The 57,671-nt window shown below is 73.0% G+C and carries 46 protein-coding genes, 1 tRNA gene and 1 pseudogene (1 of these 48 running past the window's edge); 17 read left to right on the plus strand and 31 right to left on the minus strand.

Annotated elements, in window-relative coordinates:
- The 7 genes from ACFYVJ_RS18640 to ACFYVJ_RS18670 form a co-directional block, all read left to right on the plus strand.
- On the plus strand, window positions 1-273 hold a 273-nt coding region (locus ACFYVJ_RS18640), incomplete at its 5' end, for a hypothetical protein (protein ID WP_388892666.1).
- 20 nt (window positions 274-293) lie between these two features.
- The gene (locus ACFYVJ_RS18645; protein WP_388892668.1) at window positions 294-590 is read left to right on the plus strand and encodes a hypothetical protein; all 297 of its coding nucleotides are present in this window, start codon (window positions 294-296) and stop codon (window positions 588-590) included.
- 88 nt (window positions 591-678) lie between these two features.
- The gene (locus tag ACFYVJ_RS18650; RefSeq protein ID WP_388892670.1) at window positions 679-1,419 is read left to right on the plus strand and encodes a DNA methylase; all 741 of its coding nucleotides are present in this window, start codon (window positions 679-681) and stop codon (window positions 1,417-1,419) included.
- Entirely contained in the window at window positions 1,416-2,252 is an 837-nt protein-coding gene (locus tag ACFYVJ_RS18655; protein WP_388892672.1) for a bifunctional DNA primase/polymerase, read from the plus strand. Before ACFYVJ_RS18650 ends, ACFYVJ_RS18655 begins: the two co-directional genes overlap by 4 nt.
- 2 nt (window positions 2,253-2,254) lie before the next feature.
- Window positions 2,255-3,730, plus strand: a complete 1,476-nt coding sequence (locus ACFYVJ_RS18660; RefSeq protein ID WP_388892673.1) for an ATP-binding protein — start codon at window positions 2,255-2,257, stop codon at window positions 3,728-3,730.
- Window positions 3,731-4,173: 443 nt separating this feature from the next.
- On the plus strand, window positions 4,174-4,368 hold the full coding sequence (locus ACFYVJ_RS18665; protein ID WP_388892675.1) for a helix-turn-helix domain-containing protein: 195 nt from the start codon (window positions 4,174-4,176) through the stop codon (window positions 4,366-4,368).
- Between the two features lie 68 nt (window positions 4,369-4,436).
- Window positions 4,437-5,822 carry a tyrosine-type recombinase/integrase gene (locus ACFYVJ_RS18670; RefSeq protein ID WP_388892677.1) on the plus strand — a complete coding sequence of 462 codons (1,386 nt, stop codon included), beginning with the start codon at window positions 4,437-4,439 and terminating at the stop codon, window positions 5,820-5,822.
- 42 nt (window positions 5,823-5,864) lie between these two features.
- On the opposite strand, the gene ACFYVJ_RS18675 is transcribed toward ACFYVJ_RS18670, so the two are convergent.
- The 5 genes from ACFYVJ_RS18675 to ACFYVJ_RS18695 all read right to left on the minus strand — a co-directional run bounded on the left by ACFYVJ_RS18675 (window position 5,865) and on the right by ACFYVJ_RS18695 (window position 12,181).
- A tRNA-Thr gene (locus ACFYVJ_RS18675) sits at window positions 5,865-5,941 on the minus strand.
- A gap of 80 nt (window positions 5,942-6,021) precedes the next feature.
- Complete coding sequence (locus ACFYVJ_RS18680; RefSeq protein WP_388892679.1) at window positions 6,022-7,620, minus strand: alpha/beta hydrolase; 1,599 nt, start codon at window positions 7,618-7,620, stop codon at window positions 6,022-6,024.
- A 93-nt stretch (window positions 7,621-7,713) separates the two neighbouring features.
- Window positions 7,714-8,955 (minus strand): DNA polymerase III subunit delta', encoded by a 1,242-nt coding sequence (locus ACFYVJ_RS18685; protein ID WP_388892681.1) that lies wholly within the window; start codon window positions 8,953-8,955, stop codon window positions 7,714-7,716.
- A gap of 77 nt (window positions 8,956-9,032) precedes the next feature.
- Window positions 9,033-10,910, minus strand: coding sequence for a chaperonin GroEL (groEL, locus tag ACFYVJ_RS18690; RefSeq protein WP_388892683.1), 1,878 nt, complete (start codon window positions 10,908-10,910; stop codon window positions 9,033-9,035).
- The gene (locus ACFYVJ_RS18695) at window positions 10,907-12,181 is read right to left on the minus strand and encodes a mannonate dehydratase (protein ID WP_388892685.1); all 1,275 of its coding nucleotides are present in this window, start codon (window positions 12,179-12,181) and stop codon (window positions 10,907-10,909) included. The genes groEL and ACFYVJ_RS18695 overlap by 4 nt, the downstream gene beginning before the upstream one ends.
- A gap of 333 nt (window positions 12,182-12,514) precedes the next feature.
- Between ACFYVJ_RS18695 and ACFYVJ_RS18700 the strand changes: the two genes are divergently transcribed.
- A complete protein-coding gene (locus ACFYVJ_RS18700; protein WP_388892687.1) occupies window positions 12,515-13,927 on the plus strand; it encodes a mandelate racemase/muconate lactonizing enzyme family protein in 1,413 nt (470 codons plus the stop codon).
- Between the two features lie 102 nt (window positions 13,928-14,029).
- Here the strand turns inward: ACFYVJ_RS18700 and ACFYVJ_RS18705 are convergent, their stop codons facing one another.
- The 9 genes from ACFYVJ_RS18705 to ACFYVJ_RS18745 form a co-directional block, all read right to left on the minus strand.
- Window positions 14,030-14,398 (minus strand): hypothetical protein, encoded by a 369-nt coding sequence (locus ACFYVJ_RS18705; RefSeq protein WP_388892689.1) that lies wholly within the window; start codon window positions 14,396-14,398, stop codon window positions 14,030-14,032.
- Complete coding sequence (locus ACFYVJ_RS18710) at window positions 14,388-15,218, minus strand: ABC transporter ATP-binding protein (protein ID WP_388892691.1); 831 nt, start codon at window positions 15,216-15,218, stop codon at window positions 14,388-14,390. The genes ACFYVJ_RS18705 and ACFYVJ_RS18710 overlap by 11 nt, the downstream gene beginning before the upstream one ends.
- The gene (locus ACFYVJ_RS18715) at window positions 15,215-16,135 is read right to left on the minus strand and encodes an ABC transporter permease (RefSeq protein WP_388892693.1); all 921 of its coding nucleotides are present in this window, start codon (window positions 16,133-16,135) and stop codon (window positions 15,215-15,217) included. The genes ACFYVJ_RS18710 and ACFYVJ_RS18715 overlap by 4 nt, the downstream gene beginning before the upstream one ends.
- The gene (locus ACFYVJ_RS18720) at window positions 16,135-17,034 is read right to left on the minus strand and encodes an ABC transporter permease (RefSeq protein ID WP_388892695.1); all 900 of its coding nucleotides are present in this window, start codon (window positions 17,032-17,034) and stop codon (window positions 16,135-16,137) included. Before ACFYVJ_RS18720 ends, ACFYVJ_RS18715 begins: the two co-directional genes overlap by 1 nt.
- Window positions 17,031-18,143, minus strand: a complete 1,113-nt coding sequence (locus ACFYVJ_RS18725; RefSeq protein ID WP_125939050.1) for an ABC transporter substrate-binding protein — start codon at window positions 18,141-18,143, stop codon at window positions 17,031-17,033. The genes ACFYVJ_RS18720 and ACFYVJ_RS18725 overlap by 4 nt, the downstream gene beginning before the upstream one ends.
- 49 nt (window positions 18,144-18,192) lie before the next feature.
- Window positions 18,193-19,146, minus strand: coding sequence for a sugar kinase (locus ACFYVJ_RS18730; protein ID WP_388892698.1), 954 nt, complete (start codon window positions 19,144-19,146; stop codon window positions 18,193-18,195).
- A gap of 11 nt (window positions 19,147-19,157) precedes the next feature.
- Entirely contained in the window at window positions 19,158-19,811 is a 654-nt protein-coding gene (locus ACFYVJ_RS18735) for an RraA family protein (RefSeq protein WP_018841348.1), read from the minus strand.
- A 53-nt stretch (window positions 19,812-19,864) separates the two neighbouring features.
- A complete protein-coding gene (locus ACFYVJ_RS18740; RefSeq protein WP_388892701.1) occupies window positions 19,865-20,635 on the minus strand; it encodes an SDR family oxidoreductase in 771 nt (256 codons plus the stop codon).
- Between the two features lie 155 nt (window positions 20,636-20,790).
- Window positions 20,791-21,735 (minus strand): LysR family transcriptional regulator, encoded by a 945-nt coding sequence (locus ACFYVJ_RS18745; RefSeq protein ID WP_101426487.1) that lies wholly within the window; start codon window positions 21,733-21,735, stop codon window positions 20,791-20,793.
- Window positions 21,736-21,969: 234 nt separating this feature from the next.
- Between ACFYVJ_RS18745 and ACFYVJ_RS18750 the strand changes: the two genes are divergently transcribed.
- Complete coding sequence (locus ACFYVJ_RS18750; RefSeq protein ID WP_388892703.1) at window positions 21,970-22,476, plus strand: 2,4'-dihydroxyacetophenone dioxygenase family protein; 507 nt, start codon at window positions 21,970-21,972, stop codon at window positions 22,474-22,476.
- A gap of 687 nt (window positions 22,477-23,163) precedes the next feature.
- Here the strand turns inward: ACFYVJ_RS18750 and tmk are convergent.
- Together tmk and topA are read right to left on the minus strand one after the other, a co-directional pair.
- On the minus strand, window positions 23,164-26,073 hold the full coding sequence (tmk, locus tag ACFYVJ_RS18755) for a dTMP kinase (RefSeq protein ID WP_388892705.1): 2,910 nt from the start codon (window positions 26,071-26,073) through the stop codon (window positions 23,164-23,166).
- A gap of 114 nt (window positions 26,074-26,187) precedes the next feature.
- On the minus strand, window positions 26,188-29,049 hold the full coding sequence (gene topA, locus ACFYVJ_RS18760; RefSeq protein WP_388892707.1) for a type I DNA topoisomerase: 2,862 nt from the start codon (window positions 29,047-29,049) through the stop codon (window positions 26,188-26,190).
- A 386-nt stretch (window positions 29,050-29,435) separates the two neighbouring features.
- Between topA and ACFYVJ_RS18765 the strand changes: the two genes are divergently transcribed.
- Complete coding sequence (locus ACFYVJ_RS18765; protein WP_234380350.1) at window positions 29,436-29,912, plus strand: TM2 domain-containing protein; 477 nt, start codon at window positions 29,436-29,438, stop codon at window positions 29,910-29,912.
- Window positions 29,884-30,429 carry a DUF2752 domain-containing protein gene (locus ACFYVJ_RS18770; RefSeq protein WP_388892709.1) on the plus strand — a complete coding sequence of 182 codons (546 nt, stop codon included), beginning with the start codon at window positions 29,884-29,886 and terminating at the stop codon, window positions 30,427-30,429. The genes ACFYVJ_RS18765 and ACFYVJ_RS18770 overlap by 29 nt, the downstream gene beginning before the upstream one ends.
- Window positions 30,430-30,461: 32 nt before the next feature.
- Here ACFYVJ_RS18770 and ACFYVJ_RS18775 read toward each other — a convergent pair whose 3' ends face one another.
- The 5 genes from ACFYVJ_RS18775 to bldG form a co-directional block, all read right to left on the minus strand.
- Window positions 30,462-32,030 carry a methyltransferase gene (locus ACFYVJ_RS18775; RefSeq protein WP_388892711.1) on the minus strand — a complete coding sequence of 523 codons (1,569 nt, stop codon included), beginning with the start codon at window positions 32,028-32,030 and terminating at the stop codon, window positions 30,462-30,464.
- A gap of 46 nt (window positions 32,031-32,076) precedes the next feature.
- Window positions 32,077-32,640 carry a small secreted protein gene (locus ACFYVJ_RS18780; RefSeq protein ID WP_388892713.1) on the minus strand — a complete coding sequence of 188 codons (564 nt, stop codon included), beginning with the start codon at window positions 32,638-32,640 and terminating at the stop codon, window positions 32,077-32,079.
- A gap of 225 nt (window positions 32,641-32,865) precedes the next feature.
- The gene (locus ACFYVJ_RS18785; RefSeq protein ID WP_388892715.1) at window positions 32,866-35,268 is read right to left on the minus strand and encodes a sodium-translocating pyrophosphatase; all 2,403 of its coding nucleotides are present in this window, start codon (window positions 35,266-35,268) and stop codon (window positions 32,866-32,868) included.
- Between the two features lie 680 nt (window positions 35,269-35,948).
- A complete protein-coding gene (locus ACFYVJ_RS18790; RefSeq protein ID WP_388892717.1) occupies window positions 35,949-36,425 on the minus strand; it encodes an ATP-binding protein in 477 nt (158 codons plus the stop codon).
- Window positions 36,426-36,544: 119 nt separating this feature from the next.
- Entirely contained in the window at window positions 36,545-36,886 is a 342-nt protein-coding gene (bldG, locus tag ACFYVJ_RS18795; RefSeq protein ID WP_018835875.1) for an anti-sigma factor antagonist BldG, read from the minus strand.
- A 158-nt stretch (window positions 36,887-37,044) separates the two neighbouring features.
- On the opposite strand from bldG, the gene ACFYVJ_RS18800 reads away from it, so the two are divergent.
- Complete coding sequence (locus tag ACFYVJ_RS18800; protein WP_388892719.1) at window positions 37,045-39,657, plus strand: DEAD/DEAH box helicase; 2,613 nt, start codon at window positions 37,045-37,047, stop codon at window positions 39,655-39,657.
- Between the two features lie 100 nt (window positions 39,658-39,757).
- Here the strand turns inward: ACFYVJ_RS18800 and ACFYVJ_RS18805 are convergent, their stop codons facing one another.
- The 8 genes and pseudogenes from ACFYVJ_RS18805 to ssd form a co-directional block, all read right to left on the minus strand.
- Window positions 39,758-40,744 carry an aldo/keto reductase gene (locus ACFYVJ_RS18805; RefSeq protein ID WP_388892721.1) on the minus strand — a complete coding sequence of 329 codons (987 nt, stop codon included), beginning with the start codon at window positions 40,742-40,744 and terminating at the stop codon, window positions 39,758-39,760.
- 121 nt (window positions 40,745-40,865) lie between these two features.
- Window positions 40,866-41,288, minus strand: a pseudogene (locus ACFYVJ_RS18810) (Rv3654c family TadE-like protein); the annotation flags it as partial.
- The gene (locus tag ACFYVJ_RS18815) at window positions 41,182-41,598 is read right to left on the minus strand and encodes a TadE family type IV pilus minor pilin (protein WP_388892723.1); all 417 of its coding nucleotides are present in this window, start codon (window positions 41,596-41,598) and stop codon (window positions 41,182-41,184) included. The gene ACFYVJ_RS18815 and the pseudogene ACFYVJ_RS18810, both read right to left, overlap by 107 nt.
- Entirely contained in the window at window positions 41,540-41,677 is a 138-nt protein-coding gene (locus tag ACFYVJ_RS18820) for a DUF4244 domain-containing protein (RefSeq protein WP_234380345.1), read from the minus strand. Before ACFYVJ_RS18820 ends, ACFYVJ_RS18815 begins: the two co-directional genes overlap by 59 nt.
- A 100-nt stretch (window positions 41,678-41,777) precedes the next feature.
- A complete protein-coding gene (locus ACFYVJ_RS18825; protein ID WP_388892726.1) occupies window positions 41,778-42,599 on the minus strand; it encodes a type II secretion system F family protein in 822 nt (273 codons plus the stop codon).
- Complete coding sequence (locus tag ACFYVJ_RS18830; protein WP_388892728.1) at window positions 42,583-43,440, minus strand: type II secretion system F family protein; 858 nt, start codon at window positions 43,438-43,440, stop codon at window positions 42,583-42,585. Before ACFYVJ_RS18830 ends, ACFYVJ_RS18825 begins: the two co-directional genes overlap by 17 nt.
- Entirely contained in the window at window positions 43,437-44,582 is a 1,146-nt protein-coding gene (locus tag ACFYVJ_RS18835; protein ID WP_388892965.1) for a TadA family conjugal transfer-associated ATPase, read from the minus strand. The genes ACFYVJ_RS18830 and ACFYVJ_RS18835 overlap by 4 nt, the downstream gene beginning before the upstream one ends.
- 494 nt (window positions 44,583-45,076) lie before the next feature.
- Window positions 45,077-46,456: a septum site-determining protein Ssd gene (gene ssd, locus ACFYVJ_RS18840; protein ID WP_388892967.1), complete on the minus strand. Its 1,380-nt coding sequence runs from the start codon at window positions 46,454-46,456 to the stop codon at window positions 45,077-45,079.
- 539 nt (window positions 46,457-46,995) lie between these two features.
- On the opposite strand from ssd, the gene ACFYVJ_RS18845 reads away from it, so the two are divergent.
- Window positions 46,996-47,826 (plus strand): HAD family hydrolase, encoded by an 831-nt coding sequence (locus ACFYVJ_RS18845; protein WP_388892730.1) that lies wholly within the window; start codon window positions 46,996-46,998, stop codon window positions 47,824-47,826.
- A 393-nt stretch (window positions 47,827-48,219) separates the two neighbouring features.
- On the opposite strand, the gene ACFYVJ_RS18850 is transcribed toward ACFYVJ_RS18845, so the two are convergent.
- The gene (locus ACFYVJ_RS18850) at window positions 48,220-49,065 is read right to left on the minus strand and encodes a Fic family protein (RefSeq protein ID WP_388892732.1); all 846 of its coding nucleotides are present in this window, start codon (window positions 49,063-49,065) and stop codon (window positions 48,220-48,222) included.
- A gap of 86 nt (window positions 49,066-49,151) precedes the next feature.
- Between ACFYVJ_RS18850 and ACFYVJ_RS18855 the strand changes: the two genes are divergently transcribed.
- Window positions 49,152-50,174, plus strand: coding sequence for an ATP-binding protein (locus ACFYVJ_RS18855; protein ID WP_388892734.1), 1,023 nt, complete (start codon window positions 49,152-49,154; stop codon window positions 50,172-50,174).
- On the opposite strand, the gene ACFYVJ_RS18860 is transcribed toward ACFYVJ_RS18855, so the two are convergent.
- Window positions 50,162-51,349, minus strand: coding sequence for a hypothetical protein (locus ACFYVJ_RS18860; RefSeq protein ID WP_388892969.1), 1,188 nt, complete (start codon window positions 51,347-51,349; stop codon window positions 50,162-50,164). The genes ACFYVJ_RS18855 and ACFYVJ_RS18860 overlap by 13 nt on opposite strands.
- A gap of 441 nt (window positions 51,350-51,790) precedes the next feature.
- Here ACFYVJ_RS18860 and ACFYVJ_RS18865 point away from each other — a divergent pair, with 441 nt between their 5' ends.
- The 3 genes from ACFYVJ_RS18865 to nhaA all read left to right on the plus strand — a co-directional run.
- A complete protein-coding gene (locus ACFYVJ_RS18865) occupies window positions 51,791-54,343 on the plus strand; it encodes a bifunctional SulP family inorganic anion transporter/carbonic anhydrase (protein ID WP_388892736.1) in 2,553 nt (850 codons plus the stop codon).
- Window positions 54,344-54,465: 122 nt separating this feature from the next.
- Window positions 54,466-56,421, plus strand: coding sequence for an acetate--CoA ligase (gene acs, locus ACFYVJ_RS18870; RefSeq protein WP_388892738.1), 1,956 nt, complete (start codon window positions 54,466-54,468; stop codon window positions 56,419-56,421).
- 233 nt (window positions 56,422-56,654) lie between these two features.
- A protein-coding gene (gene nhaA / locus ACFYVJ_RS18875) for a Na+/H+ antiporter NhaA (protein WP_388892740.1) crosses the window boundary here: on the plus strand, window positions 56,655-57,671 show its 5' portion. Its footprint extends 381 nt past the window's final position; 1,017 of the gene's 1,398 nt are visible here — the first part of the coding sequence; the start codon lies at window positions 56,655-56,657; its stop codon lies off the right edge, out of view.

Below are 57,671 nucleotides of genomic sequence, written 5' to 3' on the forward strand. Positions count from 1 at the left end.
CACATCCCCGCCGACGCCTACGACCGAGCACAGGCAACCGGCCAGCCCATCATCATCACCGTCCCGACCACGACCCGCCACGGCGTGCCGTGGCGAAGGTTACTCATTCCCGTCGCCATCGCCGCCGCCGCGGCAGCCGGCTGCTGGGGACTGGTCGTCGCAGTGTGCGCGCTGCTCGACGCGGCCACCCACGCCGCCACCGTCATCGCCGGCGCCGCCGGACCCCTCGGAGTCGGCGGCATCACCCTGCGACTCACCCGCGACCGACACTGAAGGGGAATCTCATCGCTTTCATGACCGTGAGCCTCATCGTCGCCGTCTGCGATCTGTGCGGGCGTCGCAACGTCGATTCCGAGTGCAGCACGTACTACACCACCCCGGAAGCCGCGGTGGCTGACCCCACCACCGTCTACACCGACTACGACGGCGCCACTGCATGGGCCCTGACCGCGGACGGACGGCTCATCTGCGACCGCGCCGATCAGGCACACCACGAACTGCGGATCGCTGTCCACGGTTGGCACCCCACCGGCGGCGCCATGTCGCTGACCTTCACCCCCGCGATGCAGCCTCACACCGCCCACCCCTAGCGACGCCCGGGGCGACCGCTCTTCTCGCCAAAGAACACGCGGTCGCCCCGGCCAACGGCCCACAACAGACCTGTTGGAGGACTCCAGCATGACCCAACCCACCGACATCCGGCGAGTGCCGGCCACGTTCCGGCCGTTACTGCTGGACCTGTTCTCCTGCGCCGGCGGCGCCGCCGCTGGCTACGCCCGTGCCGGATTCGAGGTGCGCGGCTGCGACATCGCCGACCGACCCAACTACCCCTTCCCCTACCACCGCGGCGACGCGCTGAGCTACCTCGCCCATCTGATCGCCACGGGCGAGATCCGCCGGTACGGGTTCGTGCACGCCTCCCCGCCCTGTCAGCACGGATGCGCGCTCACGGTGGGCACGAACCAGTCCCAGGGATGGGGCGGCACGCACGAAGACCTCGTGGCACCCACCCGCGAACTGCTCGACAAGACTGGCCTGCCGCACGTGATTGAGCAGCCCAACGGTCGCGCGGAGATCCGCAAGGACCTGACGCTGTGTGGGGAGATGTTCGGTCTCGGGGTGATCCGGCACCGCAACTTCGAGTTGGGCGGCTGGCGCATCGAGCGGCCGGCGCATGTGCCGCATCGGGGCCGGGTGCGCGGCTACCGGCACGGCCGCTTCTACGACGGCCCGTACGTCGCCGCCTACGGCAACGGCGGCGGCAAACCGACCGTCCCGGAGCTGCAAGCGGCCCTCGGCATCGACTGGACCGACGTGCGAGAGGAACTGACCGAGGCCATCCCCCCGGCCTACAGCGAGCACATCGGCCGCGCCGCGTACGCGCTGCTGTACGCCGGGCGTGTGGGGGAGGCGGCGTGAACGACTACCTGCCTGCCGCCCTTGGCCTTGCCGCATCGGGCATTCCTGTCCTGCCCCTGCGGGTGGGGAAGGTGCCGTTCGGCAACTGCCGCCGCTGCGCGGGCAACGCCTGCGGCGGTCGGCCGAACATGAGGACCCCCGGCCCCTGCACCTGCCCCGCACCGTGCCACGCGTGGGCCGCCGCCACGACCGACCCGGACGTGATCAGCTCCGGCATCTGGCGGCGCGCGTGGGTGCAGGCGGCTGCGGTCGCCTACCACCCGGGCGGGGCCGGGCTCACCGTCGTCGACCTCGACGACGCCGACGCCGTGGCCTGGGCCCGCGAGACCCTACCGCCTACTCAGACCGTGCCCACCACACGGGGCGAGCACTGGCTCTACCTCGGGCGAATGCAGTCCGCCAACGCGGTACGGCCCGGCGTCGACATCAAGTCCACGATGGCCTACGCACGCTGGCTCGGCTTCGGCACCGACACCATGACGACGCTGCCTGACACGGTGCGGGAACTGGCCGCCAAGCAGCCGCCGCAGGCCCGCCCGGCGGGGGCCGTCGCCGTGGCTGTGCCGGGCGGGCAGGGCCCGTGCCGGCACCGCACACCCGCATTCCTCGAACGCGGTATCGCGATGGCCGTGCAGCGCATCACCGAGGCCCGCAGCGCGGTGCACAACACCGTTTACGGCACGTTCCTGGCCGTGCTGTCCACGCATGGCCGGTGCGGCTGCCTGACTGAAGACCACGTGACGCGGCTGTTCGCCGCGGCGCAGGCCAAGGGCGAGACGGCCTGGCACTGCACCGACGCATGGACCAACGCCCGCAACCGGTTGGGACTGTAGCCATGTCCGACGACGACAAGACACCGGCCCGTGAGGTCATCGCCGACTATGCGCAGGCGAACTTCAGCTACTTCCGCACCGCGGACGGCACCGTGTACGCGCAGCGCAACGGCCACCCCGTGGCCCGCCCGATCCGCTCCCAGGGCACCACCGGCAGCCACCGCCAGGAACTCATGGTCGGCCTGTTCCGCGACGGATGCGGCGTCTTCAACGGCACCGCACTCAAGGAGGCGCTTGACCTGATCGAGGCACTCGCGCTCACCGAGGAAGTCCAGCCCGTGCACATCCGGGTGGCGCCCGGCTTCGACGGCGCGACCTGGCTCGACCTCGGCCGCAACGACGGCAAGTCCGTCCGTATCCACCCCACCGGGTGGGATATCACCACCCCCGACCCCCGCGAGGTGTGCTGGCGCCGTACGCAGCTCACCGGCGAACTGCCCCTGCCGACCAAGGGCACCAACGGCAAGGGCATCGACCTGTTGCTGCGGCTGTGCAACTTCGCCGGCGCAGAAACCGAGTGCCTGGCCCTGGCCTGGCTCATCGGGTGCCTGGGTCCGTCCGTGCCGGTGCCCGCGCCGTTCCTCACCGGCCCGCAGGGCGCCGGCAAGTCCACCGGCGGGCGGATGCTCGTGCGGGTCATCGAGGGCATGAGCAGCGACCTGCGCCGCGCCCCCAAGGACGAGGAGAACCTGACGGCGGCGGTGGCGGCCGGGTGGGTCACCGCGCTGGACAACCTCTCCCACCTCACCCCGGACCTGTCCGACGCGATGTGCTGCATCGTCACAGGCGCCGAGAACGTCAAACGCGCCCTCTACACCGATGGCGATGTGGTTCGCGCACGCTACCGCCGGCCGCTGCTCATGACCGGCATCGACGTCGGCGTCATCCGCCCCGACCTCGCCGAACGCCTCCTGCCGCTGCGCCTGGAACGGCCCAAAGTCCGGCGGACCGAGGCAGAGCTGTGGGCGGAGTACGAGGAGATCCTGCCCGTCGTCCTCGGCTCTCTGCTCGACCTCACGGTCCAGGTCCGCGCCGCCGAAGCGGAGACGCCCACGGACCTGCGGATGGCGGACTTCGCGCACCTGTGCGCGCAGCTCGACGTGGCCACCGGCCTGGGGGCGCTGAGCGCGTACCGGCGGAGCCTGGACGACCTCAACGACGACGTGATCGAAGGGGACCTGCTGGCGCAGACTGTGCTTCAGCACGCCGCCGGAATGGAGGCCGGTGCAGAGGAGCGGATGACTTCGGCTGAGTGGCTGCACTGCCTGACCCGCTTGTACGTCGGGGAGGACTGCCGTCCCCTGCCGAAGGGGTGGCCGACCACGGGCAAGGTACTCTCCGACCGGCTCAAACGGCTTCAGCCAACCCTGGCCGCCCGCGGCGTCCTCATCGACTGGGGACGCACCATGGCCGCCCGCTACATCGAGATGAGCCGCCCACCGGCCCCCGCCCCGCCGGAGCAAGAGCAGGTGTTCTGACCGCCGGCGTCAGGGGCCGTCCCGGACAAGCAAGAAGAGCACGCCGCGCCTGTTGTGCTCCTCTTGCTGTTCGGCGGCTTGCCGGCGCCCAATGGTCGCGCCGCGAAGCGGCTCCTTCTTCGCTCTTCACGCTTGAGAGCCGCGCACTACCAACAGACACCCCCCTCTCTTGTCCGAAGTAGAGGAACGCTGCGTCATCTGCGTCATGAGAGCCGAAAACCGGCCGCTGACCTGCGGCTACACCCATGACGCAGACGGCGGATCCTGCGTCATCCTGCGTCATCTGCGTCATGAGTGACACAGCCCTGCGTCATGGATGACGCAGCCACGAGCCCCTGCGTCATCCAAAACCGCAGGTCAGCGGCTCGGATGACGCAGATGACGCAATGACGCAGAAATCCGAACCTCGGACAGGAGCGACCCCGCCAAGGAGGTTGCACCGCATGAGCACCCCCGCCCCTGCCGACCGGCTCCTCTACACCCCTAAGGAAGCCGCCGGCGTGCTCGCCATCGGCCGCTCCACCCTCTACGAGCTGATGGCGGCCGGCGCCGTGAAGTACATCAAGGTGGGCCGCTGCCGTCGCATCAGGCGAAGCGACCTGGAGAGCTACGTGGCGGGACTCTCTCCCGCCGCCTGAACACCGCACCGCACATGAGGCGGTCCCGGACTTCGGTCCGGGACCGACTTTCTGCATGGAGGAAGTGCATGAGCCCACGTAAGCCCAACATGGCGTCATCCATCTATCTCGGCAGCGACGGATGGTGGCACGGTCGCGTCACCATGGGCGTCAAGGCTGACGGCAGCCCCGACCGCCGGCACCGCCGCGCCCGTACCGAGACGGAGGTCCGCCGCAAGGTCAGGGCCCTGGAAAAACTCCGCGACGGCGGCCGGGCGCCCAAGGCCGGGCGGGTGCCCACCGTGGAGCAGTGGATGGAGACGTATCTGACCACCATCGCGAGCCTGAAACTCCGGCCGCGCTCCCTTGATGACTACTGGTCCAAGACTCGCAACGACATCGTTCCGGGGGTCGGCAAGCACCGGCTCGACAAGCTGGGCCCAGAGCATCTGGAGAGGATGTACGCCGCCATGCTCGCCGAGGGGCACGCCCCCTCGCACGTGCTCAAGGTGCACCGCATCCTGTCCCGCGCACTGAAGATCGCCCATCGCCGCCGCATCATCGGTGAGAACGTCGCCACGCTCGTAGAGCCGCCCTCCCTGGAGGAGACCGAGGCGAACCCCTTCACCAGGGAGGAGGCAAAGGCGTTCCTCGAAGCTGCGGCGAAGCGGGCCACGTTCATGCGGTGGGTCGTCGGGGTCGGGATGGGCTTCCGGCAGGGCGAGACGCTTGGACTCCGCTGGCCGTACGTCGACCTCGACAATGAGCTGATCCATCCGCAGTGGCAGCTACAGCGGCTGACGTGGCGGCACGGCTGCAAGGACCCGCACGCCTGCGGCGCCCGGCTCCACCGCTTCGAGCCCTGCGCAGAGGGGTGCACCCGGCACAAGTCGTACACGCGTGGCTGTCCTAGGCCCTGCCCGAAGGGCTGCACTCGGCACGCCAGCACGTGCCCGGAGCGCAAGGGCGGCGGACTCGCCTTCACCCGGCCCAAGACGAAGAAGAGCACGGACCCCGTACCGATCCCGCCGCCGTTCATCCCTCACCTACGCGAGCACAAGGCACACCAGGAGGAGGCACGGGCCGCCGCGGGCGAGCTGTGGCAGGAGCACAAGGCGGTCTTCGCACGGCCGGACGGGCGTCCGCTGGACCCGCGGGCGGACTGGGAGGAGTTCAAGGAGCTGCTTGCCGAAGCGGGCATCGATGACCGGCGACTGTACGACGGCAGCCGTCACACCGCCGGCACGATCCTGAACGAGTTGGGGGTGGACATGCCCACCATCATGGAGATCCTTCGGCACACCCAGATCAGCCAGACGCGGCGGTACGTCAAGGGCCGATCGCACCTCTCGAAGGACGCCATGCGCCGCGTGGGAGACGCCTTCATGCCTCGCCCGGGGGCCACGTCTGAGACCAGAACTGAGACCGGGAGCACCCGAGCCGAACGCGCGCGGCGCCGCCGTCGCATCCGCTGAACCAAAAACCCCAGCTCAGAAAGATTCTGAGCTGGGGTCCAGTGGAGCCGCCTAAGGGAATCGAACCCTTGACCTACGCATTACGAGTGCGTCGCTCTGGCCGACTGAGCTAAGGCGGCAGGTTGCGGGCCGGGGCCCTGGCAACGGCGACAAGTTTACACAGTTCCTCGGGGTCCTCCGCACGCGGTTTGGGAGTGGGCTACCGGCAGCGCTTGCCGTCCTCGGGCGGGGTGCCGTCCAGGAGGAAGGTGCCGACCGCGTCGTCGATGCAGCCGTTGCCGCGGGCGTACGCCGTGTGGCCGTCGCCCTCGTACGTCAGCAGCACGCCCTCCTTGAGCTGGGCCGCCAGGCTCTCCGCCCAGACGTACGGGGTCGCCGGGTCGCGGGTGGTGCCGACGACCAGGATCGGGTCGGTGCCCGCGGCCTCGATGCGGTTGGCCTCGCCGGTGGCCTCGACGGGCCAGTCGGCGCAGTTCAGGGCGGCCCAGGCGAAGTCGCGGCCGAAGACCGGGGAGTCCGCCTCGAAGTCCGGGACCAGCTTCTCGACGTCCGCCGGGGTCTCGAAGGGCGGCGGCTGGTCGATGCAGTTCACGGCGGCGAAGCCGTACATCATGCTGCCGTACGAGCCGTCCGCCTCGCGCTCGAAGTACATGTCCGCCAGCGCCAGCAGCCCGCTGCCGTCCCTGCGCTCCATCGCGTCCGTCAGGGAGTCGCGGAGCTGCGGCCAGAAGTCCTCCTGGTACATGGCCATCAGCACGCCCATCGTCGCCAGCGGCTCGCCCAGCTTCCGCTTCTCGCCGGTCGGCACCGGCTTCGAGTCGAGGCGGTCCAGGAAGTCGCGGAGCTGCGTGCCCGCGTCCTCGGCGCTGCCGGTGCCCAGCGGGCAGTCGGAGCGCTCGACGCAGTCCGCGGCGAAGGAGTCGAAGGCGGTGGTGAAGCCGGCGTTCTGGTCGAGGTTCAGTTGCCGGGAGGTGAGGGACGGGTCCATCGCGCCGTCGAGGACCAGGCGGCCCGCGCGCTGCGGGAAGAGGCCCGCGTAGGTGGCGCCGAGCATCGTGCCGTACGAGGCGCCGACGTAGGTCAGCTTCCCGTCGCCGAGGACGCCGCGGAAGACGTCCATGTCCCGGGCCGCCTCCTCCGTCGAGACATGGCCCAGCAGGTCGCCCGCGCGCTTCTCGCAGCCCTGGGCGAAGCGGTCGAACGACGCGGTCAGCGCCTCGACCTCGCGCTCGTCGTCGGGCGTCTGGTCGACCTGGGTGTGCGCCTCGAACTCCGCGTTCGTCAGGCACTTCACCGGCTGACTGCTGCCCACGCCGCGCGGGTCCATCGCCACGATGTCGTACCGGGCCCTGACGTCCGCCGGGTACCCGATGCCCGCGAAGTTCTGCATGAACTCGATCGCGGACGCGCCCGGGCCGCCCGGGTTCACGTGCAGCGAGCCCAGGCGCTCGCCCGGGTCCTCGGCCTGCTTGCGGGTCACCGCCAGCTTCAGGTCGCCGCCGGCCGGCTCGGCGTAGTCCATCGGTACGCGCAGCGTCGTGCAGTCGAAGCCGGGGGCGTCGTCGCACTCGGTCCAGCGCAGCTTCTGCTCGTAGTACGGCCTCAGGTCCGCCGGGGTCTTCGCCGGGAGCGGCTGGAGCACCTTGCTGACGCTGCCGGCGCGGGCGGCGCCGGCGGCGCTGCCGCCGGTGTCCGTACCGCCGTCGTCGGATCCGGCGGAGTCACACCCGGCGGCGGCGATCAGCACCAGCAGGGCGGTGACGGGTGCGGCCGTACGGAACAGGCTGCGGAATTCCATGCGCCTGAGCGTAACCGCTGCGGGTGGGGCCCCCACCCGGTCACCCTCTCCCCGTACGGGTGACAGGAGCGGGCGGGTGCGGCCTTCGGTCTCCTACGGTTTGCGCAGCGTCACCGTCATCGCCTCCAGCGCCAGCAGCGGGGCCACGTTCCGCTCCAGCGCGTCCCGGCACTCCATGATCGCGTCGATCCGCCGCAGCGTCGTCTCCGCGCTGCTGTCCGCCGCGATCCGCCGCAGCCCGTCCCCCACGTCCGCGCACGGCAGCAGCGAGGCGTCGGCCACCGCGCCGAGCTGGAGCGCGAGCACGTCCCGGTAGAAGCCCGCGAGGTCGGTGAGGGCCAGGTCCAGGCTGTCGCGCTGGCTGCGCGTCGACCGGCGCTTCTGGCGCTCCTGGAGGTCCTTCATCACGCCCGCCGTACCGCGCGGCATCCGGCCGCCGGGCTGGGCGCCGAGCGCCGTGCGCATCTCCTCCGTCTCCTGCTCGTCCAGTTCCTGGGCCCGCTCCTTCGCCGCGTCCGCCGCGACCTCGACCAGTTCCTGCGCCGCGCGCAGGCAGCCGCCGATGTCGTCGACGCGCAGCGGTATCCGCAGCACCGCGGCCCGGCGCTCGCGGGCGCGGTCGTCGGTGGCCAGCCGGCGGGCCCGGTCGAGGTGGCCGCCGGCGGCGCGGGCGGCGGACTCGGCGACCGCGGGGGTGATCCCGTCGCGCTGGACGAGGACGGCGGCGACCGCCGCGACCGCGGGGGTGCTGAGGGAGAGGTGGCGGCAGCGGGAGCGGATCGTGGGCAGCACGTCCTCGAGCGACGGGGCGCACAGCAGCCACACCGTGCGCGGCGCGGGCTCCTCGATGGCCTTCAGCAGGACGTTGCCCGCGCCTTCCGTGAGGCGGTCGGCGTCCTCGACGACGATGACCTGCCAGCGGCCGCCGGAAGGGGCGAGCTGGGCGCGGCGGACCAGCTCGCGGGTCTCCTTGACGCCGATGGTGAGGAGGTCGGTGGCGACGACGGTGACGTCCGCGTGGGTGCCGACGAGGGCGGTGTGGCAGCCGTCGCAGAAGCCGCACCCGGGGCCGGCGGAGGCGCGGTCCGGGCTGACGCACTGGAGGGCGGCGGCGAACGCGCGGGCCGCCGTCGCCCGGCCGGCGCCCGGCGGTCCGGTGAACAGCCAGGCGTGCGTCATCGCGGAGTTGGAGGGCGGCGCGGCGGCCTCCGCGGGGTGGCCGCCGGGGGCGGAGGTGCCGGCTTCCGCCGTGACGCGGGCGTCGGCGGCGCGGGCCGCGGCGGCCAACTGCTCGCCGACCCGCTGCTGCCCGACCAGCTCGTCCCACACCGCCATGGCACCGTCCTTCCCTCGTCCGCCGACCATTGTGCTGCACGCCACTGACAGCCGGCCGCCGGTCGCTCCCCCGTCCCTCAGTGGTGGTGCCCGTGCCCGTTGCCGCCGTGCCCCTTGCCGTGGTGGTGGCCGTGGCCCCGGCGGCGCCAACTGACCGCGTCCGGATCCCGCGGCGCCCGGTCGACCACCAGGGCCCCCGCGGTCAGCATCAGCCCCGCCACGGAGGCGGCGTTCTCCAGCGCGGTACGGGGCACGCGGACCGGGTCGAGGACGCCGGCCGCGGGCAGATCGCCGTACGTACCGGTGTCCGCGTTCCAGCCGTGGCCCGGCGGGAGGGCGGCCGTCTCGGCGACGACGCGGGCGCCGTCCGCGCCCGCGTTGTCGGCGAGCTGCCGCAGCGGGGCGGTGAGGGCGGCCCGTACGGCCAGGGCCCCCGCCCGCTCGTCGGCGGACAGGGCGCGGGCGGTGTCCCCGCCGGGCGCGGCTCCCGCGGTGCCGGTCCCGTTCGTCGCCGTCCCGGCGGACACCGTACGGGCCACGCCCCCCGGCTCCGTACCGCCCAGCAGCGCGTCCACCGCCGACCGCGCCCCCGCGAGCCCCGTGCCGCCGCCCGGCGTGACGCCCTCCGCGAGCGCCGCCCGTACCGCAGCCACCGCCCCCGCGACGCGCTCCCGGCGCTCCGCCCGCTCCGGGTCCGTGGCGCCGCCGACCCGCAGCACCGCCACCCCGCCCGTCAGCCGGGCCAGCCGCAGCTCCAGCACCTCCCGGTCGAAGTCGGACACCGCCTCGGCCAGCGCGTACTCCAGGTGCGACACCCGCCGCGCCACGGCCTCCGCGGCACCGGCGCCCCGCGACACCGTCGTCGTCCGCCTCGTCACCACGATCCGCTCCGCCCGCCCCAGCGACGACAGTTCCGTGTCGCGAAGCAGCATCCCCTTCTCGGGCAGCACCACGTCCGCCCCCGTCAGCGCCGCCAGGTCCTCCAGGTGCGCCAGCCGCCGCGCGCCCAGCGCCGGTGCGGGGACAGCCGCGGAGAGAAGCGTGCCGCGCAGTCTGTTGGCGACCAGCGCCGCGAGCGCGTCCTGCTGCACGGAGTCCGCGACGACCAGCAGCGGGCGGCCGGTGGCCGCGACCCGCTCCATGACCGGCAGCAGGTCCTCGGGCCCGGCGACGCGCCCGTGGTGGAGCAGGATGTACGGGTCCTCCAGCACCGCCGTGCCCTGCTCGGGGTGGGTCATCATGAACGGGCTGAGGAAGCCGCGGTCCAGCCGCAGCCCCTCCGTGAACTCCAGCTCCACGTCCGCCACATGCGCCTCCTCCACGGAGATCGCCGCGTTCCGCCCGGCCTTGGCGAAGGCGCGGGCGACCAGCTCGCCCAGCTCGGGGTCGCGGGCCGCCGCGGCGGCGACCCGGGCGGTGTCCCGCTCGCCGTCGACGGTGCGGGCGGTGGCGGTCAGGTGCGCGGCGGCCGCCGCCGCGGCGGCGTCGAGGCCGCGGCGTACGGCGACGGGATCGGCCCCCGCGGTCACCGCGCGCAGCCCGGCCTCGAAGAGCGCCCGGGTGAGCACGATGGTCGTCGTCGTGCCGTCGCCCGCGGCGCGGCGGGTACGGGTGGCGGCCTGGCGGACGAGGGAGGCGCCGAGGTTCGCGTACGGGTCGGAGAGCAGGACGGCGTCGGCGACGGTGGCACCGTCGCGGGTGGCCACGGGGCCGGCGGCGGCGCGGGCCCCGGAGCCGGCATCCCCGGCACCCGCCCGGGAACCGGGTCCGGGTCCGGAACCGGACCCGCCGGCCCCGGACCCGCCGCTACGGGAGCCGGCCGACCCCGGCCCCGTACCGCCCAGCACCACCAGCCGCCCGCGCGGCCCCAGCGTGACCCGGGCCGCGTCCGCGACCGCGGCGACGCCGCGGCGCAGCGCGGCCCGCGCCGCGTCCTCGAAGAGCAGTCCGCTCACTGCTCGTCGTCGTCCCCGCGCCCGAACCGGCCCCGCTCCATGATCAGCGCGGCCTGCATCATCGCCCGCGCGTAGCCGGTGTCGTACAGCTCCATGCCGTGGCCGCCGCCGCCCACGTCCTTGTACTGGTTGCTCTGGTCGGAACCGTTCTCCCGGTCGAAGTCGTTCGCGCGCGGGTGCTCGGCGAGGATGCCGCGCGGGTAGCCGGCGCGCACGAGCTGGCGCATGAAGCCGAACATGTCGGTCTCGCCGTTGTCCGGGAACACCTCGGCGTACTTCACCTGCGGCTCGTCCACGCGCACGTTGCGGTAGTGGATGTGGTTGACCCGGTCCTTGCGGCTCATCCAGCGCAGGAAGTCGACGGAGTCGAAGCCGACCTCCGCGGTCACGCCCGCGTGCACGGTCATGCCGTTCGACGGGCTGTCGACGGTCTCGACCATCCGCTTCCAGTCCGGGACCGAGCCCATGATCTGCGGGTTGCCCCGGCTGATCGCGGCGGGCGGGTCGTTGGGGTGCACGGCCATGCGCACGCCCGCCTCCTCGGCGACGGGTATGACCTCGCGCAGGAAGTGCTCGTAGTGCTCCCAGAGTTCGTCGCGGGTGAACGCGGGCACGCCGTCGGGGCGCGGGAGGTCGCGGACCTTGACGCCGTCCACCTCGTGGTCGAGGTCGAAGGCGGTGTAGCCGGCGCCGATGCGGTCGGTCTCGTCGATCTCCTCGTAGTAGCCCTCCTTCAACCGGTGGACGTACCAGTTGTATTCGACGACGTCGATGCCGGCCTCGCCCGCGGCCCGCAGCGAGGTCTTCATGTCCTCGATGGCCTGGTCCCTGCCGTCCTCGCCGCGTACCACCGCGTCCGGGGCGCTGATGAGGTACGCGGTCACGTGCATGCCCATGTCCTCGATGCGCTCGCGGTCGGCGCGCATTTCGGCGGCGTCCCAGGGGGCCGGGGGCACGTCGGTGACGAGCGCGCCGGTGATGCCGGCCTGCCGCCAGCGGCGGACGGTGGCCTCGCTGGGGTTGCGGGACATCCACTGGCAGAGCTTGGGGGTGTCGGGTCCTTCGCGGACGTCGTCGGGCCAGTTCAACTGGGGGAACGGGGCGTTGCCGCCGGGGCCGGAGCCGCCGCTGCCGCCGCCGCCCGGGCCCGGCGCCGCGAACGCCGAACCCGCGGCGCCCGCCGAGGCGCCGATCGCCGCGGCCGCGGCGGCTGTGGAGCCGCGCTTGAGGAAGGACCTGCGCGAACTGCCGTCGTGCGCGGGGGATTCCATACGTCACCTTCGCTTTCTGAGCTCTGCCGGCTGCCTGATGCTGCGGTAGTGCGTCGTGCGTGGCGCGTAGTACGTGGTGCGTACAGCTAGTGCGTCGTACATGGTACGCAGCCACGCAGGGGATGCGCGCAGCGTACGTACGGGATCCAGCGCCGTTAAGGGCGAGTTGCGGATGGCGCCATTCGGGAACCGAATCGAGCGGCCGGCCCTGCACGCATTCGCTTTCCTGATGAATGCATACGGAAACTAACGCGGCGGGACCGCTCCCAAGCCTCGGGACCCGCGCCTATGGTGTGCCGCAGAATTCCCGGAATCCTTACGGAGGACCCCCACATGCAGGAATCCGAGAACGGCACCGGCACGCGTTCCAGGCGTACCGTACTGGGACTCGGCGCTGCCGCCGCCACGGGCGGCCTCGGGCTCGGCGCACTCGCATTCCGACCGGCGGAAGAACAGGTCGAGTTCCTCACCCAGAAAGTCACCAGGGCCTCGAAGCCGAGCAAGCTGAAGATCACGGACCTGCGGGTGGCGGTGCTGGAGGGCGTGCCCTTCACCAGCCCGATCGTCCGCATCGAGACCAATCAGGGCATCTCCGGCTGGGGCGAGGTGCGCGACGACGCCGACAAGCGCTACGCGCTGGAGCTGAAGAGCCGGCTCCTCGGCGAGAATCCGTGCAACGTCGAGATGCTCTTCAGGCGCCTCAAGCAGTTCGGCAACCACGGCCGCCGCGGCGGCGGTGTCTCAGGTGTCGAGATGGCGCTGTGGGATCTGGCGGGCAAGGCGTACGGCGTGCCGGTGTTCCAGATGCTCGGCGGCGCGTACCGCAGAAAGATACGCCTCTACACCGACACCACCGAGTCCGAGGACCCGAAGGTCTACGCGCAGCGCATGAAAGAGCGCGTCGAGATGGGCTTCACCTTCCTCAAGATGGACCTCGGCCTGGAAATCGTGCAGGACCTGCCGGGCGCGGTCGTCGGCAAGAGCCTCTACGACGGCAACCTCCAGCAGTACGACGGCACGCCCGGCGGCTACGGCATGACCGAGCACGGCCTGACCATGGTGCAGATCACCGACAAGGGCCTGGACGCCATGGCGGAGTACGTGGAGGCGGTGCGGGACGCCGTCGGCTACGACGTCCCCATGGGCATGGACCACTTCGGCCACTTCGACGTCAACACCGCGATCCGGCTGGCGAACCGCTTCGAGCGCTACAACCTCGCCTGGCTGGAGGACCTGGTGCCGTGGTTCCGCACCGACGACTGGAAGGAGATCACGAAGGCCGTCAACGTCCCCACGATGACCGGTGAGGACATGTACGGCCTGGAGGCGTTCCGTACCCTCGTCGACGAGGGCGCCGTCGACCTGATCCAGCCCGACCCGGCGACCGCCGGCGGCATCCTGGAGACCAAGCGCATCGGCGACTACGCGCGCGAGCAGGGCATGGCGATGCCGCTGCACTACGCGGGCTCGCCGATCGGCGCGATGGCCAGCGCGCACATCGCCGCCGCCACCGAGAACTTCGTCTGCCTGGAGTACCACGCCAGCGACGTGAAGTTCTGGAACGACCTCATCGCGGGCGGCGAGCCGCTGCTCAAGGACGGCTTCTACCACCTGACCGACGCGCCGGGCCTCGGCGTGGAGCTGGACGAGAAGGAGATGGCCAAGCACCTGGCCGAAGGCGAGAAGCTGTTCGCGCCGACGAAGGAGTGGAACGACAACCCGGCCTGGGACCGCACCTGGAGCTGAGCCGGTACCGGCCCGGACGGCGATCCGGACGGCAAGGAGCCCGTACGCACCCGACCAGGGTGGTGCGTACGGGCTCCCGGCTTCAGCGCGCGGGGCGCGCGCTCACCGCCCCGCCGGGGTCTCGTCCTCCGGCGGCACGATGCGCTCGATCCAGTACTCCCGCGCCAGCGCGTCCACGCCCGCGGGCGCCACGCCGCGCAGATGCACGGTGTTGCCGTCCGTACCGGCGATCCGGCCGTGCTTCTGCATCCGCAGGATGTGGTACCGCTCCGGCGGGAAGCCCAGCTCGACGTCGGCGGAGAAGCGGCCGCGCATGTCGCGCTCGTCGCCGACCGCCGGGTCGACCTTGCCGCTCGCCTGGACGGTCAGCCAGACCTGGTACGCGACGATGAGCAGGACCAGGATGAGCAGCCGGCGGATCGTGGGGCTGCGGACCGCCCTCAACGCCAGCGACTGCCGTTCAGGCGGCATCGGTCGCACCTCCCGCGTCGTCCGTCGCGCCGGCCGTCGCGCCGGCCGCCGCGCCCTCGTCGTCGACGAGCAGCTCGTTGACCCGGTTCGCGATCTCCCGGAACTCCGGCATCTCCAGCGCCGTACGCCACTCCCGCGGCCGCGGCAGGTCGACGGTGACGATCTCCCGTACCCGGCTCGGCCGCTTGGACAGCACCACGATCCGGTCGGAGAGGAACACCGCCTCGTCCACGTCGTGGGTGACGAAGAAGACCGTCGGGTGCCGCTTCTCGAAGATGCGGGTCAGGTCCTCCTGGAGCTTGCGCCGCGTCTGCGCGTCGATGCTGGCGAACGGCTCGTCCATCAGCATCACGGCCGGCTCGTTGGCCAGCACGCGGGCCACGCCCAGGCGCTGCTGCATGCCGCCGGACAGCTCGTGCGGGTACTTGTGCTCGAAGCCGCCGAGCCCGACCAGCTCCAGGAACTCCTTGCCCTTGGTGTCCCGTTCCGCCCGCGGCACGCCCTTCATCCGCAGCCCGAAGACCACGTTGCCGAGCACCGTCTTCCAGGGGAAGAGCGCGTGGCTCTGGAACACCACGCCGCGGTCGGGTCCCGGGCCGCCGACCTCCTGGCCGTCGACGACGACCGAGCCCTCCGTGAGGTTCACGAAGCCGGCGACGATGTTCAGCACGGTCGTCTTGCCGCAGCCGCTCGGGCCGAGCACGGAGACGAACTCGCCCTCGTTCACGCTGAACGAGACGTCGCCGATGGCGGTGACCTCCTCGCCGCTGTACGCGTCGACGTAGTTCTTGTGCAGTCCTGTGATCTCCAGCGCCGTCATCCGTCGGCCTCCAAACTCCGTACCATGCCCCACCGTTCGACGGTGGCGCGCTCGAACGGCGCCAGGACCATGGCGTCGAGCGCGTACCACAGGATTCCCAGCACTGCCATGCCCAGGAACACCTGGCTGATGTCGCCCACCCGGCGGGCGTCGAACATCATGAAGCCGACGCCGCTGGTGCCGACGATGATCTCGGCGGCGACCAGGGCGCGCCAGCCGTAGCCGAGCCCGGTGCGGACGCCGCCCGCCACGGACGGCAGTGCGCCCGGGAGGATGACCTCGAAGAACACCCGCGTCCTGCTCGCGCCGAGGCTGCGCGCCGCGCGCAGCAGTTCGCGCGGCACCTGCTCCACACCCGCCACGACGCTCAGCATCAGCGGGAAGACGATCGTGTAGACGATCACGAAGGTGACCGCGGTGAGGCTGAAGCCGAACCAGACGATCACGATCGGCAGCCAGGCGATGTCGGCGACCGCCTGGAAGAACAGCAGGATCGGCCAGAAGAACCGGCGGACCTTGGCGAACATCGCCACCACGAAGCCCATCGGCAGGCCGATGGCCAGGCCGAAGCCGACGCCGTACGCCAGCCTGGTCAGCGAGTCCGTCAGGTAGCCGGGCAGGATGCCCTTCTCCATCAGGTCGCCGAACTCCTCGACCACCCGCGGCGGGCCGACGAAGAACGCCTCGTCGAACACGCCCATCTCGGCGACCAGCCACCACAGCGCGATGACCGGCACGAACGGGCCGAGGGTGCGGAACGCGGCGCGGCGGGTGAGCCAGAGCCAGACCTTGCGGGCGCGTACCACGCCCGGGCTCGCGCCCTTGCGCGGCTTGCGCCCCGCGGGCGGGCGCCGTACGGGCCCGGCTGCCTTGGCGGAGTCGGTCGTCGCAGCGGTACCGGTGGTGTCCGACGCCATCAGCCCCTCCCTCCCGTCATGCCCCAGCGCTCCACCGTGCGCTTCTCCAGCGGGGCCAGCATCAGCCGGTCCATCAGCAGCCAGAGCACGCCGATGATGACCATCGAAGCGATGATCACGTCGGTCTGGAAGTACTTCTGCGCCTGGAACAGGGCGTAGCCGAGGCCCGCGTTGCTCGCGATGATCTCGGCGGCGACCAGTCCGCGCCAGCCGTAGCCGAGGCCGACCCGCAGGCCGGTGACGACGCTGGGCAGCGCGCCCGGCAGCAGCACCTCCCAGAACATCCGCAGCCGGCTCGTGCCCATGCTGCGTGCGGCGCGCAGCAGTTGGGTCGGGATCTGCCGGACGCCGAGCATCGCGTTGTACGTGATCGCGAAGAACATCGCGTTCCACACGATGAAGATCACGGCCTTGTCGCCGTAGCCGAACCACAGGGTGGCGACGGGGATCCAGGCGATGCCCGCGAGCGCCACGGAGAACCGCAGCAGCGGGGAGAAGAACGCCGACAGCGCCGCGCTGGAGCCCAGCGCGATGCCGAAGGGCAGGGCGGTGGCGATGGCGATCACCGAGCCGATGCCCATGCGGCGCAGGCTCGCGCCGAGGTGGTCGAAGAGCTCGCCGCTGGACCACATGTCGCCCAGCGCCGAGAGCACGTCGCCGACCTGCGGGAAGACCCGTAGCGGCGGGTCGGTGATCGCGACGACCACCAGCCACACCACGACGAGCAGCGCGAGCGGGGTGAGGAACCACAGCGCGGAGATCGCCCGCGCGGCCGGGGTGTTGGCCGCGCCGCGCTTGCGCTTGCGCTGCTGCCCCGGCGGCCGGCCGCCCGGCCGCGGCCGCCCCGTGCTCGGGGCGGCCGCGGCCGTGGCCTGTTTCTCGGTACGGGGCGTGGTCACGACGGGCATGCCTCGGCGGCGGTGTCGCGGTCGAAGGTGTACCCGCCCTCGATCGCCGCCGCGTCCGGGACGGGCGGCAGGTCGGCGAAGAGGTCGGGGTTGTCCTTCATGACCTTGAGGATCGGCTCGGGCTGGAAGTACTTGTTGACGTCGAAGCCCTTCTCGACGTTGCCCTGCTCGGCCAGCAGCCCCGCGAGGGTGTCGAGCGCGAGGTAGTTGCAGGCGGAGAAGCGGCCGTCGAGCTGCTTGACGTTGTGCTTCATCGCCTCCTGCGCGACCGCCTTCTCGGTGCCCGGCAGCCAGCGCGTCGCCGAGTCGGCGGCGTCGTCGGGGTTCTCGCGCATCCACTGGTCGGTCTGCGCGCGGGCGGTCAGGAACTGCTCGATGACCGCGGGGTTCTTCTCGGCGTAGTCGCGCGTGGTGACCAGGTAGCCGATGAACGGGATGTAGCCGCCGCCGCGCAGCACTTCCTTCGCGCCGTCGACCTGCCCGGTCATCGTGATCGGCCACGGGTCCCAGACGATGCCCGCGTCGATGCCGCCGGTCTCCAGCGCGACCGCCATGTCCGGCGGCTCGGTGTTGACGATCTCGATGTCGCCGGCCTTCAGCCCCGCGTCGTCCAGCAGGCCGAGCAGGTAGAGGTGGTTGATGGAGCCCTCGGAGACGCCGATGCGCTTGCCGCGCAGGGTCGAGAGGTCCTTGCCGTCGATGCCGGAGTCGCCGCCGGCCACCACGGCCATCGTCTCGTCGATGCTGAGCTGCGAGGACGAGCCGGTGTAGTTGCCGACGAGCACCAGGTCGATGCCCTGCTGGGCGGCGGCGATGGCCGGGGTGCCGACCTGGACCACGTCGACCTCGCCGGCCTGCAGCGCGTTCAGCGCGTCGACGCCGGTCGGGTAGGGCTCCTTCAGCTTCACGTTGAGGTTCTGCTCGTCGAAGTAGCCCGCCTCGACGCCGGCCGGCAGGCCGATCTGGTCGATGGCGGAGACGTACCCGGCGGACAGCTTGGTCGGCTCGGTGCCGCCTGCGCCACCGTCGACGTCGTCGTCCACGGTCGAGTCGCTGCCGCAGGCGGCCAGCAGCAGGGCTCCCGAACAAGCCGCCGCCACTGCTATGTGACGTGTTGCGCGAAACATGAGTCTCTCCTGATCCGTACGGCTACGGGGCTGGTGTGGGAGCGCCGGGGAGCAGCGCGTCCACCGCGGCCCGGTGCGGAATCGGCAGGACCGCTCCCGGTCCGGTGGTGGTGAGCGCGGCGGCGACGGCCGCGTAGCGGGCCGCCTCCAGCGGTACGGCACCCTCCAGGAGCCGGGCCGCGAACGCGCCGTCGAAGGTGTCGCCGGCCCCAGAGGGGTCGACGGCCCGCACCGGGTGGGGCGGAATGCGGGTCACGGTGCCCTCGTGGGCCAGCAGGGCGCCCTGGTCGCCCATCTTGAGCACGACGATGCCGGGGCCGCGGCGCACGAAGGCGTCGAGGACCTCCTCGGGCTCGTGCAGGCCGGTGAGCAGCCTGCCCTCCTCCAGGTTCGGCAGTGCCACATCGCACAGCTCGATGCTGCGCATGACCACCGCGCGGGCCCGTTCGACGGGCCAGAGCGCGGGGCGGTAGTTGGGGTCGTAGCCGATCAGCGTGCCGCTGCCGCGGGCCAGTTCCATGGCGTGGAAGGCCGCGTCGCAGGCGGACGGGCTGATCGCCTGGGTGATCCCGGTGACGTGCAGCATGCGCGCCCGCGCGATCGCCTCGGCCGGCACGTCGGCCGGGGCGAGCCGGCTGGCCGGCGAGTCCGCGCGGTAGTACGTGAACCTGCTGGCCGCGGGCGTACGGGAGATGAAGTAGATCCCGGTACGCCCGCCCGCCTCCCGGACGACGTGCTCGGTGCCGACACCCTCGCGCTGCCACAGCCGCAGCAGGGCGTCGCCGAAGTCGTCGTCGCCGATGCGGGTGACGTATCCGGTGCGCGCGCCGGAGCGCTGCGCGGCCACCGCGAAGTTCGACGAGTCGCCGCCGTAGCCGACGGCGAAGTCGTCGCCGGGACCGACGGGCTCGCGGCCCTCGGCGCGGGCGTTGAACTCCAGCAGGGGCTCGCCGATGGCGAGGATGTCGTTGTCCATGTCCGCCGCCGTCAGATCCGCTGGTACTTCTCGAGGCCGCCGCGCAGCGAGCCGGACTCGCGGATGAGCCGGGTCTGCTCGCGCTCGCGCTCCTCGATGTCCGTGGCCAGCGCCAGCACCTCGGCGACCAGTTCCAGCGGCACGCACACGACGCCGTCGCTGTCGGCGACGATCAGGTCGCCGGGGCGTACGGACACGCCGCCGACCTCGACCGGCTCGTTGAGCGAGACGGTCCGGTAGCGGCCGACGGTGGTGGCCGGGACGGCGCCGCGGGCGTAGATGGGGAGTTCGGGGTAGTCGCGGCGGATCTCCTCGACGTCCCGTACCCCGGCGTCGAGTACGGCGCCGGCGATCTGGTTGGTGACGGCGCCCGCGGCCATCAGGCCGCCCCACACCGCGACGTCGGCGCCGCCCGCGGCGATGCAGATGACGCTGCCCGGCGCCGACTCGTCGATGGCGCGCAGCGCGTGCGTGGGGGGCTCCGACACGTGGGAGGGCACCTCCTGCACCGTCACCGCGGGGCCCACCAACTTGCCCGGCAGCACCGCTTTGATGCTTCCGGTGAGGTAGCCCCGTACGCCCTTCTGCTCCACGGCGTCCGCCACCGACGCGGTGGCTATGCCGTGGAAGGCCGCGATGGTCTCCGGCGGGATGGTCGTCGTCATCTCGTGTTGGCTCCGATCTCGTACGTGCGTGCTGTATCGCGGCGGCCGGGGTCTCAGCGCGACAGCCAGCCGCCGTCGACGGCCAGGACGTGGCCGTGGACGTAGTCGGCGGCGGGCGAGGCGAGGAACACCACGGGTCCCGCGATGTCGGCGGGGCGGCCCCACCGCCCTGCGGGGATGCGGGCGAGGATCTCGCTGCTGCGGACGCCGTCGGCGCGCAGCTCCGAGGTCACGGCGGTGTCGATGTAGCCGGGGGCCACGGCGTTGACGTTGACGCCGCGGCCGGCCCACTCGTTGGCCAGTGCGCGGGTCAGTCCGACGAGGGCGTGCTTGCTCGACGTATACGACGGGACGTACATCCCGCCCTGGAAGCTGAGCACCGACGCGATGTTGATGATCTTGCCGTAACCGCGCTCCAGCATGCCCGCGCCGATGGCCCGGGTCAGCTCGAATGCGGCGTGCAGGTTCAGCTCCACGACGTCGTACCAGTCGGCATCCCCGAATTCCGCGGCCGGGGCTCTGCGAATGAGCCCCGAATTGTTGACCAGAATGTCCAGGTCGAATCTCTCGACGAGTTGACTGATCTCACCTCTGCGGGCCCCGGCATCGGTCAGGTCGACGTGCACGCGAGTGACGGAAACTCCCAATTCAGCGGCCTCTTTGGCCACCGGATCGAGATTGTCGCGCTCCGACAGCAATACCAAGTCGGCGCCGACGGCCGCGAGTCCGAGCGCAACTGCACGCCCGATTCCGCTGCCCGCTCCCGTAATGAGCGCACGACGGCCGTGCAGATCCCCGGTCGGGGAATCGGACTCCTCCGTCAACGCCCCTCTCCCTTCATTCGGTCCCAGCCGTGCATGGTTCCGGCTACGGAAACATTAGAAGCGGACTGCCAGGGCGTTAAGACTGAATTGCGAATGACAGTATTCGCAAAGCTGATGTGCCGGGCCGCACCGGACGGATACGTACGCACGCCCGGTCACGCCGCGGCGGGCACCGCGTGGGTGCCGGCCGGGATCCGGGCCCGGACGATGGCGCGGAGCAGCGTACGGGCCGACGGCGTGAGCGGCCGCGAGGAGTCCCAGCAGACCGCCACGCGGCGCTCCGGAGCCCCCTTCAGCCGCCGTACGCGGACGCCGTCGACGTCGGCGACCTGGGCGGCCAGCGAGTTGGTCACGCCGACGCCGATGCCCTGGCGCACCATCGAGACCAGCGTCTGCGGCTGGTTGGTGGCCTGCACGGGCTCGATCTCGTGGCCGTTGTCACGGAAAGTCCGGTACGTCTCGAAGTCGGGCGTCTCCGGGGCGTCGAGCCGGCCGATCGAGACGATCGGGTGCTCGGCGACGGCGTCGACGGACAGCGGGTCCGGCACCTCGGCCAGCGGGTGCTCGCTGGGGTGGATGGCGACCAGCGACTCGCCCCACAGCAGCCGGCTGCGTACCGAGGCGGAGGACGGCGGGGGCGACATCGGGCGCAGATACACGTCGACGGCGCCGGAGGTGAGGGCGTCGTCGAGCTCCAGCGTCGACCGCTCCACCAGCACCACCCGCACCTCGGGGCTCGTCCGCGCCAGGCCCTGCAGCAGGGCGGGCACGAACGCGGCGCTCGCGCTCGGGTACGAACCGAGCGTCACCACGCCGCGGGCGCCGCTGCGCCACGGGGCCATCGCGGCCTCCGCGGACTCCAGCGCGCGCAGTATCTCGTGGGCGTGGTCGGCGAGGACGACGCCGGCCTCGGTCAGCTCCACGGGGCGCTTGCGGCGGTCGAAGAGGGGCAGGCCGATCTCGCGCTCCAGCGCGGCGACGTGCATGCTGACGCGGGGCTGCGACCTCTTGGTGGACTCGGCCGCGGCGACGAAGCTCCCCGTTTCGATGACCGCGAGGAAGGAGACGAACCATTCCAGCCTGACATCCGGGTTCAACATCTTGCCCTCACTCCGCACCGAAGCAGCGCGTCTTCCCGCCCAAACCAGCCCGACCCAGCCCGATCAGCACAACGGCACCAGTGATCAACAGCCGTCCTCAGGCTAAGTTGCGGGCTAGCGGGGGGCAACAGTCGTGCACCGCGTAATGCTCGTGACAGCCATATCCGCCCGCCGAATGCCGCTATTCGAAAGTCGGCCCTTGACCAGCATTCGGACAACTGGCTTCGTGGGGGGATGGCCAATGAAGTAGCCCCCGCCGTCATCGCGGCGACCACGTCGCTGCCGCCCGAACTCGCCGTCGCCGCCGTCCCCGAGGACGAGCGCGTGTGGGTGCCGCAGGCGCCCAATGTGTGGTTCCGGCCGCTGCTCTTCAATACGGTGACGGGCCAGTGGTGCAACCTCCTGAAGGTCACCGCCGCCGGCATCGTCTCCCGGCACCGGCACCCGGGCGCGGTCTTCGGGTACGTGATCAAGGGCAAGTGGCACTACTACGAGCACCCGTGGGTGGCCGAGCAGGGTCACTTCGTCTACGAGCCGCCGGGCGAGATCCACACGCTGGCGGTGCCGGAGGACTGCGCGGAGATGATCACGTTCTTCAACATCAGCGGCGCGATGATCTACCTGGACGAGGAGAACCGGAACACGGGCTACGAGGACGTGTTCACCAAGATCGACATGGCCCGCGCCCACTACGCGGAGAACGGCCTGGGCGCGGACTACGTGGACCAGTTCATCCGCTGACGCCCCGCGGGCCGGCACGTACGGACGGGGCGGCGGAGCGCGGCAGGCCGCGGACGCCGGCCCCGGCGGTGCGTGCGGGACGCGGCGGCGCACGCGTGCGGGCCGCGGACGCGGATACGCGGCTGACCCCCGTCCTGCGTCCCGCGTACGTCGCCGACGCGAGCACCCTCGTAGCCGCGCGTACCTCGCGGACGCGACCGCCGTCGATCGAAGTGCACCGCGGACGCGGACACGGCCGTAGGAACGCGTACGCCGCGGACAGGAGCACTCCCTGGCCCGCTCGCACGACCGCGGTCACGGACGCCCGCGCGCCCACGCCGCGGCGCGCTCTCCCGGCTCCGGTACGCCCCGCGCGTACCGGCACCGGCGAGGCGTCCCGAGGCGCCGGCGCCGAAGTAGTGCACGCGCGCGCTTCGGCGACGGGGCCCGGCAGGTGTGCCGGCGCCGTCCCGCACCGGGCGCCGTACGGGCGCACGGCCCGGCTCGGCAGCCGCCTTCAGCCACACGTACCGCGGGCGACCCGCCCTGCCGGCAGCGGCGGCGCCCGGCGGGAACGATCGGCGACCTGCACCACGCACGCACGCCTGCCGCAGCCCGCGGCAGCGCACACGCTGCCCCTCGCACCCCGGCGCCGCGACCGGCCCGGCCCTCCCGGCAACCGCCCGACGGCGGCGCCCCCGCAGGGATTCAGCGGCGGCGGTCTTCGCGGCCTTCTTCGCCGCGGGGGCCCAGGAGTTCGTCGGCCAGGGAGGGGAGGTCGTCCAGGGGAGTCTCCTCCGCCCAGTCCGGGCGGGGGCGGCGGCGGTCCTGGTCCTCCGGGTCCGGGACCTGCGGCACCTGGAGCGTCTCCTCCGCGTCCGGGTCCGGCACCTGCGGCAGGACGCGGGTCTCCTCCGCGTCGCGCGCGGCGTCCCTGCGTGTCTGCGGCAGCCGGGACGTCTCCTGCACGTCCGGCTCACCGGTCAGCGGCAGCGGCTGCGTGGTGTCGTTCGAGGCACCCGCACCCGCACCCGCGGCCGAAGCCGCGGCCTCCGCCGCCAGCCGCTCCTGCTCCGCGCGCAGCAACGCCTCCTCCGCCTTGCGCTGCTTCTCCTTGCGGCGCTCCTCGGCCTCCCGGCGCAGCCGCGCCTCCTCCTCGGCCTGCCGCCGGATCCGCTCCTCCTCGGCGCGGCGCGCGGCCTCCTCGGCCTCGCGGCGCCTGCGCTCCTCTTCCGCCTGGCGGCGGGCCTCCTCGGCGCGCTGCCGGGCCAACTCGGCCTCGCGCTCGGCCTCCAGCCGCTTGGCCTCCTCGATCTCGCGCCGCTTGCGCTCCTCTTCCTCCCGGCGCAGCCGCTCCAACTGCTCCTGCCGCTCCCGCTCCAGCCGCTCTTCCTCGGCCTTGCGCGCGGCTTCCTCGGCCTCCCGGCGCTTGCGCTCCTCCTCGGCCTTGCGGCGGGCCTCCTCCTGGGCGCGCACCTCCTGCTCCGACAGCGGCAGGATCTGGTCCAGGCGGTGCCGTACGGCGGTGGTGACGACCCCGGGGTCCTGCCCGGCGTCGATCACCAGGTAGCGCCCCGGGTCCGCGGCGGCCAGCGCCAGGAACCCCGCGCGCACCCGCTCGTGGAACTCCGGCGGCTCCGACTCCAGCCGGTCCGGCGCCTCGGTGAACCGCTCCCGCGCCGTCTCCGGCGCGATGTCCAGCAGCACCGTCAGATGCGGTACGAGCCCGCCGGTGGCCCAGCGGTTGATCCGCGCCACCTCGGTGGGCGACAGCTCGCGCCCGCCGCCCTGGTACGCGACGGAGGAGTCGATGTACCGGTCGGTGATGACCACCGCGCCGCGCTCCAGCGCGGGCCGGACGAGCCCGTCCACGTGCTCCGCGCGGTCCGCCGCGTACAGCAGGGCCTCCGCGCGGTGCGAGATCCCGGCGGTGGAGACGTCGAGCAGGATGGAGCGCAGCCGCTGCCCGATGGACGTGGCCCCCGGCTCGCGGGTGACGACGACCTCGTGGCCCTTGTCCCTGATCCACTGCGCCAGCGCCTCGACCTGCGTGGACTTCCCGGCCCCGTCGCCGCCCTCGACGGCGATGAAGAACCCGCTCTCCGCCAGCCCCTCGTCCGGGTCCGCGCCACGCAGCGCCTCGCGCAGATCGACGCGGAGCGGCACGCCCTGCCGGTCGTCGGTGCGCACCAGCACCAGCACCGCCACCGGCAGCAGCAGCGCCCCGGCCAGCATGTACGTGAACGCCGCGCCGCCGTGCGCGAAGACCAGGTCGCCCGCCTCCAGGCGGTGCCTGCCGATGGCGGCGGCCAGCAGCGGCGCGCCGATCAGCGCGAGCGCGACGGCCACGCGCGAGACGGCGTGCAGGTGGTCGACGAGGCGGGGCCTGCGGGCCTCCTCGGTCTCCTGCTCCAGCAGCGCGTGCCCGGTGGCGGCGGCGACGCCCGCGGCCGTCCCGGCCAGCAGCGCGCTCAGCACCCCGGTCGCCGCGTCGGCCACCAGGCCGACGAGCAGCAGCCCGATACCGGCGACGCCGACGGCCAGCGCCAGCAGCCGGCGCCGCGACAGCCCCGGCAGCACCCGCGGCGCCGTCCGCACGCCGAGCACGGGCCCGGCGGTGGCGGCGAGCGCCAGCAGCGCGTACGCGATGGTGCCGTCGATGTCGTACGCCTCCTGCGCCTGCAGGACGGCGAGCGCCACGGACGCGGCGAGCGCGGCGGCCGCGGCGGCGCAGGCGGCGACGAGCAGCGGCACCGCGCCCGTACGCCCGCGCTCGGGACCGCCGTCCGCGGCACGCGGCCGGCGCAGCCCCTCCAGCGGGGAGCGCGCCCGCGCCCCGCCGTCCGGCAGCTCCATGAAGAACAGCACCGAGACCGACGCCGCGAAGAGCCCGGCGGCAAGATACGAGCCCAGCGCACCCGGGTGCCCGTCGAACCAGTCGAACCCGGAGCCCAGCAGCCGGCCGATCCACGCCGTCACCAGCAGCGCGGCGGCACCGAGCGGCAACGCCCCGTACCCCGTGCGCAGCGACAGCCGGCGCAGCGCCGCGCCGTGGTCGGGCAGCGGCCTTATCGCCGCGCCCTCGGGCGGCGGCGCGGGCAGCAGCACGGGGGCGACGCTGTCCTTCGCGACGATCCACACCCGCTCGGCCGCGCCGGCGACGAAGACGGTGACGAGGATCCAGGTCAGCGCCGAGTCCTGGGTCCAGTCGATCCACAGCGGGGCGACGATGAGCAGCCCTACGCGCACCACGTCCGCGCCGACCATCGTCCAGCGCCGGTCCAGCTTCCCGGACCCGGACAGCAGCGACCCGACCGGGCCGAGCAGCACGGCGCCGAAGACGATCGTCGACAGCAGCCGGACCGCGAAGACCACGCTGACCGTGACCGCCGCGCCGCGGTAGCCGCCGCCGAACGAGTCGGCCGCGAGCCCTGCCTGGAGCGCGAGCAGCACGAGGACGAGCATCGCCAGCGCGTCCGCGGTGGCACTCGTGAGATGGGCGCCCCACAGCCGCCTCAGTGACGGCACGCGCAGCAGCGCCCGCACGGCGCGCTCGCGCGAGTCCGCGACAAGGCTCTCGGTGGGGTCCGGCGCTGTCGTCGGCTGGTCGGCTCGCATGCGGTCAGCCTAGCGGGACGGGCCGGACCGGCGAGCTCCGCACGAACACTTGCCCGGTTCTGTGGATTACCGGCCGGTTGTGGACAATCCGCGGCCTCCGCCCCCCGGCGGGCGCTACATGTCCTCGTCCGGCACGTCCGCCTTCGCCGACACCGTCTTCTTCGTCGTCGCCTTCTTCGCCGCCGCCGTCTTCGTCCCGGCAGGCTTCTTCGCCGCGGTCTTCGACGCCGTCTTCTTCGCGGCGGTCTTCTTCGCCGCCGCCTTCTTGGCCGGCGCCTTCTTCGCGGGAGCCTTCTTCGCCGCCTTCTTGGCGGTCTTCTTCGCCGGCCCCTTCGCCCGCTTCTCCGCCAGCAGCTCGAACCCGCGCTCCGGCGTGATCGACTCCGGCTCGTCCCCGCGCCGCAGCGTCGCGTTCGTCTCGCCGTCCGTCACGTAGGGACCGAAGCGCCCGTCCTTGACCACCACCGGCTTGCCGCTCGCCGGGTCCTCGCCCAGCTCCTTCAGCGGCGGCTTGGCCGCGGCCCGGCCGCGCTGCTTGGGCTGGGCGTAGAGCGCGAGCGCCTCCACCAGCGTGACCGTGAAGAGCTGGTCCTCGCTCTGCAGCGAGCGCGAGTCGGTGCCCTTCTTCAGATACGGGCCGAACCGCCCGTTCTGCGCGGTGATCTCCGTGCCGCTCTCCGGGTCGGTGCCCACGACCCGCGGCAGCGACAGCAGCTTCAGCGCGTCCGCCAGCGTCACCGTGTCCAGCGACATCGACTGGAACAGCGACGCCGTCCGCGGCTTCACCGCGTTCTTGCCGGACTGCGGCGTGCCCTCGGGCAGCACCTCGGTCACGTACGGCCCGTAGCGCCCGTCCTTGGCGACGATCTCGCGCCCGCTGTCCGGGTCGGTGCCCAGCTCGTACGCCCCGCTGGGCTTGTCGAGCAGCTCCTCGGCCAGCTCCACGGTCAGCTCGTCCGGCGGCAGTTCGTCCGGCACGTCCGCGCGCCGGTGCTCGTCGGTGTCCCGCTCGCCGCGCTCGACGTACGGCCCGTAGCGCCCGACGCGCAGCACGATCCCCTCGCCCACCGGGAACGTGGAGACCTCCCGGGCGTCGATCGCGCCCAGGTCCGTGACCAGCTCCTTCAGCCCCGCGAGGTGGTCGGCGCCGGCCCGCTCCTCGGCGGGGGTGGCGACGTCGTCCGTACCGAAGTAGAAGCGCCGCAGCCACGGCACGGCCTCCGCCTCGCCGCGCGCGATGCGGTCGAGGTCGTCCTCCATCTTGGCGGTGAAGTCGTAGTCGATGTAGCGGCCGAAGTGCTTCTCCATCAGGCCGACGACGGCGAAGGAGAGGAAGGACGGCACCAGGGCCGTGCCCTTCTTGAAGACGTAGCCGCGGTCCAGGATCGTGCCGATGATCGAGGCGTACGTGGACGGGCGGCCGATCTCCCGCTCCTCCAGCTCCTTGACCAGCGTCGCCTCGGTGTAGCGGGCGGGCGGCTTGGTGGCGTGCCCGTCAGCGGTGATCTCCTCGGCGCTCAGCCGGTCGCCCTCGGCGAGCTGCGGCAGCGGCCGGTCGCGGTTGTCGAGGTCGGCGGAGGGGTCGTCGGAGCCCTCGACGTACGCCTTCATGAAGCCGTGGAAGGTGATGACCCGGCCGGAGGCGGAGAACTCGGCGTCCCGCCCGTCGGCCGCCGTGCCGCCCAGCTTCACCGTCACGGACTGCCCGGTGGCGTCCTTCATCTGCGACGCGACCGTGCGCATCCAGATCAGCTCGTACAGCCGGAACTCCGTGCCGGACAACCCCGTGTCCGCCGGCGTGCGGAAGCGGTCACCGGAGGGACGGATCGCCTCGTGCGCCTCCTGCGCGTTCTTCACCTTGCCCGCGTAGTTCCGCGGCCGGTCCGGCAGGTAGTCGCGCCCGTACAACTGCGTGACCTGCGCCCGCGCGGCGGCGACCGCGGTCTCCGACAGCGTCGTGGAGTCGGTGCGCATATAGGTGATGAAGCCGTTCTCGTACAGCCGCTGGGCCACCTGCATGGTGGCCTTGGCGCCGAGCCCCAGCTTGCGCGACGCCTCCTGCTGCAGCGTCGTCGTACGGAACGGGGCCGAGGGCGAGCGCCGGTACGGCTTCGCCTCGACGCTGCGTACGGCGAAAGCCGTGTCCTGCAGCGCGGCGGCCAGCGCGCGGGCGCTCTCCTCGCTCAGGTGCAGCACGTCGGCCGAGGAACCGCTCTTGAGCTGCCCGTCCTGACCGAAGTCGCGGCCCTGGGCGATCCGGCGGCCGTCGACCGCGGAGAGCTTGGCGCCGAAGCTGCGCGGGTCGGTGGCGTCACCGGCGCGGCCGGTGGCGAAGACGCCGGCCAGGTCCCAGTACTCGGCGGAGCGGAACGCGATGCGCTCGCGCTCCCGCTCGACGACGAGGCGGGTGGCGACGGACTGGACCCGGCCGGCGGAGAGCCGGGGCATGACCTTCTTCCACAGCACCGGCGAGACCTCGTACCCGTACAGCCGGTCGAGGATGCGGCGGGTCTCCTGGGCGTCGACGAGCTTCTGGTTGAGCTGGCGCGGGTTGGCGACGGCCTGGCGGATCGCGTCCTTGGTGATCTCGTGGAAGACCATCCGGTGGACCGGGACCTTGGGCTTCAGCACCTCCAGCAGGTGCCACGCGATGGCCTCGCCCTCGCGGTCCTCATCCGTCGCGAGATACAGCTCGTCCGACTCCGCCAGCAGTTTCTTCAACTTGCTGACCTGTTGTTTCTTATCGCTGTTCACGACATACAGCGGCTCGAAGTCGTGATCGACGTTCACGCCGAGCCGCGCCCAGGACTCCCCCTTGTATTTCGCCGGCACCTCGGCGGCGCCGTTCGGGAGATCGCGGATGTGCCCGACGCTCGACTCGACCTCGTAGCCGGGGCCCAGATAGCCCTTGATCGTCTTCGCCTTGGCAGGCGACTCCACGATGACGAGTCGGCGGGTCTTGCTGGTGGCGGACAACTTCGGCTCTCTCTTCTCCGGTCGGAAGCTGGCAGCGATCTGGTGGGGGGATTCGCGGCGATCTTGCCGGTGGTCGTTATCGGTGGGCCTTGTGGGACCTCTTGTGGACGGCCGTGCGGTTCGTACGTCGCTGTGCTGGGCGTTGCTGCGGAGTGTGACGGTACAACCCGCCCCCGTGTCAAGCGGCTAAAACCCGGGGCGCCACTCGAACGGTAACCCGACAAGCCGCCTAGCTCCCGCACAGGGCACATTCCGGTCGTGGTGGCCTGTATCGCACAGCCCCTTGACAGCAGCCAGTACTACGGATGGGAGTATGGGCGTCCGACCGCGCCGCGAGGCCCGTTCGGAGCCCACCACTTCAGACATCCGACCGGGGGGACGTACCAGTGTCCGATCCGTATCAGAATCCTTATGGCCAGCAGCCCGGACAGCCGGGCCAGCCCGGGCAGCCGGGCCAGCAGCCCCAGCCGGGATACGGCTATCCGCAGTACGGCCAGCAGGACCCGAACCAGAACCCGTACGCGCAGCAGGCGGGCCAGCAGCCGGGGTACGGCTACCCGGGTGGTCAGCCCGGCGGCCTCCCGCAGGCTCCGGCCGCGGCGGCGGGCTACGACCCGAACGCTCCGTACGGCTACGACCCGCATGGCCGTCCGTACTCGGACAAGTCCAAGATCGTCGCGGGCGTGCTGCAGCTCTTCATCGGCACGCTGGGCATCGGCCGCTTCTACACCGGGCACACCGGCATGGCCATCGCCCAGCTCCTCACCTGCGGCGGCGTGGGCATCTGGGCCCTCATCGACGGCATCATGATCCTCGTCAGCGACGACAAGACCGATGCCAAGGGCCGGGTCCTCCGCTCCTGACGCCGTCGGCCCTCCGGCGCCCCCTGGGCACCCGGACCCGCCGCCTCCCGTTTCCCCGCGACCGGAGACGGCGGGTGCCGCGCGCCCGCGGCCGGCGGAGGGCGTACGGCGCAGGAGCGCGGCGCGCGCACGGCGGCTGCTGCGCCGGCCGGCCACCGCACCGCTCGCGCTGGCGGCGGCGGGGGCCGCGGGCGCGGCGTACCTCTACGGCACGAACCCCCACGAGCCGGGGCACTGGCTGCCCCGCTGCCCGTTCAACTGGGCCACGGGACTGGACTGTCCCGCCTGCGGCGCTACCCGCATGGCGTACGACCTCCTCCACGGCGACCTCGGCTCCGCCTTCCAGAGCAACGCCCTGATGCTGCTGCTCGGCCTGCCGTTCGCGGCGCTGCTCTACGGCCGCTGGTTGTACGAGGGCCTGCGCGGACGCCGCTGGCGGCCGTCCTTCGGGCGGCTCGGCACGGCGGCGGTGCTGGGCGTGGCGGTGGTGTGGGCCGTCGTGCGGAACGTGGCGTGACCCCGCCCCGACGCGGGCCGGTCCGCGCGGACTCAACCCGCCGGGGCCAGGAACCCCTGCTCGACCAGCAGCCTGATCATCTCCGGCGTACGCTCCCGCAGCGCCGCCGGGTCCGCCGACAGCACCTGGGCGATGGCGTCCAGGATGACCCCGGCGGCCAGCGTGCCGTCGCACGCGCCGGCGAAGCCCGCGGAGACCGTGTCCACCCGCGTCGCCCGCCGCATCCCCAGCTCCCGGCGCAGCACCACGTGCTCCGGGTCCTCCTCACCCGGCCGGCCCACCTGCTCCTGCACCACGTCGTCCGCGAGCCGGAACGTCGTCGCGAGCAGCGCCGCGTCGTCCGTACGGCGCAGGAAGTCCTGCCGCGCGAAGTGCTCCACCACGGCCGCGCCGAGCGGCTGTTCGACGGCGTGCGGCCAGTCCTCGACGGTGACCGCGGGGTCGGCCGCGTCCGTACGGCGCAGGGTGATCCAGCCGAAGCCGACCGCGCGGGTGCGGGTGGCGGCGAAGGCGTCGAGCCAGTCGTCGTAGCGGGCGGCGTAGGCCGCGGGATCGGCGTGGTCGCCCGCGTCGCGCAGCCACAGCTCCGCGTACTGCGTGACGTCCTGCACCTCCCGCTGCACGATCCACGCGTCGCAGCCGGGCGGCACCCAGCCCGCGACCCGCTCGCGCCAGTCCTCGTCCTCGACGTGCTGCCAGTTGGCGAGGAACTGGCAGTAGCCGCCCTCGGCGAGGTGTCCCGCGGCCCCGGCGACCAGCGTGCGGCACAGCTCGTCGCCGGCCATGCCGCCGTCGCGGTACGTCAGCCGGGCGGCGGGCGAGATGACGAACGGCGGGTTGGAGACGATCAGGTCGTACCGCTCGCCGGCCACCGGCTCGAAGAGCGACCCGGCCCGCAGGTCCGCGGCGGGCGCGCCGGAGAGGGCGAGCGTGAGCCGGGCGCAGTCGAGGGCGCGCGGATTGACGTCGGTGGCGGTCACGGCGTCGGCGCGGGCACCGGCGTGCAGCGCCTGGATCCCCGAGCCGGTGCCGAGGTCGAGCACCCGGCCGCCGTCGAGCGGCACGGTGAGCCCGGCGAGCGTCGTGGAGGCGCCGCCGACGCCGAGGACGAGATCCGCGCCGGACGAACCGGGTGCCCCGGTTCCGTACCCACCGGCCCGCCGCGCCCCGGCCGCACCCCCCACCGCGCAGCCCAGGTCCGAGACGATCCACCAGTCCTGCCCCTCGGGGCCGCTGTACGGCCGGACGTCGACCACGGCCCGTACCGCCTCGCCGTCCTCCCGCACCCAGCCGTCCGTGAGGCACGCGGCCAGCGGCAGCACCGCCTCGGCGTGCTCCCGGGGGACGGCGTGCCGGAGGAGGAAGAGCCGGGTCAGGGTGGCGAGCGGCGGCGGCGTCCCGCCGGGCGGCCACCGGGTGGCCCGCTCGGCGGGGACGGTCTCGCTGCGCGCGAGTGCCGCGTACGCGGGCGCGCCCAGGAGGTCCAGCAGGCCGTCGGCCGTGAAGCCCGCCGCCAGCAGCGCCGCACGCAGCTCGGCGGCGCTGTCGGGGAAGGGGAAGTCGGGGAGGGGGAGATCGTCGGTCGCGCTCACGGGCACCATTGTGCTGCCGCCGCGGCCGCGCCGCCGACCAGCCCGCCGCGTCCCCCTACGCCTTCTGCGACGGCTTGGCCTTCGACTTCTGGCAGCCCTCCTGCTCGGCCAGCGCCTGTCCGACCTCGCCCGCCTGCAGCTTGTTCAGCGCCTCGTCGCCGCTCTTGCTGATCTTGTCGGCCTCGCCCGCCAGCTCGCGCAGGCCCTCCGCGAACGCCGCCTGGTCCTTGACGTCCAGGTCCTCCACCTGCTTCTGCAGGTCCGCGTACGCGGCCGCCACCTGCTGCAGCTCGGTCACGGCACCGCCGTGGGTGTTCTTGCCGTCGTCGACCGGCGGCGCGCCCACCTTGTTCACGGCCTTGCTCATGGCCGTGTACGCCTCGGAGATCTCACCGAACGCCTGGGCGTCCGCCTCCTGCACCTTGGCCGGGTCCTTCTCGGTCGTCGCCTCGCTGATGGCGAGGTTGGCCTGGTCCCGCTTCTGCAACTCCGGCTGGATCCGGTCGCAGAGGGAGCCCGCCCACTTCTGGACCTCCGCCCCGTTGTCATCGCTGCAGCCGGCCGCCGCGAGCAGCGTGACGGCGGCACCGGCCAGGGCGGCGGCAAGCTTCTTGTTCACCGGATCATCCCTTCGAGACTGAGACACCCGGAACATACACCGGCACCCCGCCGGTACGACGAATCGCCGTGGCCGCTCGCCGCGTCGTGCACCATTTGCCACAACTGCCATATCAGATCACTGCAGTCACAGGAGTAACGGCGCTCCGGCCGGGAACCACCACACCCCGCCGGCCGGGAGCGGTGTCGCCTCCCGGCCGGCGGGGTGTGGTGCAGTGGCCCGGTCTCAGCCGTTGACCACCGCCGGGTCGGTCGACGACGTCGGCGACGGGCCGGTGGGAGCCGTGGTCTCCGACTCCTCGTCACCGACCGCGATGCCGCGGCGCTTGGAGACGTACACGGCACCGGCGATGATCCCGATGGCCGCGACCGCGATGACGGTCCGTACCCCGAGGTTGGCGTCGTCGCCGTAGGAGAACTTCACCACCGCGGGCGCGATCAGCAGCGCCACCAGGTTCATCACCTTGAGCAGCGGGTTGATCGCCGGGCCCGCGGTGTCCTTGAACGGGTCGCCGACCGTGTCGCCGATCACCGTGGCGGCGTGGGCCTCGCTGCCCTTGCCGCCGTGGTGGCCGTCCTCGACGAGCTTCTTGGCGTTGTCCCAGGCACCGCCCGAGTTGGCCAGGAAGACCGCCATCAGCACGCCCGCGCCGATGGCACCGGCGAGGAACGAGGCCAGCGCGCCGACGCCGAACGTGAAGCCGACCGCGATCGGCGCCATGACGGCGAGCAGACCCGGCGTACGCAGCTCGCGCAGCGCGTCCCGGGTGCAGATGTCGACGACCTTGCCGTACTCCGGCTCCTCCGAGTAGTCCATGATCCCCGGGTGCTCGCGGAACTGCCGGCGCACCTCGAAGACCACCGCGCCCGCGGAGCGGGAGACGGCGTTGATCGCCAGCCCGGAGAAGAGGAAGACGACCGCGGCGCCGAGGATGAGGCCGACGAGGTTGTTCGGCTGCCCGATGTCCAGGCTGAGGGCCAGCGGGTTGCCGACGTTCGTCGCCTCCGACACCGCCTCGTTGACCGCGTCGCGGTACGAGCCGAAGAGCGCCGCCGCCGCGAGGACCGCGGTGGCGATGGCGATGCCCTTGGTGATGGCTTTGGTCGTGTTGCCGACCGCGTCCAGGTTGGTGAGGACCTGGGCGCCGTCGCCCTCGACGTCGCCGGACATCTCGGCGATGCCCTGGGCGTTGTCGGAGACCGGGCCGAAGGTGTCCATCGCGACGATGACGCCGACGGTGGTCAGCAGTCCGGTGCCGGCCAGGGCGACCGCGAAGAGCGCCAGCATGATGGACGTACCGCCGAGCAGGAACGCACCGTAGACGCTGAGGCCGATGAGGACCGCGGTGTAGACGGCGGACTCCAGGCCGATGGAGATGCCGGAGAGCACCACCGTGGCCGGACCGGTGAGCGAGGTCTTGCCGATGTCCCGTACGGGACGGCGGTTGGTCTCGGTGAAGTAGCCGGTGAGCTGCTGGATGACCGCCGCGAGCACGATGCCGATGGCGACCGCGACGAGCGCGAGCACCTGCGGGTTGCCGTCGTGCTCGGCGATGCCGGCGCCGACGCCGTCGAGGTCCGCGTACGACGAGGGGAGGTACGCGAAGACGGCGATGGCCACCATCACCAGGGAGATCACCGCGGAGATGAAGAAGCCGCGGTTGATGGCGGTCATGCCGCTGCGGTCGCTGGCCTTGGGCGCCACGACGAAGACGCCGATCATGGCCGTGACCACGCCGATCGCCGGGACGATCAGCGGGAAGGCGAGACCGGCGTCACCGAGGGCGACCTTGCCCAGGATGAGCGCGGCGACGAGGGTGACGGCGTACGACTCGAAGAGGTCGGCCGCCATGCCGGCGCAGTCGCCGACGTTGTCGCCGACGTTGTCGGCGATGGTGGCGGCGTTGCGCGGGTCGTCCTCGGGGATGCCCTGCTCGACCTTGCCGACGAGGTCGGCGCCGACGTCCGCGGCCTTGGTGAAGATGCCGCCGCCGACGCGCATGAACATCGCGATCAGCGCGGCGCCGAGGCCGAAGCCCTCCAGCACCTTGGGTGCGTCGGCCGCGTAGACGAGCACGACGCTGCACGCGCCGAGCAGGCCGAGGCCGACGGTGAACATGCCGACGACGCCGCCGGTGCGGAACGCGAGCTTGGTCGCCTCATGGCTGACCGCGGTGAGGTCCTTGGCGGGCTCGCCCTCGCGCGGGGTGGCCGCACGCGCGGCGGCCGCCACGCGCACGTTGCTGCGGACCGCGAGCCACATGCCGATGTACCCGGTCGCGGCCGAGAATCCGGCACCGACCAGGAAGAAGATCGAGCGTCCCGCCCGCTCCGACCAGTCGTCCGCGGGCAACAGGAAGAGCAGGAAGAACACCACGGCCGCGAAGATGCCGATGGTGCGCAACTGGCGGGCCAGATAGGCGTTTGCACCTTCCTGTACCGCCGCCGCGATCTTCTTCATATTGTCCGTGCCCTCGCCGGCGGCGAGTACCTGACGGAGCAGCACCACGGCGACCGCGAGTGCGGCAAGCGCGACCACGGCGATGATCGCCACGATGGCCCGGTTGCCGCTGGTGAGTTCCACGGCCAGTAGGTGGTCCTGCTGTAGTGGGGTGAAATGCCCCGCCATTCGTCCTCCTTGACGTACGGCACATGGGCGCGCGGCAGCCCCGACTGCGGGTATGGGCGGTCGGGGTTTGGGCGGCCGCAGCGCTCAGGCGTCCTGAGCTGCAAGTTGTGGACGGATTGTAGGGAGCGGAACTAGATCAAAACAGAGCGTCCCCGGGGGAATTCGGCTCCGACGACGATCAATGCGGTGACGAGCGTCTGTCAATTCGCTCGAAAGAGGGATGCGGGAACGGCGGGGCAATGCCGGGAAAATGATCTCGGACTCCGGAGAAAGCGCTGATCAGAAGCCCCTTGATCTTGAAATGCCCGGGTCAAGGGGTGGGTTGGGGGAGGGCCGGGGGCGGCGGGGGCGGGTGGTTCGGCGGTTGGCCGGAGTCGATCGGGGCCGGGCGGGGAAGCCGCAGGGTGACAGGGGTTTGCCGTACGGCCCGGGGAGCCCGGGGGCGGCTCGGGGCCGGGTACGGGCGGGGCGGGCGCGGGCGGATCGGGCCGGGCGCGGGTGGGCCGGTTCTGCCGTACGCGCCCCGGACAGCCGCACGTGCCGCTCAGACCGGCCTGCGGGCCGCAGACCGGCGTACGGGCCTCAGTGCGCCGTACGCGCCCCAGGGCGGCCGTACGGGGATCAGGCCGCGCTACGGGGCATGGAACCGCCGTACGGCCCGCAGAGGGGCCGTACGCGCGTCAGGAGCCGGCTGCCGCGGGGGCGGCCGGCCAGCTCATCCGGATCGTGCCGCCGGACTCGCCCGCGGTCACCTCGACGTCGTCGACCAGCCCGCTGATGACCGCGAGACCCATCTCGTCGTCTATGTCCGACTCGTCGCCGCCCGGGCCGTGCGCGTTCCCGTCGCCGTCGGGGTCCGGGTGGGTCTCGGCGGTGCTGCGGGCCGCGGGCACGTGGCCGGGAACGGTCGGCGCGTCGTCGCCGACCTCGATGGAGAACTTCTTCTCCTCCTCGGTGAGCACCACCCGCACGGGACCCGAGAGGCCGTTGTGCTGGTGCAGGCCCACGGCGCGCAGACAGGCTTCGCCCACGGCGAGGCGCACCTCGTCGAGCACGGCCTCGTCCACACCCGCCCGGCGCGCGACCGCGGCCGCCACCAGGCGGGCCGTGCGGACGTGCTCGGGAAGGGCACTGAAGCGCAATTCCACGGTGGGCATGCCATCCCCTTCACGTCATCCCACGCCATCCCGTACGCCACGGGATGCATCCGTACCGGAGCCAGCCGCGGAGGGACCCGGCGCGCGGCCCGGTCCCTCCGCCTGTGCGGCGTCCTGTGTCAGTCCTTCGCGGCGACGGCTTCGTCGACCGATGTGTGGATGGGGAAGACCTTGGTCAGGCCCGTGATACGGAAAATCTTCAGGATGCGCTCCTGGTTGCAGACCAGGCGCAGCGAGCCCTCGTGGGCTCGGACCCGCTTCAGTCCGCCGACGAGGACACCCAGGCCGGTGGAGTCGAGGAAGTCGACCCGCTCCATGTCGACGACCAGGTGGTAGCTGCCGTCGTTGACCAGCTCGACCAACTGCTCGCGCAGCTTGGGGGCGGTATACACATCAATCTCGCCACCGACTTCGACGACCGTGCGGTCGCCCACGGTACGAGTCGACAGGGACAGGTCCACGGATCCTCCAGCACCTTTCAGCGAGCGGCTGCCCCGGGCGTCCCCCGCCGTCCGGCCGGAGACGGATCGGCATCCGCCATGGCATTCAATCACTTACCCCCGGGCGTGCACGACGCCTTGGGGTCATTGTCCGTCGCATCGGTGACACACTCGTGCCGATGGACGCGAACGAGTGGAGGGACGCGAACGAGCCGGGGGCAGCCCCCGCGGCCGCCGGCACCCGGCCTGCGCACGTGCCCGGCGCGCGCTCCGGCGCACCGCACGTCACACCGGCAGGACCGCCCGACGGCACCCCGCCCGGCACGGCCGGCCGCACGACTGCGGACGGCACCGCGCCAGGTCCGGCGCATGTCACGCCCCGCACCGCGCTGCGCCGGCTCGCCGCCCGGGAGGACCGTGCCGCTCGCATCACTCATACGGAGCACCTGCCCCCGCGCGGCGGGCGCCATGCCGACTGGCCTGCCGGCATCCGTCCCGAGGTGGTCGGCGCCATCGAGGCTGCCGGAATCGCGCGGCCGTGGGCGCACCAGGCACGGATGGCCGCGTACGCGCTCGCGGGCGACTCGGTGATCGCCGCCACGGGCACGGCGTCGGGCAAGTCCCTGGCCTATCTGGCGCCCGTGCTCAGCGCGGCCCTCGACGGCTCCGAGGCCCCCAACGGGCGCGGCGCGACGGCCCTGTACGTGGCGCCGACCAAGGCGCTGGCCGCCGACCAACTGCGCGCGGTCAAGGCGCTGGCCGCCCCGCTCGGCAAGGCCGTCCGCCCGGCCGTCTACGACGGTGACACGCCCACCGAGGAACGCGAGTGGGTGCGCCTCTACGCCAACCTCGTCCTCACCAACCCCGACATGCTGCACCGCGGCATACTCCCGGCCCACTCCCGCTGGTCGTCCTTCCTGCGCGCGCTGCGCTACGTCGTGATCGACGAGTGCCACACCTACCGCGGCGTCTTCGGCTCCCACGTCGCCCAGGTCGTACGGCGGCTGCGCCGGCTCTGCGCCCGCTACGGCGCGGACCCGGTCTTCCTCCTCGCCTCCGCCACCGCGGCCGAGCCGGGGCGATCGGCGGAGCGGCTGACGGGACGGGCCGTGGCGGAGGTCACGGACGACGCGTCGCCGCGGGGGGAGGTCGCGTTCGCCCTGTGGGAGCCGCCGCTGACGGAGCTGCACGGCGAGCGGGGCGCGCCGGTGCGGCGCACGGCCACGGCGGAGTGCGCGGAGCTGCTGACGGACCTGGCGATCGCGGACGTACGGACCGTCGCCTTCGTCCGCTCCCGGCGCGGCGCGGAGCTGGTGGCGATGATCGCCCAGGACCGGCTGGCGGCCGTCGACCGGACGCTGGCCGACCGGGTCGCCGCCTATCGCGGCGGCTATCTGGCGGACGAGCGGCGGGCCCTGGAGGCCGCGCTGCAGTCCGGCGAGCTGCTGGGACTGGCCGCGACGTCCGCGCTGGAGCTGGGCGTGGACGTGTCGGGCCTGGACGCCGTGCTGATCGCCGGCTACCCCGGCACCCGCGCCTCCCTCTGGCAGCAGGCCGGGCGCGCGGGCCGGTCGGGGCAGGGCGCACTGGCGGTGCTCGTCGCGCGGGACGACCCGCTGGACACGTACCTGGTGCACCATCCGGAGGCGCTCTTCCGCCGTCCGGTGGAGTCCACGGTGCTGGACCCGGACAACCCGTACGTGCTCGCACCCCACCTGTGCGCCGCCGCCGCCGAACTGCCGCTGACCGACGCCGACTTCACCGGCGACACCGCGTGCTTCGGCGCCGGGGCGGCCGGGCTGCTGCCGCAGCTCGCCGACCGCGGGCTACTGCGCCGCCGGGGCACAGGACCCGGAGCCGCCTGGCACTGGACCCGGCGCGAACGGGCCTGCGACCTCACCGACATCCGCGGCGGGGGCGGCCGCCCCGTCGACGTCGTCGAGGACGGCACCGGCCGGCTGCTCGGCACCGTCGACGCCGCGGCCTCCCACGCCACCGTCCACGAGGGCGCCGTCCACCTCCACCAGGGCCGCACCTACGTGGTCCGCACCCTGGACCTGGAGGACAACGTGGCGCTCGTGGAGCGCGCCGACCCCCCGTACACCACCGTCGCCCGCGACACCACCTCCGTCTCCGTGCTGGAGACCGAGCGCGAGATCCCGTGGGGCGACGCCCGGCTGTGCTTCGGGTCGGTCGAAGTCACCAACCACGTGGTCTCCTTCCTGCGCCGCCGGCTGATCACCGGCGAGATCATGGGCGAGACGAAGCTCGACCTCCCTCCGCGGACGCTGCGCACCCGCGCCGTCTGGTGGACCGTGACCGACGACCAGTTGGACGCGGCGGACATCGCCCAAGAGCAGTTGGGCGGCGCCCTGCACGCGGCGGAGCACGCCGCCATCGGCATGCTGCCGCTCTTCGCCACGTGCGACCGCTGGGACATCGGCGGCGTCTCCGTACCCCTGCACGGCGACACCCTGCTGCCGACCGTCTTCGTCTACGACGGCCACCCCGGCGGCGCGGGCTTCGCCGAACGCGCCTTCGGCGTCGCCCGCGACTGGCTCGACGCGACCCGCGCGGCCATCGCCGCCTGCGAGTGCGAGTCCGGCTGCCCGTCCTGCGTCCAGTCCCCGAAGTGCGGCAACGGGAACGACCCGCTGGACAAGGCAGCGGCCGTACGCCTGCTGACGACGCTGCTGCGGGACGCAGGACAGGGAGCGGAGCACGCCGCAACGGAGGCGGCGCGGACGGAGGCAGCCGAGGCGGCGCGGACGGAGGCGGCGGACGCGGGCTGACGGACTCCCCCGGGCCGGGCAGGTCTGGCCCGGACCGAACGGACCGGCCGAATCCCCCGCCCGGCTCCGCGCCGGCAATGTCCTGCCCTCCCGCCGAAGCTCAGCCGGCGGCGTCGAGGCGGGCCCGCTGGTCCTCCGTCAGCTCCAGGTCCACCGCGGCCAGGCTCTCGTCCAGTTGGGCCACGGACGACGCGCCGACCAGCGGTATCACCGGCACCTCCCCGCCGATGAGCCAGGACAGCACCACCTGGTTGACCGTCGCCCCGGCCTCCTTCGCCACCGCCCGCAGCGCTTCCAGCCGCGCCGGCGTCCCCGGGTGGTCAAGCTCGTCCCCGAGCGGCTTGTCCGCGCGGACGTAGCCCCCGGCGAGCAGCGGCGAGTACGCGACGAGCGTGAGCCCGGGGTTGTGGCGCAGGTAGCTGAGCATCGCGCCGTCCACGCCGCCCGGGGAACCGTCCGGGTCGATCTCGCTGGGGCGGTCGGTGCGCCGGCGCAGGTAGGTGTGGTGGTACTGCAGCAGCTCGTATCCGGCGAGGCCGGAGGCCGCCGCGTGGACACGGGCCCGCTCCACCCGCCAGACCCACTGGTTGCTGACCCCCAGCAGCCCGGCGGAGCCCTCCGCCACGAGCGCGCCGAACGCCTCGACGGTCTCCTCCTGCGGGACGGTCATGTCGTCGATGTGCGCGTACAGGATGTCCAGCTTCTCCACCCCGAGCCGCTGCCGGCTCTCTTCTGCGGACTGCCGGATCACCTTCGCCGACAGGCCCTCGGGGTTGTCGACGTACGAGGTGCCGGGAGCGAGCGGCCGGGCACCGAGCTTGGTCGCGATGACCACCTCGTCCCCGATCCCCCGGCTGCGCCGCCACCGCCCGAGCAGGCTCTCGCTCTGGCCGCCCTGCGAACCGTCCACCCAGAACGCGTAGTTGTCGGAGGTGTCGACGAACGTGCCGCCGGCCGCCACGTAGCGGTCGAGGATCGCGAACGAGGTCTCCTCGTCGGTCCTGGAGCCGAACAGCATGGCCCCGAGGCTGAGCACGCTGACCTCGCGCCGGTGCTGCGGGTCGGCGCCGATCGTGCGGTACTTCATGCGGAGTCCTTTCGTGTGTCTGCCAGAGCGGGAGTCTGAACGCTGGAGCGCGCTCTACCGCAAGCCCGGCCGCGGGACCGGGCGCAAGGCCGGCCACGGGACCGGACACGGGTCCGGCCGGGGCCGGCGGGCCTGCGCGGGAGCGGACTTCGGCGGTGAAGCGGCCGGTACGGGCCGCCGCCACGACGTCCGCGACCTCCCCGGACACGGCGCACCGCAGCAGCCGGGCCCCCTGCGCCGCCGCCACCCGGCGGGCCGCGGCGCAGGCCGCCGCCTCGCCGAGCAGCGCCCGGTCCGCCGCCGCCAGCGCCGCCAGGTCGGCGGCACCGCCGGCGCGGTGGCGGGAGTGCACCGCCTGCCCCAGGGCCAGCGCGGCGGCGAACACCGCGCACAGCGCGAAGCACGCCAGCGCCGACCACACCGTGGCCCCGCCCCGGTCATCGAACGGTTTCTTCCGCAAGGGCGACCGCCTCCCCTCCGAGGTCCAGGGAGAGCGACCCAGGCCCGGGGGCCGCCGCCCGCACGCGTACCCGCACCAGATCACCGTCCCGCGCCACCGCCACGTCCGCCCCGCGCGGAGCCGCCGCCAGTGCCGCCCCGCGTACGTCATCCGGAGGCTCGCCCCGGGCCGCGGCCCGCGCGCCCGCGCGGGCGGCGTCCACGCACTGGATCTGGGCGGCCGCGGCCATCAGCGCCCAGACCAGCCCGAGGGCGAGGAACACGAGGGCCGGAACGGCCACCGCCGCCTCCGCGGTGACGACCCCCGCGTCCGCCCGCGCCCAGGCGCGGCCCGGGTCAGAACGGGACGTCCAGCGCGCGTTCCACCACCGCCTGCAGCGCGCCGCCGACCGCATCGCTCGTCACCACCTTGTACAAGATCGCCGCGAACGCGACCGCCGCGATCGTGCCCACCGCGTACTCGGACGTCGTCATCCCCGCGTCCCCGCCGAGCCTCCGCGCGCACGCGCGCACCCTCCGGACGAACCTGCCGCCCATCTCAACCCCCGTGTCTCCGTATCCGAATCCGTGTCCTTCATCGACTGCCGCCCAGCAACTGCCCGGCGAGGCCCATCACCACCGGCGCCACCCCGACCGCCAGGAACGCGGGCAGGAAGCAGAGCCCCAGCGGGCCCGCCACCTTGACGCCCGCCCGGCGGGCCCGGGCCGCGGCGGCGCGGGTCTCCTCCGCCCGGCACTCGGCGGCCAGCCGGGAGACCGCGTCGACCACCGGTACGCCCGTGTGGTCCGCCTGCTCCAGCCACCCGGCCAGCCGTGCCGCGCCCGGGAGTTCCGCGAGCGGCGCCCAGGCCGCGTGCGGGGCGGCGCCCAGGCGCAGCTCCGCCGCGCCCTGCGCCAGCCGTGTCCCGACCTGTCCGCCCAGCGAGCGGCCCACCTCGGCGGCCGCCTCCCGCGGACCCGCGCCGGCCGCGAGGCAGGCGGCGAGGAGGTCGGCGGCCAAGGCGAGGTCGGGGCCGGTCCGTATGCCGGCGTCGCGGCGTGCGACGGTGGCCGTATGGCGCTGCCACCGCCGTATGCCGTACGCGGCGGCGAGTCCCGCCACCGCGCCGACCGCCCCGCCGACGAAGATGAGCACCGCGGCCCCCGCGAGCAGCCCGGGACCCCACCGCACCACCGCACTGCGGAGCCGCACCACGCCCGGCTCCCGCCCGCCGCCGGGCCGCCCGGCCGGCTCCCGGCGTACGGGCGGCGCCACCGGGCCCAGCACGGCGGGGAGCCGACGCCGCGCGGCGCGCGCCCGCCAGGACGCGAGGGCCGCGTCCGCCGCGCAGTACGCGGCGGACAGCACCGAAAGCACCGTCCACAGGCTGTGGATGAACTCAGCGCGCATGCGCACCTCGCACGATCCGGCCCACCCAGGCCAGCCCCGCCCACTCCAGCAGACCGCCCGCCACCAGGCAGACCAGCCCCGCGGACGTGTGCAGCAGCACCCGCAGCGGCGCGGCGCCGAGCGCCGAGCCCATCACCAGCCCGAAGCAGGGCAGCAGGGCCAGCAGCAGAGCCGTCGCCCGCGGGCCCGCCAACTGGGCCTGCATCTCGTCCCGTTCGTCCCGCTCCGCACGCAACGCCGCCGCCACCCGGTCCAGCCCGTCCGCGAGTCCCGCGCCGCGGCCCGCGGCCACCTGCCAGCACGCCGCGACGCCCGCCAGCCCCTGCGCACCGGGCGCCCCGGCCGCCGACCGCAGCGCTCCCGGCACATCGCCGCCGAACCGCGCGGCGGCCAGCACCTCAGGACCGCCCGCGGGCCCGCCGGGCGCCGCGGCGAGCAGCGCCTCGGCCGGCTGCCGTCCGGCCCGCAAGCCGCCCGCGACCGCCGCGCACAGCTCGATCACAGCCGCCGCTCGGAGCACCTCGGCACCACGCCGCTCCCGGCCACACAGCCGTCGCCCGACGAGCGGCACCGCCACCGCCCCCGCGAGCAGCGGCAGCCACGACGCACCCAGCAGCGCCACCGCACCCCCGGCCGGCAGGCACCACAACTCGCGCCGCCCACCCCACGCCCGCACGACCGCGGCCACCCGCCACCGCTGCCCCGCCCGCACCGCGCTCCCCGGCCGCCCCAGCAACACCCGGGCCCGGCGCACCGCGGGCCTCCGCCCGCCGGCGAGCACCACGGCCGCCCCCGCGCACAACGCCGCCCCGCACACCGGCGCGACCGCCGTGACCTGCCCGCTCACGCCGCACCCCCGCCCCGCGCCAGCAGCCGCTCCAGCCGCGGCCATCCGGCCCTGCGGGCGAACCCGCCGGCCGCCCACACCGCCGCGGGCACCGCGGCCACCAGCCCCGCGGCATCGCGCTCCAGCACGTGCACCTCCGCGATCCGCCGGCGCCCCCGCCGGTCGCGCACCAGGTGCAGCAGCACCGACACCCCCGCGGCCAACTGGCTGTGCAGAGCGGGCCGGTCGAGTCCCGCGACCGCACCCAGCGCCTCCAGCCGCGCGGGCACGTCGCCCGCCGCGTTCGCATGGACGGTGCCCGAGCCGCCTTCGTGCCCGGTGTTCAGCGCGGCCAGGAGGTCGACGACCTCACGTCCCCGCACCTCGCCCACGACCAGCCGGTCGGGCCGCATCCGCAGCGCCTGCCGCACGAGGTCCTGCAGCGTCACCTCGCCGACACCCTCCTGGTTCGCGGGGCGGGCTTCGAGACGTACGACGTGGGGGTGATGCGGTCGCAACTCGGCCGACTCCTCCGCCAGCACGATCCGCTCGTCCCGCCGCACCAGCGACAGCAGCGCACTCAGCAACGTCGTCTTGCCGCTGCCCGTACCGCCGCTCACCAGGAACGACAGCCGGGCCTCGAGGAGTCCGCGGAGCAGCCCCTCGCCACCCGGGGGCACCGTGCCCGCGGCGGCCAGCTCCGCGAGGCTGAACGCCCGCCGCCGCACCACCCGCAGCGACAGGCAGGCCGACCCCACCGCCACCGGCGGCAGGACCGCGTGCAGCCGCGTGCCGTCGGGCAACCGGGCGTCGACCCACGGCCGGGCGTCGTCGAGCCGCCGCCCGGCGACGGCGGCGAGGCGCTGCGCCAGCCGCCGTACGGCATCCGCGTCGGCGAACCGCACGTCGACCCGCTCCAGGCCGCGCCCCCGGTCCACCCACACCTCGTCCGGCGCGGTGACCAGCACGTCGGTGACGTCCGGCTGGGCCAGCAGCGGCTCCAGCGGACCGCTGCCGACCATCTCGGAACGCAGCGCACCCACGATCGCCAGCACCTCGGTGTCGCCGAGCAGCCGCCCCTCCCGCCGCAGCGCGGCGGCCACGCCGGCGGGCGTCGGCTCCCCGCCGCTCTCCGCCAACCGCCGCCGCACCGCCCCGACCAACTGCCCCGACACGGCAGGAACTTGCCCGTCACCGCCGCCGGAGCGCCGGGGCGAACAGGCGTATTCGGCTACGGAATCGGGGGGTTCCGCCTCGCGGACGGCCGGCGAGTCCGTCCCGGCACCGGCAGACACTGACTCCGGGCCCCGGCCCGGCCGGGCATCTCTCTCAGAGCCATACCCCCACCGAATCGGCCCCCGCGGCACCTCGTTCTCACCAGCCGTACGAGCCGGAGCAGTCGCCGGTCCACCACCCGAGCCGTACAGCGTCAGCAGTGAGCCCGGCCGCACCTCGCCCCCAGGCGCCGCGGGAGCCGCACCGGCCGCGCCCGGGGCGTCCGGACCGCACTCCGCCCAAGGCCGTTCCGGCTCGGCGTCGTCCCCGCGGGCCGTACGGACCACGGCGGTTGCCGCCTCCTCCGCGCCCCCTCGGCCGTACCGCGGCAGGGTCCACCCCGACACCGTGACCCGCTCCTCCGCCGCCTCTTCCGCGCGCCTCATACCGGCGCCCCCTCCGTGCTGGCACCCGGCAAGGCCCGGGCCCAGAAGTCCGTGCAGAAGCGGGACAGCGGCGTACGCGGGCGGCTGCCCGGCGGCGCGCCGGTCTCGGCGGCCTGCGACAGGCCCGAATCCGCCGGGAGTTCACCGGCCAGCGGAAGGCGCAGGAGTTCGGCGACGTCCTCGGCCATCAACCCGCCCCGCGCCGGGCCCCGGACCACCACCCGCAGATCGCCCAGCACCATCCGCACCGCGTCCGCCACCCGGTGCGCCGCCGCGACCGCGCGCAGCTCCGCCGGCACCACCAGCAGCCCCACGTCCACCTGGGCCAGCGCCTCCGCCACCGGCTCGTCCACCCGCCGCGGCAGGTCGACCACGACCACGCCGCCCCGCCGGCGCGCCGCCGCCAGCACCGAGCGCATCGCCTCCGGCGCCACCGGCGCCGCCCCCGCCTCGCCGCCGCCCCGGTCCCAGCTCAGCAGCCGCAGGTCGTGCAGCCGCGGCAGCGACTCCTCCAGCGCCGCCCCGCCGATCCGCCCCCGCGACGACGCGAAGGCCGGCCAGCGCAGCCCCTCCGCCTCCTCGCCGCCGAGCAGCACATCGAGCCCGCCGCCCAGCGGATCCGCGTCGACCAGCACCGTGCGCCGCCCGGCCCGCGCCGCGGTCACCGCAAGCGCGCAGGCCAGCGTGGACGCCCCCGCACCGCCCCGGCCGCCGACGACGCCGACCGTGCGGGCCTGCGCGCCGACTCCCTCCACGGCGTCGGCGATCCGGTCCACCAGCGCCGTCTCGCCGTCCGGCAGCACGACCACCTGCTCCGCCCCGACCGCGACCGCCCGCTCCCACACCCCCGGGTCGTCCTGATCCCGGCCGACGAGCACCACCCCGTCCCGCCGGGCCCGCCCCGCCGCCAGCCGCCCGGCGCTGTCGTCCCCGACCAGCACCAGCGGCGCCGCGACCCAGTCCTGCCTGCCCGGCGCGTGCGAGACCTCCGCCTGCGTGCCCGCCGCGGCGCAGAGGCGGAGCAGGTCGTCGAGAAGGTTCTCGTCCTCCGTGACGACCAGCGGCCGCCCCGCGGGACCGTCGCCGGCACCGGCGGATGCGCTCCCGTCACCCCCGGACGCGCCGCCGGCACCGCCCGTCCGGCCTCCGGCCCCGGGCCCGAACCCACCGGCCCGGCGCCCCCAGGCAACCCGCACCCCGGTCCCGCGCAGCGACGCACGACGTACGGAAACCCCGCGAGCCGCAGCCCCCGGCCCCGTAGCCCCCGCCGGCACGAGCCCGCCGCCCGGCCCCGCCAAACCGCCTCGCACCCGAGGCCCACCGCCCCGCAGTCCGCCGTACCGCAGTCCGCCGTCGCTCAGCCCACCGCTCCACACCCGGCTCATCACGCCGCCTCCCCCGATTCACCCGCCGCACCACCCGGCACGCCGTCCGCCACGGCCCGCGCCGCCGCCCTCCGCGACAGCACCCGGCCCGCTTCCGACCCCACCGTGCCCCCGGCGCCCCACCCCTCGTGGATCTTGGTCAGGATCTGGGGATAACCCGCCAGTTGTGGACAACTCCGTCACCCGATCGGGGGAGTGTGCCGATCCAGGGCAACGGTTACCCACGGTGATGCGTCTAGTTCCACGACGACGATGAAGGCAGCCCGAAGGACCGCCCGAAGCAAGGAGCGACCGGGAAGAGCGGAAGAAGATCCGACGCGGTCGGAGAAAAATTCGAAAAAACCGGAGTCCGGACATGCGACGACCCCCGCCGGGGGGGAGAGCGGGGGTCGTCCCCACGGCCGACTCGGGGGGGGGAGGAGCCGGTCCGGGTTAGCACGGTCGCGAACGATCCGTGACTTCCATGGTGTACCCGAGAGCCTTCTCAGGCAAACCCACGCGCCACACCTTACGCCGAATGGTGGGCGCCTATGCTCGCACTCGTGGAAAACCACTCGTTGCCCAGGACGGCCGCCTTCTTCGATCTGGACAAGACGGTCATTGCGAAGTCGAGCACCCTGACCTTCAGCCGGTCCTTCTACCACGGTGGGCTGATGAACCGGAGGGCTGTGCTCCGGTCCGCCTACTCGCAGTTCATCTACCTCCTGGGCGGCGCCGACCACGAGCAGACCGAGCGCATGCGCGCCTACCTCTCCAACCTCTGCCGCGGCTGGAACGTGGCCCAGGTGAGCGACATCGTGGCCGAGACCCTCCACGACCTCATCGACCCGATCATCTACGACGAGGCCGCCTCCCTCATCGAGGACCACCACCTCGCCGGCCGCGACGTCGTCATCGTCAGCAGCTCGGGCGCCGAGGTGGTCGAGCCCATCGGCGAGCTGCTCGGCGCGGACCGCACGATCGCCACCCGCATGGTCGTCGAGGACGGCCGCTACACCGGCGAGATCGACTACTACGCCTACGGACCCGCCAAGGCGGACGCCGTACGCGAGCTGGCCGACGCCGAGGGCTACGACCTCGCGCGCTCGTACGCGTACAGCGACTCGATCACGGACGTACCCCTGCTGGAGACCGTCGGCCACCCCTACGCCGTCAACCCCGACCGGGCGCTGCGCCGCGAGGCGGAGCAGCGCGACTGGCCGGTGCTGTCGTTCGCCCGCCCCGTACGGCTGAAGCAGCGGCTGCCGCAGTTCTCGCTGCCCTCCCGGCCGGTGCTCGCCGCGGCCGCCGCGGGGCTGGCGGCGGCGACCGCGGCGGGGGTCGTCTGGTACGCGTACCGCCGCCGCCTCCAGGCCGCCTGAGACGCCGGAAACCCGCCCCGACCTGCACACCGTCCGCTTCGCCCGATAATTAACCTTTGCCAATATTTGCAGGTGAAAGTAAATATCCGCGCGCTGGGCTTCCCTCTCCCCCGCGGACAGGAGTACAAAGGAATTGCGGCCCGCGAAGCCAGGGCATCCGAGGAGGATCCCCCAGCAACATCGGCCCCGCGGACCGCACATGGAAGTCGGGAACCCACGCGACGCCGATCCCTCGAATAGGGACCGCCACACCAGGCAACGGACGGGTGCCGGGCCTGATGGGCAAAGAACTCTGCACGCACTGGTAGCCCGGCGGACATGAGACAGCGGCGGTGCCCACGGGCACCGCCGCAACTCTGTGGCTACGGGCCCGCAGACCCCCGCGCGCCGCCGCTAGGCCGCGCCCCGCTGCAGCGCCTCGCACACCGCCGTGCTCTCCCGCGCCCCCAGCTCGACGGCCCTGCCGCAGTGCGCGATCCACTCACCGACGCCCTCCGGCGTCCCGCTCGCGTAGCCCGCGAGCGCCGTCACGTACGCCCCGCGCCCCTGCTCGGCGTGGCCCACCTCGGCCGGGCAGACCGCCTTCGGGTCCAGCCCGCTGCCGACGAGCACGATCCGCTCGGCGGCCCGGGCGACCAGCCCGTTGCCGGTACGGAACGGGCGCAGCGTCAGCAACTCGCCGTGCACCACCGCCGCCATGACCAGCGCGGGCGCGGACGAGCCCGCGACGACCAGGGCCGCCAGCGCGTCCAGCCGCGCCGCGGCCTCCTCGGCGTCCGGCAGCGGCGACGGCAGCGCCGCGCCCGGCTCAGAGACGCCCTCGCCCGCCAGCCGCGGCCGCCCCACCGCTTCGCCGGCATTCCCCTCGGAGGGGTCCCCGGCGCCCCCAGACGCCACCACGTGCAGCCGCGCCAGCACCTGCATCGGCGACTGCCGCCAGGTGCTCAGCAGTTGCCCCGCCTCCGCGTTCGCCCGCAGCGCCCCGCCGACCGTCCGCGGCTCCCCCGCGCCGGAGAAGTCGCTGCGCCGCCGTACCTCCTCCAGTGCCCAGTCCGCGCCCGACAGCGCCGCCGAGGCCCGCGCCCCGCGCAGGGCCGCCTCCGCCGACACCTCGTTGCTGCGCCGCCGCATGACCCGGTGCCCGTAGACGCGATCGACCGCCCTCCTTACAGAGGACACCGCCTCCTCGACTCCCGGGAGGGTGCTCAGGGCCGCCAGCGGGTCGGTCACGCTCGTCATGCGTACGAGACTACGCAACCCGATGGGGTGGACTTGTGGGGCCCTTTCCCTGACCGCGGGGCAAGATCCCGCTACCGTTTCTGAACATGAAGATCGCTTTCGTGGGAAAGGGCGGCAGCGGCAAGACCACCCTGTCGTCCCTCTTCGTCCGGCACCTCGCCGGCACCGGCCGCCCCGTGCTCGCCGTCGACGCGGACATCAACCAGCACCTGGGCGCCGCACTCGGGCTCGACGAGGAGGAGGCCGCCCGGCTGCCCGCGCTCGGCGCGCACCTCCCGCTCATCAAGGAGCACCTGCGCGGCGCCAACCCGCGGATCGCGGACGCCGCCGGCATGATCAAGACCACACCCCCCGGCACGGGTTCCCGCCTGCTCACGGTCACCGGCGACAATCCGGTGTACGCCGCGTGCGCCCGCCCCGTGCGCCTGGACAACGGCTCCGTGAGCCTCATGGTCACCGGCCCGTTCACCGAGGCCGACCTGGGCGTCGCCTGCTACCACTCCAAGACCGGCGCGGTGGAGATGTGCCTCAACCACCTGGTCGACGGGCGCGAGGAGTACGTCGTCGTCGACATGACGGCGGGCAGCGACTCCTTCGCCTCCGGTATGTTCACGCGCTTCGACATGACGTTCCTCGTCGCCGAGCCGACCCGCAAGGGCGTCTCCGTCTACCGCCAGTACAAGGAGTACGCCCGCGACTTCGACGTCGCGCTGCGCGTCGTCGGCAACAAGGTGCAGGGCCCGGAGGACCTGGAGTTCCTGCGCGCGGAGGTGGGCGCAGACCTGCTGGCCGCGTTCCCGCACTCCGACTGGGTGCGGTCGATGGAGAAGGGCCGCCCGCCGGCGTTCGCGATGCTGGAGGAGCCGGCGGCGCAGGTGCTGCGGGAGCTGTACGGGGCCGTGGACGCGTCGTACGAGCGCCGCGACTGGGCCCGGTACACCGACCAGATGGTCCACTTCCACCGCAGGAACGCGGAGAGCTGGGGCAACGCGAAGACCGGGGCCGATCTGACGGACCAGATCGACCCCGGCTTCGTCCTGGGCGAGACCGCGCCCCCGGAGCCCCTGCCTGCCGTACGGGGCGCGGCCGCGGCCCCTCAGCCCGCCTGACCCTCCTCGGCGTCCCCGGTGCCGGCGTGGTCCTTCTGCCCGGACCCCGCCGGCTCGGCGCGCTGCGCGCTCCCCTGCTTCGCCTCCTTGGCGTCCTTCGCCCGCTTGGCGTCCTTGGCCAGGAACTTCTCCCAGCCCTTCGCCGGCTGCTCGCCCACGTCCAGCGTGCGCAGCTTGGCGAGCGACGCCGGGTCCTGCGCGTCCAGCCAGTCCACCAACTGCCTGAAGGAGACGCAGTGCACGTCCTTCTTGGGGCAGACGGTCTTGATGGTGTCCTCTACGGCGCGCATGTACGCGCCGCCGTTCCAGCTCTCGAAGTGGTTTCCGATGACGAGGGGCGCGCGGTTGGTCGTGTACGCGCGCTCGAAACCGGCCAGTAGCCCCTCGCGCATCTGCCGTTCGAAGGCGGCGTGCTGGGCGGCGGGCGCATAGGCGGTGCCCGACTGGTTGGCCATGAAGTTGTAGTCCATGCTCACGACTTCGAAGGCGCGGCCGGGGAAGGGGACCTCCTGCAGCGACAGGTCCCAGATGCCCTCCTTCTTCTTGGGCCACACCTGGCTGCTGACACCGCTGGTGTCATAGCGGAAACCCATCTCCTTCGACGCCTTCATGAGGTTCTTCTGCCCCTCCAGGCAGGGGGCGCGACCGCCGGCCAGCTCCTTGTCGTAGTCGAAGGGAAGGGGGTCCGCCTTCTTCCGGCCGGTGTTCGTCTTCCAGTGCTGCACGAACTGCTTGGCCTGCGCGATCTCGCTCTTCCAGTCCTCCTTCGACCAGCTCGCGACGCCCGTACGGCCGCAGAAGTGGCCGTTGAAGTGGGTGCCGATCTCGCTGCCCTCCAGCCACGCGCCGCGCACCTGCTCCAGGGTGGCGCCGACCTCCTCCTCGTCCAGGTAGCCGATGTCGGAGGCGCCGCGGGCGTGGCCGGGGGGCTCGTACTCCATGCGCTTGTCCCGGGGCAGGACGTAGACGCCGCTGAGGAAGTACGTCATGGCCGCGTCGTTCTCCCGCGCCACCTTGCGGAAGTGGGAGAAGAGCCGCTGGCCGTCCTCGCCGGCGCCGTCCCAGGAGAAGACGACGAACTGCGGCGGCTTGGCGCCGGCCGACATCCGGCTGACCGTCGGCTGGTTGGGCTGCTTGCCGGTGTATGCCGTGGAGCCGTCGCCGATGAGCTTCATCGGTCGGCCCTTGCCGGGTGCGTCGTCCGCCGCGCCGCGCTGCGGATCGCCGTCCGATCCGGTCCCCGGAGAACAGCTCGCGACCGCCACTCCCCCCAGCGCCAGGACGCCGCAGATCCCCACGGTCGCCCGCCATGTTCCGAACAAATCTCCCACCTCTTCCCGGCGTCGCCAGGGACGCACTGCCTCGAATGGCCGAATGCACGCGCGATTCCTCGATGCACGCTCGGAAAGAGGGATAACCGGGAATTCAGATTATCTCTCTGTATTCACTCGATGGATGGGAGAAGTGGTCCGACCGGCGCAAAACGCTTCGCGGACTCTTTACATGGCATTACGATTCATTTACTCGCCCTTGAGGGTCACCGAACCGTCACTCTGAGTGACGTAACCCGTGTGCCCGTGCTGCAAGACGCCCCCTCCACCTCGAGGAGACGCCACATGCCCGCAGGACGCCCGACGCCCCTGGGAAGCCCTTCCGCCGAGCGCGCGAAGGATCCGGAGCACGAACCGGAACACGACCCGGAACACACGGCAGACCCCGAACCCGCGAAGGCCGCAGGACACCCCGAGCACGCCGCAGTCCCCGGACCCGCCGCTCCCCCCGAACACACCGCCTCCCGGCGGCCCTTCGCCGCGGACCTCTCCGCCTCCGTGACCGTCTTCCTGATCGCGCTGCCGCTCTCCCTCGGCATCGCGCTCGCGACCGGCGCCCCGCTGCAGGCAGGGCTGCTGTCCGCCGCCGTGGGCGGCATCGTCGTCGGCCTGATCAGCGGGGCGCCGCTCCAGGTCAGCGGGCCCGCCGCCGGGCTGACCGTGGTCACGGCCGACCTCATCCAGCAGTACGGCTGGCGCGCCACCTGCGCCATCACCGCCCTCGCGGGCCTCGCGCAGCTCGCGCTCGGCTCGCTCAAGGTGGCCCGGTCGGCGCTGGCGGTCAGCCCGGCGATCGTGCACGGCATGCTCGCGGGCATCGGCGCGACCATCGCGCTGGCCCAGTTGCACATCGTCCTCGGCGGCAGCCCGCAGAGCTCGCCCGTCGACAACACCCTGGCGCTGCCCGGCCAGTTCGCCGACCTGGACCTGGCCGCCGTGTCGGTGAGCGCCGTCGTCATCGTCGTGCTGCTGGGCTGGCCCCGGCTGCGCGGCCGGGGCACGGGGCCCCTGCGGTACCTGCCGGGGGCGCTGGCCGCCATCGTGCTCGCGACCGGCTTCGCCTCGCTCGCCGGACTGCACCTGCCGCGCGTCGACCTGCCGTCGTGGAGCAGCCACGCGCTCGCGGGCATGCCCGACGGGCCGGTGCTCGGGCTGGCGTCGGCCGTGGTGACGGTGGCGCTGGTGACGAGCGTGCAGTCACTGCTGTCCGCGGTGGCGATCGACAAGCTGTCGGCCGCGCAGGAGGGTGCTCGCCCCATGCCGCGTGCCGACCTCGACAAGGAGCTGCGTGCCCAGGGCGCGGGCAACGTCGTGGCGGGGCTGCTCGGCGGGCTGCCGGTGGCCGGCGTCGCGGTGCGCAGTTCTGCGAACGTCGCGGCGGGGGCGGTCAGTCGCGGCTCCGCGGTGCTGCACGGTGTGTGGGTGGTGCTGGCGTCGCTGCTGCTGGTGGGGATGCTGGAGCTGATCCCGCTGGCGGCGCTGGGGGCGCTGGTGATGGTCGTCGGGATCCAGATGGTGAAGATCAGCCACGTGCGGTCGGTGCAGCGGCACCGGGAGGTGCTCGTCTACGCGGCGACGGTGGCCGGCGTCGTGGTGCTGGGCGTGCTGGAGGGCGTCGCCGTGGGGATCGCGGTGGCGGTGGCGATGTCGCTGCACCGGCTCTCCCGTACCCGGGTGACGCTGGAGCGGCGCGGCGAGGGTGCGGCGCCGGGCGCGGAGGGCGCGGACACGGAGGCGGCGGAGGACACGTACCTCGTGCGGGTGCGCGGGCAGCTCACCTTCCTTGCCGTCCCGCGGCTGAGCCGGGTGCTCGCGCAGGTGCCGCCGGGGGCGACGGTGGAGGTGGAGCTGACAGGCTCGTTCATGGACCACGCCGCGTACGAGACGCTGCAGGAGTGGCGGCAGTCGCACCTCGCGCACGGCGGCGCCGCGGAGCTGGTCTCCGCCACCGGCCGGCGCATCGCCGAGCCGGCCACCGCGCACCACTGCCACCCCTGGACGCCGTGGCGCAACCACTGCTGCGTCACGATGCCGGACCGGCCCGCCCCGGCGCACCGGCTGCTCAGCGGGATCAGCAACTTCCAGCGCAACACCGCGCCGCGGGTGCGCGAGGAGCTGGCGCGGCTGGCCCGCGAGGGGCAGCGGCCCACCCAGCTCTTCCTCACGTGCGCGGACTCCCGGGTGGTCACCAGCATGATCACGTCGAGCGGGCCGGGCGATCTGTTCACGGTACGGAACGTGGGGAACCTGGTGCCGCTGCCGGGCGGCGCCGGGGACGACTCGGTCTCCGTGGGCGACGCGGACGGCGGGCTGCCGGCCACGGCCGGCACCCGCCAGGACGCCGCCGGCGCCGCCCTGCCCGACGACTCCGTCGCGGCGGCGATCGAGTTCGCGGTCGAGGTGCTGCGGGTCGAGTCGATCACGGTGTGCGGGCACTCCGGCTGCGGCGCGATGCAGGCGCTCCTCGACGAGGAGGCCGCCCACGGCGACGCCCCGGGCCCCGCCGCGGGCGTACCGCCCACGCCGCTGCGGCGCTGGCTGCGGCACGGGCTGCCGAGTCTGGCGCGGGCCAGGGCCGACGGCCCCCGGCTCGTCTCCCGGCCGTACGCGGACGACACCGAGCGGGTGAGCCTGGCCAACGTGGCGCAGCAGTTGGACCATCTCCGCCGGCACCCGTGTGTACGCCGCCGGCTGGCTGACGGTTCGTTGAGCCTGCACGGCATGTACTTCCACGTCGGCGAGGCGCAGGGTTATGTCCTGGGAGAACAGGGTGACTTCACGGCCGTACGCCCCGGGCCCGCCGCGCTGCCGGAGCATGCCGCGGCCGATGTCCGTTAGCACACGGCGCCTGCGGGTACCCACAGGTCTAAACCATTTTATCCCCAGGCCCTTGTCACACCCTCCCCAGCCTGATGAGCTAGGCCCGGGACTGAGGCGGACATCCTGGAAAGGGAGATGTCGTGAGCAACGAAAGCCTGGCCAACCTGCTCAAGGAGGAGCGCCGGTTCGAGCCGCCAGCCGAGCTGGCTGCGCACGCGAACGTCACGGCGGAGGCGTACGAGCAGGCACGTGCGGACCGGCTGGGCTTCTGGGCGGAGCAGGCCCGGAGGCTCAGTTGGGCCACCGAGCCCACGAAGACGCTCGACTGGTCGAACCCGCCGTTCGCGAAGTGGTTCGAGGACGGCTCGCTCAACGTGGCGTACAACTGCGTGGACCGGCACGTGGAGGCCGGCCTCGGCGACCGCGTCGCGATCCACTTCGAGGGCGAGCCGGGCGACTCCCGCTCGATCACCTACGCCGAGTTGCAGCGGGACGTCGCCAAGGCGGCCAACGCGCTGACGGAGCTGGGCGTGCAGACCGGCGACCGGGTCGCGATCTACATGCCGATGATCCCGGAGACCGTCGTCGCCATGCTGGCCTGCGCCCGCGTCGGCGCACCCCACTCGGTGGTCTTCGGCGGCTTCTCCGCCGACGCGCTCGCCACCCGGATCGCCGACGCGGACGCGCGCGTGGTCATCACCGCCGACGGCGGGTACCGGCGCGGCAAGCCGTCCGCGCTCAAGCCCGCGGTGGACGACGCCGTGGAGCGCAGCGACCGGGTGCGCAGCGTCCTGGTGGTCCGCCGTACGGGCCAGGACGTGGCCTGGACCGAGGGCCGCGACGTGTGGTGGCACGACGTCGTGGACCGGCAGGAGGACACGCACACCCCCGAGGCGTTCCCCGCGGAGCACCCGCTCTTCATCCTCTACACCTCGGGCACGACGGGTAAGCCCAAGGGCATCCTGCACACCACCGGTGGCTACCTCACCCAGGTGTCCTACACCCACCACGCCGTCTTCGACCTCAAGCCCGAGACCGACGTGTTCTGGTGCACGGCCGACGTCGGCTGGGTCACCGGCCACTCGTACATCGTGTACGGCCCGCTCTCCAACGGCGCCACCCAGGTGCTCTACGAGGGCACGCCCGACACCCCGCACCAGGGCCGCTGGTGGGAGATCGTCCAGAAGTACAAGGTCTCGATCTTCTACACCGCGCCCACCGCGATCCGCGCCTGCATGAAGTGGGGCGACGAGATCCCGGCGAAGTTCGACCTGAGCAGCCTGCGGCTGCTGGGCTCGGTCGGCGAGCCGATCAACCCCGAGGCGTGGATCTGGTACCGGGACCACATCGGCGCCGGCAGCACGCCGGTGGTGGACACCTGGTGGCAGACCGAGACGGGCGGCATCATGATCAGCCCGCTGCCCGGGGTGACGAGCACCAAGCCCGGCTCGGCCCAGGTGCCGCTGCCCGGCATCGCGGCCACCGTCGTGGACGACGAGGCGCGCGAGGTGCCGGACGGCTCGGGCGGCTATCTGGTGCTCACGGAACCGTGGCCGTCGATGCTGCGCACGATCTGGGGCGACGACCAGCGCTACAAGGACACGTACTGGTCCCGCTTCGAGGGCCGGTACTTCGCGGGTGACGGCGCGAAGAAGGACGACGACGGCGACATCTGGCTGCTGGGCCGGGTGGACGACGTCATGCTCGTCTCCGGGCACAACATCTCCACCACCGAGGTGGAGTCCGCCCTCGTCTCGCACCCCAAGGTCGCCGAGGCCGCCGTCGTCGGCGCCACCGACCCGCAGACCACGCAGGCCATCGTCGCCTTCGTGATCCTGCGCGGCGGCGCGGAGGAGGAGGACGGGCTGGTGGACGAGCTGCGGGCGCACGTGGCGAAGGCCCTGGGCCCGATCGCCAAGCCCAAGCGGATCCTGCCGGTCGGGGAGCTGCCCAAGACCCGTTCCGGCAAGATCATGCGCCGGCTGCTGCGGGACGTCGCGGAGAACCGCGAGATGGGCGACGTCACCACGCTGACGGACACCACGGTCATGGACCTCATCCAGGCGAAGCTGCCGAGCGCGGCCTCGGAGGACTGAGCCAGGGACCGCGGTGAGCGGTGCCGGCGGCGGGGGAGACCCCGCCGCCGGCGGCTCCGTCGCGCCGTATCTCCCCTTTGTCCCGTAATCTGACCCCAGGTTGATCGGCCGGTGCCGCCCTGTAGGGTGGCGGAGACACGTGAAGAGAGCGATAAGACCCTGAGGCGCGCCGGGAAGTCTGGTCGGCACAGAGCACTCGTGTATCTGCCGTCCACCGCCCGGGAGGCCCCGTCGTGACCGCGCCCCAGCGCCCGCAGCAGTCCCAGTTCCTGCGCAGACCGTCCCTCAAAGAGAGCAAGTTCCTCACCGAGGCCCTGCGTACGGAGACCGTCGGCGGACTGATCCTGCTGGCCGCGGCCGTCGTCGCCCTCGTCTTCGCGAACAGCGGGCTGAGCGGCACGTACGAGGACATCAAGGGCTTCACCTTCGGCCCCTCCGCGCTCGACCTCCGCCTCGACCTCGCCCACTGGGCCAAGGACGGGCTGCTGACGATCTTCTTCTTCGTCGTCGGCGTCGAGCTCAAGCGCGAGCTGATCGACGGGGAGCTGCGCGACCCGCGGGCCGCCGCGCTGCCGATCATCGCCGCCCTCTGCGGCATGGCCAGCCCCGCCCTCTTCTACGTCGCCGTCAACGCCGGCCGCGGCGACCTCGGCGGCTGGGCGATCCCGACCGCCACCGACATCGCGTTCGCCCTCGCCGTGCTCGCGGTCATCGGCAGCAACCTCCCCTCGGCACTGCGCGCCTTCCTGCTGACGCTGGCCGTCGTCGACGACCTCTTCGCGATCCTGATCATCGCGGTCTTCTACACCGCCGACATCAACCTCGTCGCCCTCGGCTTCGCCCTCGCCGGCCTCGTCCTCTTCTGGTTCCTCCAGCGCAAGGACGTCCGCGGCTGGTACGTGTACGTACCCCTGGCCCTGGTCGTCTGGGCCCTCATGCACGCCAGCGGCGTGCACGCCACCATCGCGGGCGTCGCCATGGGCCTGATGCTGCGCGTCACCACCCGACCGGGCGAAGAGCGGTCGCCGGGCGAGCGCATCGAGCACCAGATGCGCCCGCTCTCCGCCGGGCTCGCCGTGCCCGTCTTCGCCTTCTTCGCCGCCGGTGTGGCCGTGAACGCCGACTCGCTGGGCGGCGTGTTCACCGATCCCGAGCCGCTGGGCGTCGTGCTCGGCCTCGTCCTCGGCAAGGTCCTCGGCATCTCGCTCGGCTCCTGGCTCGCCGCCCGCTTCACCCGGGCGGAGCTGAAC

Origin of the sequence: Streptomyces sp. NPDC004134 (genome assembly GCF_042874195.1) — a bacterium.
Classification (GTDB): domain Bacteria; phylum Actinomycetota; class Actinomycetes; order Streptomycetales; family Streptomycetaceae; genus Streptomyces.

Excerpts from the sequence above, each read along its gene's own strand:
- ACFYVJ_RS18645 (WP_388892668.1), top strand. The coding sequence starts at position 294 with ATGACCGTGAGCCTCATCGTCGCCGTCTGCGATCTGTGCGGGCGTCGC.
- ACFYVJ_RS18650 (WP_388892670.1), top strand. The coding sequence starts at position 679 with ATGACCCAACCCACCGACATCCGGCGAGTGCCGGCCACGTTCCGGCCG.
- ACFYVJ_RS18660 (WP_388892673.1), top strand. The coding sequence starts at position 2,255 with ATGTCCGACGACGACAAGACACCGGCCCGTGAGGTCATCGCCGACTAT.
- ACFYVJ_RS18665 (WP_388892675.1), top strand. The coding sequence starts at position 4,174 with ATGAGCACCCCCGCCCCTGCCGACCGGCTCCTCTACACCCCTAAGGAA.
- ACFYVJ_RS18670 (WP_388892677.1), top strand. The coding sequence starts at position 4,437 with ATGAGCCCACGTAAGCCCAACATGGCGTCATCCATCTATCTCGGCAGC.
- ACFYVJ_RS18680 (WP_388892679.1), bottom strand. The coding sequence starts at position 7,620 with ATGGAATTCCGCAGCCTGTTCCGTACGGCCGCACCCGTCACCGCCCTG.
- ACFYVJ_RS18685 (WP_388892681.1), bottom strand. The coding sequence starts at position 8,955 with ATGGCGGTGTGGGACGAGCTGGTCGGGCAGCAGCGGGTCGGCGAGCAG.
- ACFYVJ_RS18695 (WP_388892685.1), bottom strand. The coding sequence starts at position 12,181 with ATGGAATCCCCCGCGCACGACGGCAGTTCGCGCAGGTCCTTCCTCAAG.
- ACFYVJ_RS18700 (WP_388892687.1), top strand. The coding sequence starts at position 12,515 with ATGCAGGAATCCGAGAACGGCACCGGCACGCGTTCCAGGCGTACCGTA.
- ACFYVJ_RS18705 (WP_388892689.1), bottom strand. The coding sequence starts at position 14,398 with ATGCCGCCTGAACGGCAGTCGCTGGCGTTGAGGGCGGTCCGCAGCCCC.
- ACFYVJ_RS18710 (WP_388892691.1), bottom strand. The coding sequence starts at position 15,218 with ATGACGGCGCTGGAGATCACAGGACTGCACAAGAACTACGTCGACGCG.
- ACFYVJ_RS18715 (WP_388892693.1), bottom strand. The coding sequence starts at position 16,135 with ATGGCGTCGGACACCACCGGTACCGCTGCGACGACCGACTCCGCCAAG.
- ACFYVJ_RS18730 (WP_388892698.1), bottom strand. The coding sequence starts at position 19,146 with ATGGACAACGACATCCTCGCCATCGGCGAGCCCCTGCTGGAGTTCAAC.
- ACFYVJ_RS18735 (WP_018841348.1), bottom strand. The coding sequence starts at position 19,811 with ATGACGACGACCATCCCGCCGGAGACCATCGCGGCCTTCCACGGCATA.
- ACFYVJ_RS18745 (WP_101426487.1), bottom strand. The coding sequence starts at position 21,735 with ATGTTGAACCCGGATGTCAGGCTGGAATGGTTCGTCTCCTTCCTCGCG.
- ACFYVJ_RS18750 (WP_388892703.1), top strand. The coding sequence starts at position 21,970 with ATGGCCAATGAAGTAGCCCCCGCCGTCATCGCGGCGACCACGTCGCTG.
- tmk (WP_388892705.1), bottom strand. The coding sequence starts at position 26,073 with ATGCGAGCCGACCAGCCGACGACAGCGCCGGACCCCACCGAGAGCCTT.
- ACFYVJ_RS18770 (WP_388892709.1), top strand. The coding sequence starts at position 29,884 with ATGCCAAGGGCCGGGTCCTCCGCTCCTGACGCCGTCGGCCCTCCGGCG.
- ACFYVJ_RS18775 (WP_388892711.1), bottom strand. The coding sequence starts at position 32,030 with ATGGTGCCCGTGAGCGCGACCGACGATCTCCCCCTCCCCGACTTCCCC.
- ACFYVJ_RS18785 (WP_388892715.1), bottom strand. The coding sequence starts at position 35,268 with ATGGCGGGGCATTTCACCCCACTACAGCAGGACCACCTACTGGCCGTG.
- ACFYVJ_RS18790 (WP_388892717.1), bottom strand. The coding sequence starts at position 36,425 with ATGCCCACCGTGGAATTGCGCTTCAGTGCCCTTCCCGAGCACGTCCGC.
- ACFYVJ_RS18800 (WP_388892719.1), top strand. The coding sequence starts at position 37,045 with ATGGACGCGAACGAGTGGAGGGACGCGAACGAGCCGGGGGCAGCCCCC.
- ACFYVJ_RS18805 (WP_388892721.1), bottom strand. The coding sequence starts at position 40,744 with ATGAAGTACCGCACGATCGGCGCCGACCCGCAGCACCGGCGCGAGGTC.
- ACFYVJ_RS18815 (WP_388892723.1), bottom strand. The coding sequence starts at position 41,598 with ATGCGGTCGGCGGCGCGCTGCAGGCGGTGGTGGAACGCGCGCTGGACG.
- ACFYVJ_RS18820 (WP_234380345.1), bottom strand. The coding sequence starts at position 41,677 with ATGACGACGTCCGAGTACGCGGTGGGCACGATCGCGGCGGTCGCGTTC.
- ACFYVJ_RS18845 (WP_388892730.1), top strand. The coding sequence starts at position 46,996 with ATGCTCGCACTCGTGGAAAACCACTCGTTGCCCAGGACGGCCGCCTTC.
- ACFYVJ_RS18850 (WP_388892732.1), bottom strand. The coding sequence starts at position 49,065 with ATGACGAGCGTGACCGACCCGCTGGCGGCCCTGAGCACCCTCCCGGGA.
- ACFYVJ_RS18855 (WP_388892734.1), top strand. The coding sequence starts at position 49,152 with ATGAAGATCGCTTTCGTGGGAAAGGGCGGCAGCGGCAAGACCACCCTG.
- ACFYVJ_RS18860 (WP_388892969.1), bottom strand. The coding sequence starts at position 51,349 with ATGAAGCTCATCGGCGACGGCTCCACGGCATACACCGGCAAGCAGCCC.
- ACFYVJ_RS18865 (WP_388892736.1), top strand. The coding sequence starts at position 51,791 with ATGCCCGCAGGACGCCCGACGCCCCTGGGAAGCCCTTCCGCCGAGCGC.